At 61.0% G+C, this 57671-nt stretch carries 48 protein-coding genes and 1 pseudogene; 23 read left to right on the top strand and 26 right to left on the bottom strand.

The window, feature by feature from the left end; genetic code table 11:
• Window positions 1-190 precede the first annotated feature (190 nt).
• Window positions 191-2608, bottom strand: a complete 2418-nt coding sequence (gene lon / locus ACYAR8_RS12405) for an endopeptidase La (protein WP_074888879.1) — start codon at window positions 2606-2608, stop codon at window positions 191-193.
• A gap of 258 nt (window positions 2609-2866) precedes the next feature.
• Here lon and ACYAR8_RS12410 point away from each other — a divergent pair, with 258 nt between their 5' ends.
• The 4 genes from ACYAR8_RS12410 to ACYAR8_RS12425 are packed head-to-tail and all read left to right on the top strand — an operon-like array spanning window position 2867 to window position 7216.
• Window positions 2867-3538, top strand: a complete 672-nt coding sequence (locus tag ACYAR8_RS12410; RefSeq protein ID WP_463580044.1) for a methylamine utilization protein — start codon at window positions 2867-2869, stop codon at window positions 3536-3538.
• The gene (locus ACYAR8_RS12415; RefSeq protein WP_108122228.1) at window positions 3535-5880 is read left to right on the top strand and encodes an EAL domain-containing protein; all 2346 of its coding nucleotides are present in this window, start codon (window positions 3535-3537) and stop codon (window positions 5878-5880) included. The genes ACYAR8_RS12410 and ACYAR8_RS12415 overlap by 4 nt, the downstream gene beginning before the upstream one ends.
• 14 nt (window positions 5881-5894) lie before the next feature.
• The gene (locus ACYAR8_RS12420) at window positions 5895-6785 is read left to right on the top strand and encodes a DUF3034 family protein (RefSeq protein WP_108122227.1); all 891 of its coding nucleotides are present in this window, start codon (window positions 5895-5897) and stop codon (window positions 6783-6785) included.
• Window positions 6785-7216 carry a group I truncated hemoglobin gene (locus tag ACYAR8_RS12425; RefSeq protein WP_074888892.1) on the top strand — a complete coding sequence of 144 codons (432 nt, stop codon included), beginning with the start codon at window positions 6785-6787 and terminating at the stop codon, window positions 7214-7216. Before ACYAR8_RS12420 ends, ACYAR8_RS12425 begins: the two co-directional genes overlap by 1 nt.
• A 181-nt stretch (window positions 7217-7397) precedes the next feature.
• Here the strand turns inward: ACYAR8_RS12425 and ACYAR8_RS12430 are convergent, their stop codons facing one another.
• The 3 genes from ACYAR8_RS12430 to ACYAR8_RS12440 form a co-directional block, all read right to left on the bottom strand.
• The gene (locus ACYAR8_RS12430) at window positions 7398-9830 is read right to left on the bottom strand and encodes a glucose/quinate/shikimate family membrane-bound PQQ-dependent dehydrogenase (protein WP_108122225.1); all 2433 of its coding nucleotides are present in this window, start codon (window positions 9828-9830) and stop codon (window positions 7398-7400) included.
• 110 nt (window positions 9831-9940) lie between these two features.
• Window positions 9941-11323 carry a carbohydrate porin gene (locus tag ACYAR8_RS12435; RefSeq protein ID WP_083398766.1) on the bottom strand — a complete coding sequence of 461 codons (1383 nt, stop codon included), beginning with the start codon at window positions 11321-11323 and terminating at the stop codon, window positions 9941-9943.
• 509 nt (window positions 11324-11832) lie between these two features.
• On the bottom strand, window positions 11833-13863 hold the full coding sequence (locus tag ACYAR8_RS12440) for a TonB-dependent receptor (RefSeq protein WP_074888898.1): 2031 nt from the start codon (window positions 13861-13863) through the stop codon (window positions 11833-11835).
• A 200-nt stretch (window positions 13864-14063) separates the two neighbouring features.
• Here ACYAR8_RS12440 and ACYAR8_RS12445 point away from each other — a divergent pair, with 200 nt between their 5' ends.
• Complete coding sequence (locus ACYAR8_RS12445) at window positions 14064-14291, top strand: VF530 family protein (RefSeq protein WP_074888901.1); 228 nt, start codon at window positions 14064-14066, stop codon at window positions 14289-14291.
• Between the two features lie 37 nt (window positions 14292-14328).
• Entirely contained in the window at window positions 14329-14991 is a 663-nt protein-coding gene (locus tag ACYAR8_RS12450; RefSeq protein ID WP_463580045.1) for a Pr6Pr family membrane protein, read from the top strand.
• Window positions 14992-15031: 40 nt separating this feature from the next.
• Here the strand turns inward: ACYAR8_RS12450 and ACYAR8_RS12455 are convergent, their stop codons facing one another.
• The 5 genes from ACYAR8_RS12455 to ACYAR8_RS12475 all read right to left on the bottom strand — a co-directional run bounded on the left by ACYAR8_RS12455 (window position 15032) and on the right by ACYAR8_RS12475 (window position 21568).
• The gene (locus ACYAR8_RS12455) at window positions 15032-15802 is read right to left on the bottom strand and encodes a siderophore-interacting protein (protein WP_463580046.1); all 771 of its coding nucleotides are present in this window, start codon (window positions 15800-15802) and stop codon (window positions 15032-15034) included.
• Entirely contained in the window at window positions 15799-16392 is a 594-nt protein-coding gene (locus ACYAR8_RS12460) for a PadR family transcriptional regulator (protein ID WP_074889057.1), read from the bottom strand. The genes ACYAR8_RS12455 and ACYAR8_RS12460 overlap by 4 nt, the downstream gene beginning before the upstream one ends.
• 120 nt (window positions 16393-16512) lie before the next feature.
• A complete protein-coding gene (locus tag ACYAR8_RS12465; RefSeq protein WP_463580047.1) occupies window positions 16513-19635 on the bottom strand; it encodes a transglycosylase domain-containing protein in 3123 nt (1040 codons plus the stop codon).
• Window positions 19636-19847: 212 nt separating this feature from the next.
• Window positions 19848-20990, bottom strand: coding sequence for an OpgC family protein (locus ACYAR8_RS12470; protein ID WP_463580048.1), 1143 nt, complete (start codon window positions 20988-20990; stop codon window positions 19848-19850).
• A gap of 206 nt (window positions 20991-21196) precedes the next feature.
• Window positions 21197-21568 (bottom strand): hypothetical protein, encoded by a 372-nt coding sequence (locus ACYAR8_RS12475; protein WP_463580049.1) that lies wholly within the window; start codon window positions 21566-21568, stop codon window positions 21197-21199.
• 199 nt (window positions 21569-21767) lie between these two features.
• On the opposite strand from ACYAR8_RS12475, the gene ACYAR8_RS12480 reads away from it, so the two are divergent.
• The 3 genes from ACYAR8_RS12480 to ACYAR8_RS12490 all read left to right on the top strand — a co-directional run bounded on the left by ACYAR8_RS12480 (window position 21768) and on the right by ACYAR8_RS12490 (window position 23698).
• The gene (locus tag ACYAR8_RS12480; protein ID WP_074888917.1) at window positions 21768-22037 is read left to right on the top strand and encodes a type B 50S ribosomal protein L31; all 270 of its coding nucleotides are present in this window, start codon (window positions 21768-21770) and stop codon (window positions 22035-22037) included.
• Window positions 22038-22199: 162 nt separating this feature from the next.
• Window positions 22200-23291 (top strand): D-alanine--D-alanine ligase, encoded by a 1092-nt coding sequence (ddlA, locus tag ACYAR8_RS12485; RefSeq protein WP_463580050.1) that lies wholly within the window; start codon window positions 22200-22202, stop codon window positions 23289-23291.
• Window positions 23292-23293: 2 nt separating this feature from the next.
• Window positions 23294-23698, top strand: coding sequence for an NUDIX hydrolase (locus ACYAR8_RS12490; protein WP_463580051.1), 405 nt, complete (start codon window positions 23294-23296; stop codon window positions 23696-23698).
• 120 nt (window positions 23699-23818) lie between these two features.
• On the opposite strand, the gene metR is transcribed toward ACYAR8_RS12490, so the two are convergent.
• On the bottom strand, window positions 23819-24736 hold the full coding sequence (gene metR, locus ACYAR8_RS12495) for a transcriptional regulator MetR (protein ID WP_065992512.1): 918 nt from the start codon (window positions 24734-24736) through the stop codon (window positions 23819-23821).
• A gap of 207 nt (window positions 24737-24943) precedes the next feature.
• On the opposite strand from metR, the pseudogene ACYAR8_RS12500 reads away from it, so the two are divergent.
• The 7 genes and pseudogenes from ACYAR8_RS12500 to ACYAR8_RS12530 all read left to right on the top strand — a co-directional run.
• Window positions 24944-25546, top strand: a pseudogene (locus tag ACYAR8_RS12500) (5-methyltetrahydropteroyltriglutamate--homocysteine S-methyltransferase); the annotation flags it as partial.
• Between the two features lie 162 nt (window positions 25547-25708).
• Complete coding sequence (locus ACYAR8_RS12505; protein WP_463580052.1) at window positions 25709-26701, top strand: alpha/beta fold hydrolase; 993 nt, start codon at window positions 25709-25711, stop codon at window positions 26699-26701.
• Between the two features lie 110 nt (window positions 26702-26811).
• The gene (locus ACYAR8_RS12510) at window positions 26812-27480 is read left to right on the top strand and encodes a DsbA family oxidoreductase (protein ID WP_463580053.1); all 669 of its coding nucleotides are present in this window, start codon (window positions 26812-26814) and stop codon (window positions 27478-27480) included.
• Window positions 27481-27652: 172 nt separating this feature from the next.
• Complete coding sequence (locus tag ACYAR8_RS12515) at window positions 27653-28366, top strand: GntR family transcriptional regulator (protein ID WP_463580054.1); 714 nt, start codon at window positions 27653-27655, stop codon at window positions 28364-28366.
• Window positions 28363-29379 (top strand): ADP-ribosylglycohydrolase family protein, encoded by a 1017-nt coding sequence (locus ACYAR8_RS12520; RefSeq protein WP_463580055.1) that lies wholly within the window; start codon window positions 28363-28365, stop codon window positions 29377-29379. The genes ACYAR8_RS12515 and ACYAR8_RS12520 overlap by 4 nt, the downstream gene beginning before the upstream one ends.
• A 159-nt stretch (window positions 29380-29538) precedes the next feature.
• Window positions 29539-31008: a purine-cytosine permease family protein gene (locus ACYAR8_RS12525; RefSeq protein WP_074888931.1), complete on the top strand. Its 1470-nt coding sequence runs from the start codon at window positions 29539-29541 to the stop codon at window positions 31006-31008.
• Complete coding sequence (locus ACYAR8_RS12530; RefSeq protein ID WP_463580056.1) at window positions 30998-31939, top strand: PfkB family carbohydrate kinase; 942 nt, start codon at window positions 30998-31000, stop codon at window positions 31937-31939. Before ACYAR8_RS12525 ends, ACYAR8_RS12530 begins: the two co-directional genes overlap by 11 nt.
• Window positions 31940-32128: 189 nt before the next feature.
• Here ACYAR8_RS12530 and aauR read toward each other — a convergent pair whose 3' ends face one another.
• The 9 genes from aauR to glpK form a co-directional block, all read right to left on the bottom strand.
• The gene (gene aauR, locus ACYAR8_RS12535; RefSeq protein WP_074888935.1) at window positions 32129-33454 is read right to left on the bottom strand and encodes a two-component response regulator AauR; all 1326 of its coding nucleotides are present in this window, start codon (window positions 33452-33454) and stop codon (window positions 32129-32131) included.
• Between the two features lie 178 nt (window positions 33455-33632).
• Window positions 33633-35531: a two-component sensor histidine kinase AauS gene (gene aauS, locus ACYAR8_RS12540; protein WP_074888938.1), complete on the bottom strand. Its 1899-nt coding sequence runs from the start codon at window positions 35529-35531 to the stop codon at window positions 33633-33635.
• A gap of 89 nt (window positions 35532-35620) precedes the next feature.
• Window positions 35621-36355 carry an amino acid ABC transporter ATP-binding protein gene (locus tag ACYAR8_RS12545; RefSeq protein ID WP_074888941.1) on the bottom strand — a complete coding sequence of 245 codons (735 nt, stop codon included), beginning with the start codon at window positions 36353-36355 and terminating at the stop codon, window positions 35621-35623.
• Window positions 36352-37017 (bottom strand): amino acid ABC transporter permease, encoded by a 666-nt coding sequence (locus ACYAR8_RS12550; RefSeq protein ID WP_074888945.1) that lies wholly within the window; start codon window positions 37015-37017, stop codon window positions 36352-36354. The genes ACYAR8_RS12545 and ACYAR8_RS12550 overlap by 4 nt, the downstream gene beginning before the upstream one ends.
• A complete protein-coding gene (locus ACYAR8_RS12555; protein WP_074888949.1) occupies window positions 37017-37763 on the bottom strand; it encodes an amino acid ABC transporter permease in 747 nt (248 codons plus the stop codon). The genes ACYAR8_RS12550 and ACYAR8_RS12555 overlap by 1 nt, the downstream gene beginning before the upstream one ends.
• A 118-nt stretch (window positions 37764-37881) precedes the next feature.
• Window positions 37882-38796 carry a glutamate/aspartate ABC transporter substrate-binding protein gene (locus ACYAR8_RS12560; RefSeq protein ID WP_037012307.1) on the bottom strand — a complete coding sequence of 305 codons (915 nt, stop codon included), beginning with the start codon at window positions 38794-38796 and terminating at the stop codon, window positions 37882-37884.
• 392 nt (window positions 38797-39188) lie between these two features.
• The gene (glpD, locus tag ACYAR8_RS12565) at window positions 39189-40751 is read right to left on the bottom strand and encodes a glycerol-3-phosphate dehydrogenase (RefSeq protein WP_463580057.1); all 1563 of its coding nucleotides are present in this window, start codon (window positions 40749-40751) and stop codon (window positions 39189-39191) included.
• 215 nt (window positions 40752-40966) lie between these two features.
• Complete coding sequence (locus ACYAR8_RS12570) at window positions 40967-41722, bottom strand: DeoR/GlpR family transcriptional regulator (protein ID WP_074888955.1); 756 nt, start codon at window positions 41720-41722, stop codon at window positions 40967-40969.
• 95 nt (window positions 41723-41817) lie between these two features.
• Complete coding sequence (gene glpK / locus ACYAR8_RS12575; protein ID WP_133772526.1) at window positions 41818-43323, bottom strand: glycerol kinase GlpK; 1506 nt, start codon at window positions 43321-43323, stop codon at window positions 41818-41820.
• A 299-nt stretch (window positions 43324-43622) separates the two neighbouring features.
• Here glpK and ybaK point away from each other — a divergent pair, with 299 nt between their 5' ends.
• Complete coding sequence (gene ybaK / locus ACYAR8_RS12580; protein WP_463580058.1) at window positions 43623-44093, top strand: Cys-tRNA(Pro) deacylase; 471 nt, start codon at window positions 43623-43625, stop codon at window positions 44091-44093.
• 108 nt (window positions 44094-44201) lie between these two features.
• Window positions 44202-44990, top strand: a complete 789-nt coding sequence (locus ACYAR8_RS12585) for a PhzF family phenazine biosynthesis protein (RefSeq protein WP_463580059.1) — start codon at window positions 44202-44204, stop codon at window positions 44988-44990.
• Between the two features lie 43 nt (window positions 44991-45033).
• Here ACYAR8_RS12585 and ACYAR8_RS12590 read toward each other — a convergent pair whose 3' ends face one another.
• Together ACYAR8_RS12590 and argF are read right to left on the bottom strand one after the other, a co-directional pair.
• Window positions 45034-46131 (bottom strand): ABC transporter ATP-binding protein, encoded by a 1098-nt coding sequence (locus tag ACYAR8_RS12590; protein ID WP_463580060.1) that lies wholly within the window; start codon window positions 46129-46131, stop codon window positions 45034-45036.
• Window positions 46128-47048 carry an ornithine carbamoyltransferase gene (gene argF, locus ACYAR8_RS12595; RefSeq protein ID WP_463580061.1) on the bottom strand — a complete coding sequence of 307 codons (921 nt, stop codon included), beginning with the start codon at window positions 47046-47048 and terminating at the stop codon, window positions 46128-46130. Before argF ends, ACYAR8_RS12590 begins: the two co-directional genes overlap by 4 nt.
• Before the next feature lie 450 nt (window positions 47049-47498).
• On the opposite strand from argF, the gene ACYAR8_RS12600 reads away from it, so the two are divergent.
• The 3 genes from ACYAR8_RS12600 (at window position 47499) to grxD (ending at window position 50502) form a co-directional block, all read left to right on the top strand.
• Window positions 47499-47801: a hypothetical protein gene (locus tag ACYAR8_RS12600; protein ID WP_074888973.1), complete on the top strand. Its 303-nt coding sequence runs from the start codon at window positions 47499-47501 to the stop codon at window positions 47799-47801.
• Between the two features lie 146 nt (window positions 47802-47947).
• Entirely contained in the window at window positions 47948-50056 is a 2109-nt protein-coding gene (locus ACYAR8_RS12605) for a molybdopterin oxidoreductase family protein (protein WP_463580062.1), read from the top strand.
• A 116-nt stretch (window positions 50057-50172) separates the two neighbouring features.
• Window positions 50173-50502: a Grx4 family monothiol glutaredoxin gene (gene grxD, locus ACYAR8_RS12610; protein ID WP_074888979.1), complete on the top strand. Its 330-nt coding sequence runs from the start codon at window positions 50173-50175 to the stop codon at window positions 50500-50502.
• A 75-nt stretch (window positions 50503-50577) separates the two neighbouring features.
• Here the strand turns inward: grxD and bfr are convergent, their stop codons facing one another.
• The 4 genes from bfr to pyrC form a co-directional block, all read right to left on the bottom strand.
• Window positions 50578-51054, bottom strand: coding sequence for a bacterioferritin (gene bfr / locus ACYAR8_RS12615; protein ID WP_065992554.1), 477 nt, complete (start codon window positions 51052-51054; stop codon window positions 50578-50580).
• 201 nt (window positions 51055-51255) lie between these two features.
• A complete protein-coding gene (locus tag ACYAR8_RS12620) occupies window positions 51256-51474 on the bottom strand; it encodes a bacterioferritin-associated ferredoxin (protein ID WP_065992556.1) in 219 nt (72 codons plus the stop codon).
• A 666-nt stretch (window positions 51475-52140) separates the two neighbouring features.
• On the bottom strand, window positions 52141-52818 hold the full coding sequence (gene rnt / locus ACYAR8_RS12625) for a ribonuclease T (RefSeq protein WP_074888982.1): 678 nt from the start codon (window positions 52816-52818) through the stop codon (window positions 52141-52143).
• Window positions 52815-53861 (bottom strand): dihydroorotase, encoded by a 1047-nt coding sequence (gene pyrC / locus ACYAR8_RS12630; RefSeq protein ID WP_463580063.1) that lies wholly within the window; start codon window positions 53859-53861, stop codon window positions 52815-52817. Before pyrC ends, rnt begins: the two co-directional genes overlap by 4 nt.
• Window positions 53862-54005: 144 nt before the next feature.
• Here pyrC and ACYAR8_RS12635 point away from each other — a divergent pair, with 144 nt between their 5' ends.
• Together ACYAR8_RS12635 and ACYAR8_RS12640 are read left to right on the top strand one after the other, a co-directional pair.
• Window positions 54006-55004: a flagellar protein MotY gene (locus tag ACYAR8_RS12635; protein ID WP_463580064.1), complete on the top strand. Its 999-nt coding sequence runs from the start codon at window positions 54006-54008 to the stop codon at window positions 55002-55004.
• A 130-nt stretch (window positions 55005-55134) separates the two neighbouring features.
• Window positions 55135-56352: an argininosuccinate synthase gene (locus ACYAR8_RS12640; RefSeq protein ID WP_074888991.1), complete on the top strand. Its 1218-nt coding sequence runs from the start codon at window positions 55135-55137 to the stop codon at window positions 56350-56352.
• Between the two features lie 167 nt (window positions 56353-56519).
• Here the strand turns inward: ACYAR8_RS12640 and ACYAR8_RS12645 are convergent, their stop codons facing one another.
• Complete coding sequence (locus tag ACYAR8_RS12645) at window positions 56520-57074, bottom strand: hypothetical protein (protein WP_074888994.1); 555 nt, start codon at window positions 57072-57074, stop codon at window positions 56520-56522.
• Between the last annotated feature and the right edge of the window lie 597 nt (window positions 57075-57671).

The raw sequence follows: 57671 nt of genomic DNA on the forward strand, positions 1-57671 counted from the left end.
GGCGCGCCGCCCGCCCACCGCGGCCGCGCGCGCGCCCGCGCCCCCCCCCCCCCCCCCCCCCCCCCCCCCCCCCCCCCCCCCCCCCCCCCCCCCCCCCCCCCCCCCCCCGCTCCTACAAGTTCTGCGCTAGCGCAGCGCTGACGTTCGGCGTTGGCCGGTCGTCGCCGCTGCGCAGTCGCGGAGGCTGTGCTTAAAACAATATCTTCGCCACATCCGCAAAGCGTTTGGCGAAGTGCGCGGTGATGCCTTCTTTCAGGTAATCCGGCAGTTCTTCAAAGTTGCCGCGGTTGGCTTCCGGCAGGATCAGTTCGTAGATCTTCTGCCGACGCGCCGCGATCACCTTCTCCCGCACGCCGCCAATCGGCAGTACGTGCCCGGTCAGTGTCAGTTCCCCGGTCATGGCCACGCCTTTTTTCGGCGCCTGATTACGCGCCAGGGACAGCAGCGCGCTGGCCATGGTCACGCCGGCACTTGGCCCGTCTTTGGGCGTCGCACCCTCTGGCACGTGCAGGTGAACGAAGGCTTCGTCGAAGAAGCTCTTATCGCCGCCAAACTTCGCCAGATTCGAGCTGACGTAGCTGTAGGCGATTTCGGCAGATTCCTTCATCACGTCGCCTAACTGGCCGGTGAGCTTGAAGCCGCGGTTGAGCGTATGGATGCGCGTGGCTTCGATCGGCAGCGTCGCGCCACCCATGCTGGTCCAGGCCAGGCCGGTGATCACGCCGGTGCCCGACAACACTTGCTCGTTGCGGAACACCGCCATGCCCAGCGAGGCTTCCAGCTCTTTCGGGCCGATTTTAACCACGGTGTCCGGGTTGTCCAGCAGCTTGACCACGGCCTTGCGCACCAGCTTGCCCAGCTGTTTTTCCAGCTGCCGCACGCCGGCTTCCCGCGCGTACCCTTCAATCACCGCGCGAAGTGCACTGTCGCTGATCATCAGGCTGTTTTTCGAGACACCGGCCTTGGCCAGTTGCTTGGGCCACAGATGGCGTTTGGCGATGGCGAGCTTTTCTTCGGTGATATAGCCGGACAGGCGAATCACTTCCATACGGTCCAGCAGCGGGCCAGGAATCGAATCCAGGGTGTTCGCGGTGCAGATGAACAGCACCTTCGAAAGATCCAGACGCAGATCAAGGTAGTGATCGAGGAATTCGACGTTTTGTTCCGGGTCCAGGGTTTCGAGCAGCGCCGAGGCCGGGTCGCCCTGGAAGCTCTGGCCCATCTTGTCGATCTCGTCGAGCATGATGACCGGGTTCATCACTTCCACGTCTTTCAGCGCCTGCACCAGCTTGCCCGGTTGGGCGCCGATGTAGGTGCGACGGTGGCCTTTGATCTCGGCCTCGTCGCGCATGCCGCCGACGCTGAAACGGTAGAACGGACGGCCCAGGGATTCTGCGATTGACTTGCCAACGCTGGTTTTACCTACGCCCGGCGGGCCGACCAGCAGCACGATGGAACCGGAGATTTCGCCTTTGTAGGCGCCGACGGCGAGGAACTCGAGAATGCGGCTCTTGATGTCATCAAGGCCGGCGTGGTGCTGATCGAGCACCTTGCGCGCATGTTTCAGGTCGAGCTTGTCGTCACCGAACACGCCCCACGGCACCGAGCTTGCCCAGTCCAGGTAGTTGCGCGTGACGGCGTACTCCGGCGAGCCGGTTTCCAGCACCGACAGCTTGTTGATCTCTTCGTCGATGCGCTTGCGTGCCTGCGGCGGCAGGGTCTTGCCCACCAGACGCTCTTCGAACTGTTCGATGTCAGCGCTGCGATCGTCCTTGGTCAGACCCAGCTCCTGCTGAATGACCTTCAGTTGTTCCTTGAGGAAGAATTCGCGCTGATGCTCGCCGATCTTGCGGTTCACTTCGGCGGAGATTTCTTTCTGCAGGCGAGCAACTTCGACTTCCTTGCGCAGCATCGGCAGGACTTTTTCCATGCGCTTGAGCACGGGCACGCAGTCGAGCACCTGCTGCAGTTCGACGCCCGTGGCGGAGGTCAGGGCAGCGGCGAAATCCGTGAGCGGGGAAGGATCGTTGGGGCTGAAGCGATTGAGGTAGTTCTTCAATTCTTCGCTGTACAGCGGATTGAGCGGTAGCAGTTCCTTGATCGCATTGATCAGCGCCATGCCGTAGGCCTTGACCTCATCGGTCGGCTCGTTAGGCTGGTGCGGGTATTCGACCTCCACCAGAAACGGCGGGCGGTGATGCTTGAGCCAGGTCTTGATGCGCACGCGGCTCAGGCCCTGGGCGACGAACTGCAGCTTGCCGTTTTCACGGCTGGCGTGGTGCACCTTGACCAGCGTGCCGTACTCCGGCAACGCCTTGGTGTCGAAATGACGGGGGTCGTCGGGCGGGGTGTCCATGAAAAACAGCGCCAGCGAGTGGTGATCAGACTTGCTGACCAGCTCCAGCGTTTCGGCCCAGGGCTCTTCATTGACGATGACCGGCAGCACTTGTGCGGGAAAGAAGGGACGATTGTGGATCGGGATGATGTACACCTGATCCGGTAGATTCTGGCCGGGAAGGGCGAGACGCTTACTGTCGGAGCCGAGGATTTCGTGCTCGTGATCGTCGTCCGGGTGCGGCTGGTTGGCGTCGGATTGCTGGTCGCTCATGGGGCACCTGCATAAATGGAGATGAGCCTTAGATGGGGCGCAAGGCCTCAGGTTTCAATAGCGTCGGTCGATAGCAATGACTAAGCACGCTGATTTAAAAACTTCTGTGGCGTTGCACCAGGCCGTGGTATCCCATAAGTGATCGCCACGTGCTTTGCTGGAAGTCCGTCTGAAATCGCTGACCGTCGATCTGTGGGCTACGCTGGAAATCATTGCCAAGTAGGCTCTCTGCGGGCCTCGTTGTCTGGAACACCTGTCATGCGCCACGTTTTTATTTCATTGTTGCTGGTTGTAACCGCGCTGCATGGCAATCTCGCCGGTGCGGCGAGCCTGACCGCGGAATTCGTCGATGCGCAGGGCAAGCCGCTCCCCGATGCGGTGCTCACCCTGCGCGGCGCAACTGCGCCGACGGCCGGGACGCTGAAAGCCGACATGGACCAGCGCGATGTGCAATTTGCCCCCCACGTGCTGGCGGTGCGAACTGGTACGGAAATCAGATTCCCCAACAGCGATCAAATCCGCCATCAAGTGTATTCGTTCTCGACGCCCAAGCGCTTCGAACTACGGTTGTATAAAGATACTCCGACGGCCCCTGTGCTTTTCGACAAGCCGGGCGTGGTCGTGCTCGGCTGCAACGTGCACGACAACATGATTGGTTATGTGTACGTCACCGACGATGGTTGGTTCGGCGTGAGCAATGACAAGGGCATGCTGAGCCTGGATCAAGTGCCTGCCGGTCACTACACCGTCACCCTCTGGCACCCCCAGGCCGCGGACATGCTGCCGGTGTCCGGTGGCGACATTGACATTCCCGCCGGCGGCCTCAAGCAACGGTTTAGCATTGCCGTGCAGCCCGACGCCGATAACACCCCCGCCGCGCCACCGTCCAGCGCGTTCGGCGATGCCTTTCATAAAGCGGCCCACGAATGAAGGTGCGCATCAGCTTCCAGGCGCGGATTGCCGGCGTGTTGATCATGCTGCTGCTGATCGTGGTCTTCGCCGTGTTTATTGCGGTGAGAGCTGCGACCCAGGACGCGGTGCGCAAACAGGCCCAGGCCCAGCTTGAGGTCGGCACCCGGGTGTTTGAAGGCTTGCTGGAAATGCGTGGCAAACGGCTGCGCGACGCCGTGCAATTGTTATCCACCGATTTCGGCTTCCGTGACGCCGTGGCGTCCGCAGACTCGGCGACCATTCGCTCGGTGCTGCTCAACCACGGCGCCAGAATCAACGCCAATGACATGTTTCTGCTGGGCATGGACGGCACGGTCATGGCCAGCACCGTCGCGCAGATCCCCGAAGGCTCGCCGTTCCCCTACATCCAGGCGTTGCGTGAGCTCAAGGGCAAGAACCAGTCGATGCTGATCGTGCCGTTGCAGGGCCAGCCTCACTTGCTGGTGGAAAGCACCGTGCTCGCGCCGTTGCCGATCGCCCGCGTGGTGATGGGCTTCAGCATGGACGGTGATCTGGCACAGGAACTGCGCTCGTTGAGCGGTTTGCAGGTGTCGTTTCTGTCGATCGTGCAAAAGCAGCCGGGCCAGATGATCAGCACCCAGCCAGCGCCGCTGTTCGACAGCCTGCGCGGGGTGATGATGAACCCGCCCAGCGACGAGATGCAGATGACCGAGCATCAGAGTCAGAGTTTTCTGAGCAAAACCCTGCGGCTGGGGAGCAACAGCGACAGTGAGGTTGTGGCCCTGCTGCAGAGCCCGCTGGATCAGGCCATGCAGGCATTCGCGCCACTGGATAAGACGCTGTTCTGGATCACTGTCGTGGCGTTGGCCTCTTCGCTGGTCGGCGCGTTGTTACTGGCGCGCAGCCTGTCGCGGCCGGTCAGTGCTCTGGCCCAGGCGGCCCGGCGTATTGGTGAAGGTGATTACGCCACGCCGGTGGTGATGGATCGGCGGGACGAACTGGGCCTGCTCGCCAGCGCTATCAATTCGATGCAGAGCGGGATCGCCGAGCGTGAGCTGCAGCTGGCGCACAACGCCTTGCATGATTCACTCACCGGTCTGCCTAATCGCGCGTTGGTCATGGAGCGCCTCGGCAGCGCAGTGGTTGCCCAACGGCCTGTGGCGCTGCTTTATCTGGGCATCGATAACTTCCGCGCGATCAGTGCCAACGTCGGTCTTGAGGGCGTCGAGCAACTGCTGCGGATCATAAGCGAGCAACTCCAAGAGCCGCTGCGTCCCGGCGATACGGTGGCGCGGCTGTCCGACAACGAATTTCTGCTGCTGGTGCAAAACGCCGAGACCGACAGCGCCGTCGCGGTGGCTGACCGGCTGCAGCGTTTATTGGTCAAGCCCCAGCGCATCGGCGAGCAGGACATCGCGATGGATGCCTGCATCGGCATCGCGGCCTATCCGGCCAATGGCGATTCGGCGACCGAGCTGCTCAGGCGAGCGTCTATTGCGCGGCAGGACGCGGCGCAGTTGCCGGGGCGTCTGCAGGTCTATGTGGACGGTCGGGATGTCGCTCACTTGCGCCAGATCAGCCTGATCCGCGACCTGCGTCAGGCCGCGCGCAACGGTGAACTGTCGCTGCATTACCAGCCCAAACTGGACATCCGCAACGGCCGGGTCACTCAGGCCGAAGCCTTGCTCCGCTGGCAGCACCCGCAATTCGGATCGGTATCGCCGGCCGAGTTCATCCTGTTGGCAGAACGCACCGGCAGTATTCAGATCCTTACCAACTGGGTGATCGAAGAAGCGCTGCGTCAATTGGCCGAGTGGGCACAGCGCGGTCTGGTTCTGCAGGTCTCGGTGAATATCTCGGCGGACGACCTGTTGGACGGCAATCTGCCTGACCGCGTTGCTGCGCTCCTCAAGCTGTACCGCGTGCCGGCTGAACAGTTGATTTTCGAGATCACCGAGAGCGCGATCATGCGCGAGCCCGAGCAGTCGCTGAAAGTGCTCAATCGCCTGCGCGAATTCGGCATCAGCCTGTCGGTGGATGACTTCGGCACCGGTTACTCCTCGCTGGCGCACCTCAAGCGGCTGCCGGTGCAGGAATTGAAGATCGATCAGTCTTTCGTGCGCGATCTGGATGAAACCAGTGAAGACGCCGTCATCGTCCGCTCGACCATCGAGATGAGCCACAACCTGGGCCTGAAGGTGGTCGCCGAGGGCGTCGAGTACGAACACAGCCTGCGTTTACTGGAGCGCTGGCACTGCGACACCGCGCAGGGTTACCTGATCAGCCGGCCGCTGAGTGCGAGCGCATTCGAAGCCTGGATCGCCCAGGCCCAGCTTCCACCTCGTATGACGATGCATTGATGGAACAGGGACTTATGGCACGAACTCTTTCGACGTGTTTGAGCCCCGTGGTACTGGCCAGTGTGGTTGGGGCCTGCGCGGCGTGGGCTTCACCAGCGGCCGAGGCCGAGCAAGGCCGGCTGATTGCTACCGGCGGCGCCAGCAGCATTGAAGGCGGCGCAGGCGGCGGAATCATTCCCTGGGCCATGCTGGCCGGGTATGACGAGCAGGGCGAGTGGGGCGGCAACGCGTTCGCGACCCATGTCGACTTGCCGGACTACACGCTCGATGTGGTCGGCGCTGCGGCGTCCTACGGTAATCGCGTGGAGATTTCCTACGCCCACCAACGCTTCGATCTGGGATCACTGGTCAGCAAGCTCAACCTTCCGGAAGACAACCTCACCCAGGACATCTTCGGCGTGAAGGTCCGCCTGTTTGGCGACCTGATCTACGATCAGCTGCCGCAGGTTTCAGCGGGCCTGGAATACAAACACCAGAACGATTTCCTCATCCCCAGTCTGGTCGGCGCCAAGCGGGATTCGGATGTCGAGGGCTACGTCACGGCGAGCCGTCTGTTCATGGGCGCGGCCTTTGGCTACAACGTAGTGGTCAACGCCGGCTTGAGGTACAGCCGCGCCAACGAAACCGGTTTGATGGGCTTTGGCGGCGACCGGCGCGATACCCGCAGCGTACTGAAAGAGGGCGGCGCAGCCATCCTGTTCAACCCGCACTGGGCGGTGGGCATGGACTACCGCGAGAAGCCCGATAATCTGTCGTTCGCCGGCGAAAGCGACTGGGCGGACTTCTTTGTCGGCTGGTTCCCCAACAAGCATGTTTCCGTAGTGCTGGCCTACGCCCGGCTCGGTGAAATCGCCACGCTGGACAACCAGAACGGCACCTACCTTTCTGTGCAGGGGAGTTTTTGATGGGACGGTCTTTGTGGCTGGTCGTCGGGCTCAGTCTGTCGTTGCTGGTGGGGTGCGCCCAACAGCCGCCCAAGGACGACAGCCTTTATCAGGACCTGGGCCAGCGCGCCGGCATCCAGAAAATCGTCGAAGGCATGCTGCTGCACATCGCCCAGGATGACCGCATCTATAAATACTTCGCCAAGGTCGACATCGTCAGGGTGCGCGACAAGCTGGTTGAGCGGTTCTGCGTCGAGGCAGGCGGGCCATGCACGTACACCGGTGACTCCCTGGAGGAAGTGCACAAGGGCATGAAACTCAGCCGCAGCGATTTCAACGCGCTGGTTGAGGACCTCATTGCTGCGATGAACGAGCAGCACATTCCGGTCCCGACGCAGAACCGCTTCATTGCTCGACTCGCGCCTCAGCGTGGGGAGGTAATCGAGAAGTAGGAGTGAAAGGGGACGAGTGAAAGGGGACAGATTAATTTACGGTGAAGCGTTGTAAATAAATCAGTCCCCTTTAGCGGTGAGTCCCCTTTAGCGAAACCACTTTTCAATGCGCAGAAAAAAAGGCGGTCACCTCACGGGACCGCCTTTTCTGTTACTGCACGACACTAATCAGTGAAGCGGATCAATCCGGCAGTTTGTAGGCGATAACGTAATCGCCCTGTTTGGTGCCCAGCGAACCGTGACCGCCTGCAACGACCAGCACGTATTGCTTGCCGTCCTTGCCGGTGTAGGTCATCGGCGTGGTTTGAGCGCCTGCTGGCAGACGGCCTTCCCACAACTGCTTGCCGTTACGAACGTCGTAGGCGCGCAGGTATTGGTCCAGCGTTGCGCTGAGGAACGACACACCGCTGGCGGTGATGAACGTGCCGCCCAGGCTTGGAACGCCCATGGTCAGCGGGATCGGAACCGGCGCGCTGTCACGCACGGTGCCGTTCTTGTGCTTCCAGATGGTCTGGTGGTTGGTCAGATCGACCGCTGCCACGTAGCCCCATGCTGGCGCCTGGCAAGGCAGGCCCATTGGCGACAACAGCGCTTCGAGGATGACACCGTAAGGGGCGCCCTTGTTCGGCTGCACGCCTTCGGTTTCGCTCTTGCGACCCGGGCCGCCTTCGACTTCGGCCGCCGGTACCAGTTTGGAACGGAACGCCATGTAGCTCGGGTTCACGAAAGCAATCTGACGCACCGGATCGACCGAAATGCCGCCCCAGTCGAACACGCCGAAGTTACCCGGATAGACCAACGTGCCTTGCAGCGACGGTGGAGTGAACGGGCCTTCATAACGCAGGGATTTGAAGTCGATGCGGCAGAGCATTTGATCAAACGGCGTCACGCCCCACATGTCGCGCTCTTTCAGCGGCGGCGGCATGAAGTTCAGATCGGACTTCGGCTGGGTAGGCGACGTGTGATCGCCGGCAACAGCGCCCTGGGGTACAGGGATTTCGTTGATTGGCACGATGGGCTGACCGTTGCTGCGGTCCAGCACATAGATGCTGCCTTGCTTGGTCGAGGCCAGAACAGCAGGCTTCACGCCGTCAGCGGTCTTCATGTCCATGAGCGTTGGCTGACCGCCGACGTCCATGTCCCACAGGTCGTGGTGAGTGAACTGGAAATGCCATTTCACGTGACCGGTGGCGATGTCTAGTGCGACCAGACCTGCGCTGAATTTCTCGGACGCCTCGGTGCGGTTGCCGCCCCACTGGTCAGGCATCTGGTTGCCCATCGGCAGGTAGAGCATGCCCAGCTTTTCGTCGACGCTGAACATCGACCACATGTTGGGCGAGTTGCGGGTGTAGGTCTTGCCTTCGGCAAGCGGCGTGGTGTCGTCCGGATTGCCGCTGTCCCAGTTCCAGACCAAACGGCCTGTGTGCACGTCGAACGCACGGATCACGCCCGAAGGCTCGTCGGTGGAAAGGTTATCGGTGACGTGACCGCCAATGACCACGAGGTCTTTGGTCACTGCCGGTGGCGATGTCGAGTAGTAACCGCCCGGTGCGTAAGTGCCGATGTTGGCGCTCAGGTCGATGGAGCCGTTGGTGCCGAAGTCTTCACACATCTTGCCGGTGTCGGCGTTCAGGGCGATCAGACGGGTGTCGGCGGTCGGCAGGAAGATACGACGCGGGCAGGCATTGGCTGCGCCGGCAACCGCTGGAGCAGCAGGGCTTTGCGCAGGTGCGGCAGCGTCGGTCGGCGCGGTGGCAGCGTAGGCGGCGTCATCGTGATACGACACGCCACGGCAGGTCATGTGCGCCCAACCCTTGAAGTTGGCTGCCTTGCCGCTGCTGATCTTCGGATCGAAGCGCCAGATTTCCTTGCCGGTGTCCGGGTCCAGTGCGATGACCTGGCTGTGCGGCGTGCAGACGTAGAGCATGCCGTTGACTTTCAGCGGGGTGTTTTCGGCCGTGGTTTCACCCGGATCGTTCGGACCCGGAATGTCGCCCGTGCGATAGGTCCACGCCGGGACCAGCTTGCTGACGTTGTCCGGAGTGATCTGCGACAGCGGCGAGTAGCGATCACCGAAGGCGGTGCGGCCGTAGGACTGCCAGTCGCCGTCAGGCATGGCCGGGGCGGCGCTGGTGGTGCCGGCGGTTTCGCGGTCCAGCTGGCCTTTGATTTCACCCGGGTTGGTGAACTGGCTGGCCAGTGCGGCGATGCCCGCGACAATCACGGCGGCGCCCAATGCGCGCGTACCGGCATCGCCGACCTGGCCACGCAGGACCGGACGACGGAACCATGGCAGCAGCATCACGATGCCCAAGGCAAACCAGAGTGCCAGGCGCGGCACCAGCTGCCACCAATCCAGGCCCACTTCCCACAATGCCCACACGGTACTGGCGAACAACACCAGTGCGTACAGACCGAATGCCGCGCTGCGACCCATCATCAGCAGGACGCCGGTGATGGCGAAGCCGATGCCGGCCAGGAGGTAGTAAAGCGACCCGCCCAGCGTCAGCAGTTTGATGCCGCCGACCAGCAAGGCCAGACCCATTATCAGAATCACCAGCCCGAGCAAGCTCGGAAGCAGGCGACCCTTACCGAAAGCACCCTCAGTGCTCATAAGTGTTGTACTCCGTAACGATGTGGTGGTTAACGCGTGTTGGCGTGAAGGCGCGGCGGTTAAGCCAGGCCTTCAATGCCGATGCCTGGATGCAGACGGACGAGTGCTGATCAGAATGAGGACTGGATTTTCAACCCCGCGACCAGTGCGTCATCAACCTGATTCACGCCGCCCGGATGACGGATGAATTGCAGGTTCGGGCGCACGGTCAGCCAGTTGGCGACGTGCACGCCGTAGTAGATCTCGGCGTTGTATTCGGTGTCCTGCACAGGCAGGAACGCCGGATCGTTGTAGTCCGAGACGCCTTCGGCCTGATTGCGCAGGTTGATGTTCTTGCGGTACGCCGGGTTGACGTGGATGCGGCTGATGCCGACGCCGATGTCATCCTCGGGGCGCGCGTCGAACGGGCCCTTGTACGTCGCGCCGAGGGCAACGAAGTTGTCGATCATGTTGGTTTTCTTGTCGTGCAGCGTGCCGTTGGCGAACAGGCTCAGGCCCCGGCTGTTGTCGCTGGCCTCGCTGGTGACTTGCTGGCGCAGGGTCAGCCACATGCCGTGTTTGCTGGACGACGGGGCGTAGTCATCGCCGCTCCGGGCGGCGTATCCGCCGTTGCTGTCCTTGTAGACGTCGCTGCTGTCGGCAGTGCTGTAGTAGTAACCGGCGCGGTATTCGCCCGGCAGGCCGTTGACCTTCGGCGACCAGACCACCTCGACCGGCAACACGGCGCCCTTGGTGCCGCTGCCGCTGAGTTTGAAGGCGTTGTCGTTTTCAAGATTCGACGGGTTCTGTTCGAACGCACCAACCTGCACGAACAGTTCAGGGCTCAGCTGATATTTGACGCGTATTGCCCACTGGCTGACCGGCCAGTTGTACCAGATCCCGCCGTCCCAATTGCCGACCTGGGAGCCGCACAGCGCCAGGTTCTGGAAGTCGCACGGAAAGGTGTTGAAATCTTCGCCTTCGTTGAACCGGCCGACCTTGACGCTGAGCGTCTGGTCGAGAAATTTCTGCTGGTACCAGAGGTCGGTCAGGCGCGTGACGCTGCCTCGGCCCCAGACTTCCTGGGACGACGAAATGGTGCCGGTGCGCGGATCGCCCACACGGTCATTGCTGATGTTATCGCCGTTGCGATTAGTCAGGGTCAGCTGAAATTCGGCGTCGTGCCAGCCGAGGATCTTCTGCAGGTCCATGTGCGCACCGAGGGCGAACTGGTCGCTGTAACGGGTCGCCTTGTCATGGTTGTAACCGCCGTGCAGATTTGAGCCCACCTCGACCACGGAATCGAGCTTGAAGTCGTAGCCCCGTTCGGAGAGCTCGCTGCGCTTGCCGCCCCAGTCACCCAGCATCCATGGTGACGTGCTATCGAACGCCGGCTCGGCATGGGCGCAGCTCGCAAACCCCAGCGCGGCAAGGCTCAGCGCGCTGGCATGACGAAGGGCTCGGGACGATGTGCAGGTCGGGGTGCAGATCGGGCGTTTCAGATGACGGGGCATAGGGCGTGAGGTCTTTTCTGAGTTATTCGAGAGCAAAAGGCGATGCCGCTCGCAACGCTTTGGAGGCGCATTGCAAGGTCTTAACAAATGACGAATTAACCGTTTCAGCGTTTAGGGCGGCGATGATAGGACGCTAACGATTTTTTAAAAAGTCAAAATTGCGACATGGATCGTTGCGATCGGCGTAATAGTGGCGGGGAGTCCGGGTAGCGCTGTCCATCGTCTGGCCCGGGTGTATGCTTTGTAAGAGAGCAGGTTGATGTCCCGCCGACCCTTACAGAGGGAGCGGGGATGGGGGTTTAGAAAAGGGGTCTCCAGATTGTAGGATTTTGCGGCGTGGCGGCTGGCGCGACCCAAATGCAGGACTGGCTTTAGCCGGGAAGAGACCGGTTCGAACACCGTAGATGTACGGCGTGGCAGATGATGCTTTCCCGGCTGAGGCCGGTCCTACTCAGTGAGGGGCCCGTTGGGGCCGCTCAAGTTGCGGCGTTACCGTTCAGGTGTGCGCTCTAAAATGTCGTCCGGAGCCCGACTTCGACACTGCGGCCTTCAGCCGGGGCGATGTCGCGCAGAATGGAGCTGGCGTAGCGCACGGTCTGATTGGTGAGGTTCTCGCCGCTGACGAACGCCAGCCACTGACTGCCACCCACCTTGAAGGTGTAGCCGGCACTGGCCCCCAGCGTCGTGTACCCGTCGGTGCCGGTTTCGTTATCCGGCACGCGCCGTTGCGAAGCAGCGTGTTCGAGGTCGATCCTCGCTTGCCACTTGTCCACTTCCCACAACAATCCGCTGTTGAGCCGCAAAGGGGCGATGCGCGGCAGGGCCTCTCCGGTATCCAGGTTCTTGGCACGGGTGTAATCGCCGGACAGCTCCAGGGCGAAATTGCCATACCGGGTTTCGCCGAGCTTCCAGTGATCCTTGGCCTCGAAACCGGCAAACCGAGCGCGCACACCTGAGTAGGTGTATTCGGGGATGCCATCAGGGTCTTCAGCGCCTTCATCGTTTAAGGTCCGGCCGCTGCCCAGCAGTCCGATGTAGTTGGAGAAGTGGCTGTAAAACACGCCAACACTTCCTTTATGGATACCGTTGTCGAAGCGCAGCGCCAGATCGCTGGAAACGGCTTTCTCTTTGGACAGGTCGGCATCCCCGACTTCGTACGTGCCAGTGGCGACGTGAGCGCCATTGGCATAGAGCTCATAGAACGTCGGCGCTCGCTCGGTGTAGCCAAGGGTCGCCGCCAGCGACCAGATCGGCGTCAGCGTGTAAACGGCACCGGACGAAACGCTCCCTGCAGTAAAGCTGCTTGAGCTGTTGGCGTTGGCGAATCGCTCGTTGCCCCCGCCGTCCGGGTCCACGGTGGAGTGTTCAATGCGGCCACCCAGGCTGAGCTTCAGGCGGTCAGTGGCCTGCAGCTCTTCCAGAATGAACAAGGCACCGGCGTCAGTATCGGTCTGCGGGACGAAGGCCTCTTCGCCAAGTGCTGAAAACTCGCTGCGCGTCACTTGGGCGCCGACGATGCCTTCAACCGGGCCGATTGGCTGATGCCGGGCTTCGACGCGGGCTTCATAGCCCTTGTTCTTGAACGTGGTGCCGACTTCGCCGTCTTCGATTTCCATGTGCTTGTAATCGGTATAACCGGCGTCGAGTTTTACCGAGCTGAACAGGCCGGAGAGATTGCGGATCTCGGAGGCAAATGCGTAGTGGTCCTGCTTCATGCGGATGCGCACGCCTTGCTCGGCAGGCGACCCGTAATTGGAGTCGTAATTGCTGTAGGAAAGCCCGGCGTAACCGTCGTCCCAAGTGTAGGAGCCTCCGACCGCGCCTCCGTCCTGTCTCCCATCGCTGTTGCCAAGGCGGTGTTTTTTGTCGCCGTCTTGCGGATCCCGCGCGCGTTCATCGGCGGTGCGGGCATACCCCGGGATCTTCAGGTCGTTGAACTCCCGCGCGTTGGCGTCCAGGTGCAACGCAAAAGTGCCATTGCCCGCTTCCAGCTTGCCCGCGCTGCTGCGGGTTGTGTCGGCACCGCCATAACGCAACTCACCCGCGCCCTGAATGCCCTCGATGGCTTCGCTGGGGATGCGGTTGTCGAACGTGTTGACCACGCCGCCGATGGCGCTGCCCCCGTAAAGCAGCGCTGCAGGGCCGCGCACGATTTCAATGCGGTCGACGTTGACCGGATCCAGCGGCACCGCATGATCGTAAGACAACGAGGAGGCGTCCAGCGCGCCGACGCCGTTTCGCAGAAGCCGGATGCGATCGCCGTCCAGCCCCCGGATGATCGGCCTGCTCGCGCCCGGTCCGAAATAGGAGGATGAGACGCCGGGCTGTTTGTTCAACGTCTCGCCCAGGCTGCCTTTCTGTTGCAGGGTCAGCGCATCGCCGGTCAGTACAGTGCTTGGCGAGGCAAGTTGATCGCTGCCCAGCGGGTTGGCGGTGATGATTTGCGGCTCCACCTCGATGGCGTACGCAGGTGAGGTGATCAGCAATGCGGCAGCAAGCGGCGTCAGGCGCCACGGACGGATTTGTGAGAGACGGGACATGCGACGTTTCCTTGAACAACGATTCAAAAGATGCGATTTGTAATTGTTATAACATAACATCAAAAGAGCAATCATTTTGAAATCGGTCGCCCTCGTCGGCTGCTTGCAGTCTTCACACTGACTACGGCGTCCGTTAAGGTGCGCAGCTCGCGAAACCTCTTGTCCAACCAGCCCGTCCCCTCAGCGTCCATAGGCCCGCCATGACCACACCCAACAACAACCCGCTGCACGGCGTGACCCTGGAGCAGATCCTCATCGCGCTGGTCGAGCATTACGAGTGGTCGGGCCTGGCCGAGCGGATCGACATTCGCTGCTTCAAGAGCGACCCGAGCATCAAGTCCAGCCTGACGTTTCTGCGCAAGACACCTTGGGCGCGGGAGAAGGTCGAAGGGTTATACATCAAGCTGGCGCGCACCAAGCGGCCCTGACTTGACCTGAATCGCCGATTGCCAAGGACTGATCCGAATGCCCAGCCCCATGTTGCAGCTATCTCCAGGCGGGCGCCGCTTTGTCATCACGGCGGCCATGCTCGGCTGGCTCGGGCTTGTGGTGCAGCTCTATCTGATTCTCTGGGGGCGATGGATCGACCACGCCAGCCTCCTCGGCGGACTGGTGCGCTTCTGCAGCTTCTTCACCGTGGTGACCAACACCCTGGTGGCGGTGGCGCTCAGCTGCGCCGTCATTGACCGGCATTCGGCGGGTTATCGGTTCTTCCGTTCCCCGATTGTCTGCGCCGGCATCACCACCAGCATCATTCTGGTGAGCCTTGCTTACAACCTGCTGCTGCGCCATCTGTGGACACCCGAGGGCTGGCAGTGGATAGCCGACGAATTGCTGCACGACGTCATGCCGCTGCTGTTCCTCGGCTACTGGTTGTTCTTCGTGCCCAAAGGCCTGCTGAAGCCCCGACATGTGCTGATGTGGATGCTGTATCCCGTCGTCTATTTCGGCTATTTGTTGTTACGCGGAAATGCCTTCGGCGACTACCTCTATCCGTTTCTCGACATCGGCACGCTGGGCGTCGCTAAAGCCCTGACCAACGCGTTGGGCGTGCTGGCGGGTTTCGTGGGTATCGGACTGGTCGTGCTGATGATCGACAGAGTATTAGGGCGCAGAGCGCAAGGGTAACCCCCAAGGCTGACGCCCATCCTGTAGGAGCGCGTAGGCCTCATTCTTCGTCCGAACCGTCCGCGCGCCAGTAGCCCGCCGCTTTGACAGCCGCTTCGTCCAGCTTGAGCTCATCCAGCAGCACCCGCCGCACTTTGCGCGACAAGGACGACTCGGTCGCCACCCAGGCATACAAGCTGCCTTGCGGCAGGGTCAATTGGCGCGTGACTTCAACCAGATCCTGCTCGCCACGTACCACCCAGATCACCTCGATCTGCGCATCACTGGTCAGCGCCTGGCGCTCCGCCGGGTTATCGATTTCGACCACCACCAACGCACGCCGAGCGGCCGGCAATGCCTCCAGCCTGCGACCGATGGCGGGGAGGGCCGTCTCATCGCCGATCAGCACATAGCTGTCGAACATGTCCGGCACGATCATCGAACCCCGAGGCCCGGCGATATTCAGCGTTTGCCCGGCTTGAGCCTGAGCCGCCCAGGTCGCCGCCGGACCGTCGCCATGCAGCACGAAATCGATGTCCAGTTCGCCGGACTGCGGGTCGTAACGACGAGGCGTGTAATCGCGCATCGCCGGGCGCGGGCCTTCAGCGTTTTGCAGGGGCGCATTGCTGTCCAGCGCCCCCTGCTCTTCGGGCGTGGTGGCGAACAACAGTTTGACGTGGTCATCGGTGCCCAGACTGATGAACCCCTCAAGCTCCGGCCCGTGCAAGGTGATGCGGCGCATGCGCGGGGTGATGTCGGTCACCCTCAGCACCTGCAGCGTGCGACGTTTGATCTCGTGGCTGACGCGGTGAATTCCCTGGGGTGCATTCATTCAGATTTCTCCGCAGCAGGTTGTTGGCCGTCGACAATGGCTTTTGCGGTGTCGTTCAGCAGGTCGCGAACCCGCAGAATTTCTTCAGGGTTCCAGCGGCCGTGGTGCATCTGCAGCGAGTGACGCAGGTTGTGCACGGCCTCGTGGATTTCCGGCGGCCGATCATGGCCGCGCAACGAGCGTTTGCTGACTTCGATGCGCATTTTCACGCCATCCAGCGCGACGGCCTGTTCGGTCAGGAACTGCTGGCCTGCCTCGGTGATGCGATAGCGCTTCTTGCCGCCATCGGCATCGCCCTGAATCAACTCGCTCTCTTCCAGAAAGGTCAGCGTCGGGTAGATCACGCCCGGGCTTGGGCTGTAGGCGCCGTCGAACAGCGCTTCGATCTGGCGAATCAGGTCATAACCGTGGCACGGCTGATCGGCGATCAGCGCCAGCAGCATCAATTTCAGGTCGCCTGGGGCGAATACCCGAGGCCCACGGCCGCCGCGTTCACGGCCGGTACGTTTCTCGAAACCATCGCGGCCGTCGCCGTGCTCGCCGAAGTGAGGGCGGTGGTGGTGAGGGTGATCGTGTGAATGGTCTTTCATGTTTTTTCATCTCTGGGTACAAGTTAGATATACCTTAAGATATATCTTATTGTTTCCACAAGACGCGTTAAGACGAACGGTTGTTGGCCGGGTTCCACGGATGAACTCAGTGACTTCGGGCTACAGGCGCGACGCCACCTGTGTAGGAACGGGGGCCTTGCACTGGGTGAAAGTGCCCGGCTCCAGATAGGGATTGAGGATTGGCGCCATGCCTTTGAGCACTTGCACCGGCAGGGCGGAGGTGAATTTGAAGCTCTCGGCGGCGCGTCCCGGGACGTACGCCGTCAGCGTGCCGTAGTGGTTGTCGCCGATGAAAAACACGAAAGTTGCGGTGCGGTTGATAGCCTTGGACGCCAGGATGCGCCCGCCTGCGCCAATGCTTTCGATACGGTTGTCGCCGGTGCCTGTCTTGCCGCCCATGGCCAGCACGCTGCCGTCATGGGTTTTGAAACTGCCGGACACGCGCCTTGCCGTGCCAGCATCGACCACCTGCGAAAGCGCCTCGCGCATCGCCGCAGCGACTTCCGACGGCAGCACACGCTTGCCTAGTTCGGGGTTGTTGATCAGCTGGGTTTCGTACGGCGTCTGCGCGGCGAAATGCAGGCTGTCGATGCGCAGCACCGGCAGGCGAATGCCATCGTTCTGAATGATGCCGATGAGTTCGGCGAGCGCGGCGGGTCGATCGCCGGAACTGCCAATCGCAGTCGCCAGCGATGGCACCAGATGATCGAACGGATACCCGAGCCGTTGCCAGCGCTGGTGGATATCCAGGAACGCTTCGATTTCCAGCATCGTGCGAATACGGCTGTCGCGAGCGCTCTTGTGCTGGCTCTTGAACAGCCAGCTGTAGACTTCCTGACGCTCGAAGCGGCTGGCGGCGACGGCGTCCTTGAACGTGGCGTCCGGGTTCTGCAGCAGATACCCCACCAACCACAGATCCAGCGGATGAACGCGGGCGACGTAGCCTTGATCCGGCAGGTCGAACTTGCCGGGCCCGTAGGCGAAATAAAGTTCGTCCAGGCGCTTTTCGGTGAGTGCCGTCTTGCCCTTTTCCCCGGCCATGTGCGCCCTCACGAACGCATTGAACGCGCTTTGCGAGGCGTCCGGCAGTAGATAGCGATGGACCGCAGCGAGACGGCTTGCCGCGGGATGCACGCCGTCGAGAAACGTATCGAGCCGGTCCTGTGTTGATTTGTTTTTGTAGCGCTTCCAGAAGCGCAACAGGAATGACTTGCCCTCGCGGTCGGCGAAATCGGCCAGGTATTCCTGACGCCTCGGATCACTGTCGTCCTTGAGCAACACCGCGCTGTTGTTGGGCCCTTGATAGGTGGTGTAGCGCACCAGATCACGCATCAGGCGAATGAACGGCAAGTTGATCGACTCGCGCAATGCCTCGCGAAGGGTGGGGTTGCGAGCGTTGTCCTCCCGGCGAAAATTATTGAAATGGTGCAGGCCGCCGCCGGTGAAAAAACTTTCGCCGGGGCTGGCCGAATACTGCCGATCGAGAGCGGCAGCGAGCATCTTCGAGAGGTCGCGGTCGTTGTTCTGGATCAGGTAATCCACTGCCCAGCGGCTGAGGCGGTCGGACTCCTCAACCGGGACTTTCTTCAGAGCGCTGTTGGGCAGAGCGGCGTACTTTTCGTGCAGCTCGGCGATGATCTGCAAGTACGTCGTCAGTACGCGCATCTTGGCCGTCGAACCCAACTCCAGCTTGCTGCCCTCGTTGATGTCGAACGGCTGATCGGTGCTGTCAGTCTGCACCCGCACCCGCGAGCCATCCGGGTCGCGCTCGAAAAGGGTGAAGCTGTAACGCACCGCCTGGGTGCTGGTGGGTGTCAGCAGGTGCTCGCCGAGCAAACCCATCTGACCGGCAAATTCAGGCTTGGCGAGGTCGCGCAGGTACTGACCGACGCTGACCTGCAGGTCGTTCTGCAGCGTGCTGGTGGCCGACAGGTCCAGGCGATCGAGGTCATAAAGGGAGCGGTTGAGCATGTTCGACAGCCGGGTGCGCGCGACGGTGATACCTTTGTTGCTCTCAATCGGCTGCACCGTCGGCTGCTGCACCCAGTCGCGATAGGTCACGCTGGCGGCCAGAGCGGCGTCGGCCAGCGGTTGATCGATGACATTATTCTGTGCGAGCACGCGCAGATGGCTGTCAGTCAACTCCGCGAGTTCCTTGCGGCCCTTCGCCAGAAAGTGCGAGGGCCTGCGCTGGGCGATCACCAGCGACAGAACTTCGCGCAGCGCCAGCCCCTGCGCCGCCAAGGTTTTTTCGTCCTTCGCCGCCGAGGCCAGCAACTGGTTGGTGCGGTCGAAGTCCGCGCCGTACCAGACCCGCAATCCTTCGGCCATGCCGTGGACTTCGCCATGACCGGGGACCGCCGACAGCGGCACGCTGTTGAGATAGTCCCGCACCACCCGCTGCCGCGCCTCAAGGGTCTGCTGCCCCGGCTGATAGGCGCGAACGCTGGCGGACACCATCTGACGAATCTTCTCGCTGCCCGACAGCGTCAGGCCATCCGGCGAGTGCCGGTACTTCTCCAACTGAGTGGCCAGGGTGCTGCCACCGGCCGATTGCCCCGGCAATCCCACCATCTTCGCCAGTTGGGACAGCGCCGCCTTGAAGAACCTTGGCCAGTCCACCGCCGGGTTGGCCAGCGGCCGCTGATCATCCAGCAAGTCGCGGTTCTCGATGAACAGCAGGCTGTTAACCAGCACTGGCGGGATGGCGGCGAAGCTCGGATACAACTGCTGCGGGTAGGTGTATTGATACAGGGGCGCGGCGCGACAGTCAGAAATGGTCAGGCCGGACTGAATCTTCTCCTGATACGGCACGAAGAAACCGCGCTTGGCGTAGGACAGAAGCTCAGGGGAAAACCGCGCCTGGGCGCTGATCAGGTAGTCACGTTTGAGCAGGCGCGGCAGGAATTCGCCGAGGGCGGAATAGCCCAGACGTTTGTCAAAAGGTCCGTCACCGGGATACACAATCGCGCCGCTGGGACCGGCTTCGACGGAGTAGCTCAGGCCTTGGGCCAGATGACTGAACTCCTGGGCCTGCAAGCGGGAGCTGCGCACCTCGGTCGAGACCACAAATCCCAGGATCACTGCTGCCATCAGCACCGCCGCCAGCAGAAACCGCCACACGTAACGCCGTGGGCGAGCATGGGCTGGCACTGATCCGTTCCCCTGACTGTCAGCCTTGACCACAGCCTTCTTCGTATCGGAATGCCAAAGAGCGCCCATATCGTAAGCCCGGTCCAGCCTGCACATCGCACTGATACAAGCGTAGACGCTGGTGGGCGCGGAGGGGATTTTGTGCGCTGGGGCGTGAAATCTTTCCGATGTACAACCTCCGTCCCGGACCGCGCTGGATCCGATCGAAGGAGAGGATGGAGGCTTGGAACCGTTTGAAACGGGGTGAGGTGCCGGCCGCTAACTGGCGGGTGAGGGGCCCATCAAACCTCCACCATCCGCGCCGCCTTCGGACTGCCCAACCGCTTGTTCAACTCCAGCCAGTTCGACAACAGCAGCATCAACCCAAGGCCGAGCAACGCGGTGATCACACGCATTTGCCAGGCATCGTCCGCCAGCGCGTTGGCCATGTCGGCCAGCGGGGCGAGGAGGACGCCAAGGCAGAAGATTTCCAGCGAATAGCGGCCCATCCGGCAGGTCTGCTGGACAGGCCAGTTGTCGAGCCAGGTCATCGACGTCGGCAGCGTTTTTGCGACGACATACACCAGCGCAAGGAAATGCAGCAGGCGCACCGGAGACAGGTCTGTCTTGCTGATCGGGTAGATCAATTCAGTGAGCGCGGTAGGCAGGAGCGCATCATGCACGTAAGGAAATTTCCACAGCACGGTGATGACGCCGGCCAGCAGCAGGTAAGCCGCCGCTATGAGAAACAGCGGCTGTTGCCAAAGCGGCCGAATAGGGGCGATCACGATTGGCGCCCGTTGGGTATGCAAGACAAAGGCCCCGCCGAGCACGAAGATCAACTGCCAGGCGACCGGGTTGAAATACCAGTAACCGCCGCCTTCGTAGGCGCTCAGGTTCCAGCCGAGCAGCGGCACCATCAGGTACAGCGCGATCGACAGGCCGATCGCCAGCGCCGCGTTGCGCAGCAGAATCGGCAGGATCAACGGCAACGAACCCATCAGCAGGATGTACAGCGGCAGCGGGTCGGTGAGGTTGGGTTTGAAGCGCAGCAACAATTCATCGGCCAGGGCCTGCTGCGGGTTGCCGACGAAATACTCCAGGCCCATCTCCCGCACCATGTCACGGGTCTCGACGTGATTGTTGGCGACGAAAACGATGCCCATCAGCAGCGTCAGCAAGAAGATGTGCGCGACGTACAGCACCCATGTACGCCGGAGGATACGCAGGCAAGCCACCACGTAACCGTCACGCTGGGCTACGCGACCGTAGGCGAGCACAGCGGCATAGCCTGCGAGAAACACAAACACCTCAGCGGCGTCGCTGAAACCGAAATTGCGCAGCGTCAGTTGCGCGAAAGGGTTGGCCGGCACGTGATCCCAAAAAATGAAAATCAGCGCCAGACCCCGAAAGAAGTCGATCCGATGGTCGCGTCCATTCGTCATGACGGTGGGCCTTGCAAAGGTGTTTATAGAAGAGGGGCCAGTGGGGCCTTGGTTCCTGCCGTCAGCAGGGTCTGATCGGCGGCGCGCAGGGTGGCGGGTTTGTGGGGTAAAAGCAAAGGGTGGATACGGACAGGTGGAGTAAAAAAGGGAGGGCGCTGTCGACGGCGCCCCTTTTTGTGCGCGCAGATCCTGAGTGCAGCCCTGGATTACTGAGCTTCCGGCATCAGCATCGGCTTGCGGTCCAGCGTTTCGCTGATCATTCGATAGATGTCTTCTTTGCCATCGTCGTTGCAGCAACGGATTTCGTGAAGCACTTCGCGCTCTTTGGTAGACAGCCCGATGTAGTTCCATTCGCAGGCCTGGCGCATGAACACGTCGTGGTCGTTGACGGGCATGACGTCGTCAGCGGCTTCGTGAAAAGCCTCCACGATCGTTTCGATCAGGCTGACGAGTTGCTCGGATTCAGGCTTGCCGTCGGTTGCCTGAACCAGGCGCTGCAGGTGATTCAACGCGCTGCGGGCGTCAATCAGCTTCATGTGTCCGGGGACGCTCATTTCGTATCGATCGATCAAGTGCATGGCACTACCTCCTGGTGTTGTTGTTCATTCCGTTCCCGTTGAGGACCGGGCTGGGTCGTCAGCGGCGCGAACGTTAGCGGCAGGGGAGGCGGCGGAAAAGGCAAAAGTTGTAACCGTTACAAAATGGGTTCCGGTTGAACTATCTCGAATTGATACTGTATAACGTATTACATGATTGTTTACATTCTGGAGAAAGACGATGAAAGCCGACATCCATCCCGACTACCGTAAAGTGCTGTTCCACGACACCGCTGCCGATGTGTTTTTCCTGATCGGCTCCACAGTTGATACCGACCGCACGCACACCCACACCGATGGCAACTCGTACCCATACGTTGCCCTTGACGTGTCCAGCGCGTCGCATCCCATGTACACCGGTCAGCAGCGCAAGACCACCACCGAAGGCCGTATCGCCGGGTTCAACAAGCGCTTCGCCACTTTCGGCTCCGGCGCCAAGAAAGAGGAATGACAGCAGCACCTCCCGCGCTCCGGGTATCGCCAGTCGATCACCCGGGCGCGGGATTTTTTTTGCACGTTTTTCCTGTATTCGGTCCCGCACGCCACCTTGGCACTGGACTATCGGGCCAAATTGCTTTTAGCTCTGCGACCTGAAATTCAGGAGCATCCCCCTTTGAAAAAGTCAGTCGCCATCGTTTTCGGTGGGCAATCCTCCGAGCATGAAGTGTCGTTGCAATCGGCGCGCAACGTGATCAACGCGATTGATCGCAACAACTTTTCCGTCACCCTCATTGGCGTCGACAAGCAGGGCCACTGGCTACGCTTCGACGAGCAGGATTACCTGCAGAATCCCACCGATCCGGCGCACATCAAACTCAGTGAATCCGGCCGTCTGCTTTCGCTGATGCCGGGCGCCAGCGGGCCGCAGTTCGTGGAAGTGCAGACCGGGCAGGAGGTGCCGCGCATCGACGTGGTGTTCCCGCTGATCCACGGCAGTTTCGGGGAAGACGGCTGCCTGCAAGGCATGCTGCGTCTGCTGGATATTCCGTTCGTGGGCCCGGATGTGCTGAGCTCGGCGGGCTGCATGGACAAGGACGTGACCAAGCGGTTGCTGCGCGATGCGGGTATTTCGGTGGCGCCGTTTGTGGTCCTGCAGCGTGGCGAGACGGTGGATTTTGTCAGCGTTTCCGCACAGCTGGGCCTGCCGCTTTTCGTCAAACCGGCGTGCCAGGGATCGTCGGTTGGCGTGAGCAAGGTCACCGACGAACCCGGCTATGCCGCGGCGCTGAAGCTGGCCTTCGACTACGACAACAAAGTGCTGATCGAGCAGGGGATCGTCGGTCGTGAAGTCGAATGCGCTGTGCTGGGCAACCACGAGCCGAAAGTCAGTGTGTGCGGTGAGGTCGTGGCCAATGATGAGTTTTACGCCTACGACACCAAGTACCTGAACGACGGTCAGGCGCGCATCGCGATCCCCGCGCAGATGCCCGAAGACATGAGCGAGTCCGTGCGCGAAGTGGCGCTGCAGGCCTATCGCGTGCTGGGCTGCGCCGGCCTGGCGCGGGTGGATTTCTTTGTCACCGAGGCCCGGGAAATCATCATCAACGAGGTCAACACGCTTCCCGGCTTCACCTCCATCAGCATGTACCCGAAACTCTGGCAGGCCAGCGGATTGAGCTACGCCGAGCTGATCGACCGGTTGATCACGCTGGCGCTTGAACGCGCTGAAGAAACCCGCGCGCTGAAAACCGAGGTGGTGCTGTGACGGTGAAGACGCTTCGTATCGCCGCCGCGCTGCTGACGCGTGCCGATGGCAAGACACTGTTGGTGCGCAAGCGCGGGACTGAAGCGTTCATGCAGCCGGGGGGCAAGATCGACGCAGGGGAGTCGGCGCTCGATGCGCTGGCCCGTGAGCTGAACGAGGAATTGGGTCTGGTCATCTCGCCTGAACACGCGCGATTTCTGGGCGAGTTTTCGGCAGTGGCGGCGAACGAACCCGGCTTCGAAGTGAATTGCCAGCTGTATGGCGTTCACATTGAGGACGCGGTCAGGCCCGCCGCCGAGATCGAGGAAGCGATCTGGGTCGACGGCGGGAATATTGAGCAGCTGCACCTGGCGCCGCTGACACGGGACTCGATATTGCCGCTTTACCTGAGTCGGGCGACGGCCTGAGTTCGACACCATCAACTGTAGGAGCGCGCCCGCGAAGGAACGTGTCAGGCCACGAAGGTGGGTTGTAAGTGACCCTTTCGCGGGCAAGCGCGCTCCTGCAATTTGCCGATTGCACGGCGTTTAACGAACCGCACTCACCCCATCCAGTGTCGAAAACGACGTGTCCTTTGCCGTCAGCAGGAAGTCACGCATGTAGGGCGCGTCCAGCATGTCTGCGCGAATCGCCGCGTACAGCGTGGCGAACAATCCTTTCTCCCCCAACCGCTTCCCCTTCACGTACCCGCGTGAGCTGTATTCATGCAGCGCCCAGTGCGGCATCCCGCAGACGCCGCGGCCGCTGGCGACCAGTTGCATCATCATTACCGTCAGCTCGGACGTGCGCACCTGCGCCGGTTCGATGTCGGCCGGCTCGAGAAAGCGCGTGAAGATGTCCAGTCGGTCGCGCTCGACGGGGTAGGTGATGAGGGTTTCATTGATCAGGTCTTCCGGCACCACATAAGGCCTGGCCGCCAGCGGATGCTGATTGGCGACCGCGAGCATGGCCTCGTAGGTGAACAGCGGCACATAGGTAATGCCTGCCAGTTCCAGAGGGTCCGATGTCACCACCAGATCCAGATCGCCACGGGCCAGGGCGGGCAGGGGCGCGAAAGCGAAGCCTGACGCCAGATCAAGTTCTACCTCCGGCCACGCATCGCGGAACTGATCGATTGTCGGCATCAGCCATTGAAAGCAACTGTGGCATTCGATGGCCATGTGCAGGCGCCCGGCGACACCGCCGGCCAGCCGCGAGATATCCCGCTCGGCGTGACGCAGCTGCGGCAGTACCGAGTCGGCCAGTTGCAGCAGTCGTAAGCCCGCGCTGGTGAACCGCACCGGTTTGGTCTTGCGCACGAACAGTGGCATGCCCATGCGCTCTTCCAGCTCCTTGAACTGGTGCGACAGCGCCGATTGCGTCAGATGCAGACGGTCGGCGGCATCAACGAGGCTGTCTGCCTCGCGTAGTGCATGCAGTGTTTTCAGGTGGCGAATTTCCAGCACCGACGGCGCTCCATGAGTAAATTTTGTGATCAACACGAATTTAATGAGTTTGTCTCATGCAGACGTAAGTGTCGACAATGGCGCCATCTTTTGAAGGAAGCAGTCAGCATGGGCCAGGTCAACAACTCGAATTTTCCTCACACCGGCGTCGCCAGGGACTTCAAGCACATCCTCGAAACCCTGGGTGACGGCATTGATGTGGATTCGGTGCCGACGTTCACGCAGGACCAGCGCTTCAACCTGAGCTGGGCGCCGCTGTTCGATGAGGTCGACCAGGCCCGCGCCTTGGGCAACACCGTCCGCCCCGAAATCATCGGCCCGCTGACGTACCTGTGGCTTGGGCAAGCGGAAGGCGAGGGCTTCGACAAGCTTGAGCTGCTCGACCGTCTGCTGCCGGTTTACGGGGAAATCCTTGGGCGGCTGGCGGGCAAGGGCGTCGAGTGGGTGCAGATCGACGAGCCGATCCTGACCCTCGATCTGCCTCAGGACTGGAAGAACGCCTTCGAGCGCGCTTACCACGCCTTGCAATATTCGCCGCTTAAAAAGCTGCTCGCCGTCTCCTGCGGCGGGCTTGGACTGGGTAGCAACCTTGGCCTTGCAGTGTGTTTGCCAGTGCAAGGCCTGCATGTCGACGTGCTGAGTGCGCCGGAGCAAATGCCCCTGGTGCTAGACCGCCTGCCCATCTACAAGGTGCTTTCACTGGGTGTCGCTGGCGAACTTGATCCCGCTGGCGCTGACGGTGAAGCCGCCCTTGAGGTGGTGAAGGAAGCTCAACTGCGCTTCGCCGATAACCTGTGGGTCTCAGATTCGATCAACACGCAGACAACTGCAGCCGCGTGAATACACGTTGAGATGACCGTTTTGCTACCGCTCAGCCCTCTTCATCAAACTGTCACGCAACTGTGGCAGCGCGCTTGAGAAAACTTCATCAGACTCGCGGCCTACTGGGGTTCTGTGTGTCGGTGTTTTTCCATGCGGGTTTTACTTTTTCTGGCTGCGCTCTTGTGCAGCCTGCCGTCTTTTGCGGCCTCTCGATGCGATGTTGACGTTCCCACGCAGGTGGCCGAGCTCGATGACGTGCACCTGGCGTATCAAAGCATTGGCCGTGATTCCGATCCGGCGCTGCTGTTGGTCATGGGCCTCGGCGGGCAGCTCATCCACTGGCCGGACGAAGTGGTCGTCGCGCTGTGTCAGCAGGGCTTTCGCGTGATTCGCTACGACAACCGGGATGTCGGCTTGTCGACCTGGGTCCAGGCGCCGCCGAGCCCCAACCTCACTTACGAAGTGCTGCGCTACAAAATCGGCCTGCCGGTGTCGGCGCCGTATTCGCTGACTGACATGGCTCAGGATGCGCTGGGCCTGATGGACGCGCTGCACGTTCAGCACTTCCATGTACTGGGGGCGAGCATGGGCGGCATGATTGCGCAGCATCTGGCGGACATGGCGCCCAAGCGCGTGGAGAGCCTCACGCTGATCATGACCAGCTCCGGCGCGCCCGGGCTGCCGATGCCCAGCCCGGCGCTGTTGCAACTATTGGCCCGTCGCGGCGCGCCTGACCGGCAGACCGCCCTTGAGCAGCAGGCCGATCTTCTGGCTGCGCTGGGCAGCCCGGAGGTCAAGGATGATCGGCAGATGCTGCTGCATCAAGCGGCGGTTTCCTACGACCGGGCGTTCAATCCTGAAGGCGTGAAGCGTCAGATTCTGGCGATCCTGTCCGAGCCCAGCCGAGTGGAGCTGTTGAATCGTCTGCGCGTGCCAACGCTGGTCGTCCACGGCACGGCTGATCCGCTGCTGCCGGTCATGCATGGGATTCATGTGGCGGCGCACATCCAGGGCAGCCAGTTGAAGCTTATTCCCGGCCTGGCCCACCGTTTTCAGGAAGCCTTCAAAGCCCCGCTGCTGGCGGCCGTGTTGCCGTATTTACGCGAGCATCGTGAAGACGCATCCCACGTCGCGCAGCTCTAATGAGACGGCGGGGTTGACCCGCCCTTTGAGGGCGGGCGTGCCGGTGTAGGGTTTGAGCGCCACCGTGATCGGCGTATCGTGGTGCTTTTCCTCTCTTGCACGAGGCTGCCATGAGCACTCCGCTGAAAATCGATTTCATCTCCGACGTGTCCTGCCCCTGGTGCATCGTCGGCCTGCGCGCGCTGGACCAGGCGCTCGAACATCTGGGCGATGAAATCCAGGCCGACATCCACTTCCAGCCCTTCGAGCTCAACCCGCAGATGCCGCCTGAAGGCCAGGACATCTTTGAGCACATCGCCGAAAAGTACGGCTCGACGCCGGAACAATTCCAGGCCAATGCCGAGAACATCCGCGAGCGCGGTGCTGAGCTCGGCTTCGTCTTCAAGCAGGGCGACCGGCGCATCTTCAACACCTTCGACGCCCATCGACTGCTGCACTGGGCCGGGCTGGAAGGCAAGCAACACGAGCTCAAAGAAGCGCTGTTCACGGCGTATTTCAGCCAGCACGCCAACGTCTCCAGCCACCAAGTGCTGGCAGATGTTGCGCAAAAAGTGGGCCTGGACCGAGTGCGTGCCGAGGCCTTGCTGGGCAGCGACCAGTACGCCAGCGAAGTTCGCGAACTGGAACAGTTGTGGGTGTCGCGGGGCGTGAGTTCGGTGCCGACGATCGTCTTCAATGAACAATACGCCGTGTCCGGCGGGCAGCCGGTCGACGTGTTCGTCAGCGCCATTCGTCAGATCGTGGGCGAAGAATCTAGCGTAGTTAACCGGGCCGACTGACAAGCGAGATGTTCCCTGACGCGCAGCGCGCAGGCGGTTGCTCCGAGGCTCTTCTGTCCTGGACGGCTGCTGATTGCGCTGCGCTTTCGGTTGTCATCGGCTGTTACGCATCGTCCATTGCATTTCAAAAAACACTTGCTCCCCCCAGCCACTTTCGGATATCAATTTGTACATGATTAGACAGGTTCGATTCGACAAGAAAAAACGTGTGGTGGATGAGCTGGCACGACGCATCGAGTCCGGCCAGATGGGCTCGGGCGAGTTGTTGCCCGGCGAGAATCTGCTCGCACAGGAATTCAATGTCAGCCGTGGCACGCTGCGCGAGGCGCTGTCCGAGCTCAAGCGACGCAACTACATCGCCACGCAAACCGGGGTGGGCTCAATCGTGACCTACGACGGCATCTCGCTGGATCAGCGCGCCGGGTGGGCCCAGGCCCTGGCAGACACGGGCGCCAGGGTCAGTACCGAGGTTCTGCGTCTGGTGGCGGTGCAACTGCCTGACCTGGCGGGTCGGTTCGGCACGGCCGATTTCATCGCGCTGGATCGCCGTCGAACGGCAGGCGATGGCAGCGTGGTGTCCCTGGAGCGTGTGCTTATTCCGGCCTGCGATGGCCTGGAGAACCTGCCCCGCGAAGGGCTGATCGACGATTCACTGACGGTCACGCTGGCCGCCCACGGCTATGTCGGTGATCGCGGCGATCAGTGGATCGGCGCCGAGCCCCTGAGCAACGACGACGCGGTGCTGATGTTACGGCAGCCGGGCTCGGTGTTTCTCAAGGCGACGCGCACCACTTTTGATCGCCGGGAACGTTTCATGGAGCACGTGGAAAGCCTTCTGGATCCCGTGCATTTTCGTCTGCATCTGGCTTTTGGATCACCTACATGACTGCACTGATCGACACGCGCGACCGAGGCCTGGGCGCTTTCTACGGACTGGCACTGGGCGACGCGTTGGGGATGCCGACGCAGTCCTTGAGTCGCGAGCAGATCAGGCAGCGATTCGACCGAATCACTGAGTTGCAGGCCGCCGGTGCCGATCAGCCCATTGCGCCGAACATGCCCGCAGGGTCGATCACCGATGACACCGAACAGGCGATCCTGGTCGCCGAGTTGCTGGTGGCCGGAGGGGGGCGCATTGAACCTTCGGATCTGGCACAGAGCCTGATCGACTGGGAAGCGGTGATGCAGGCCAAGGGGTCCCAAGACCTGCTCGGCCCCTCGACCAAGCGCGCCATCGAGATGATTCTGGCCGGGCACAGCCCTGAAGAAGCCGGCCGTTTCGGCACCACCAACGGCGCCGCCATGCGCATTACGCCGGTCGGCATTGCCTGTGACGTGCGCGAAGAAGCGCCCTTCATCGAGGCGGTCAAGCAGGCCTGCCAGGTCACCCACAACACCAATCTCGGCATCTCCAGCGCAGCGGCGGTAGCGGCGGTTGTCTCGGCGGGCATCAGCGGTGCCGGTCTCGGCGAAGCCCTCGACGTCGGCGCCCGGATCGCCCATGAGGCGGAGCGCCACGGATACTGGATCGCCGGCGGCCGCATTGCCGCTCGGATCCATTGGGCTAAACAGCTGTGCGCCGACTGCAGCAATGAGCAACTGCCCGAATTGATTTATGACGTGATTGGCACGTCGGTCGCCTCCCAGGAATCGGTGGTCGCCGCGTTCGCCGTGGCGCATCAGGTGGCTCGCGGGCAGTTGTCGGCATTCGATGCGCTGTGCATGGCTGCCAGCCTGGGCGGCGACACCGACACCATCGCCGCCATTCTCGGGGCGATGCTCGGTGCCTGTGAAGGCATGACCGCGTGGCCGGAGCCGCTGATCAAACAGATCCAGACCGTTAACGGACTCGACCTCTATCCCGTGGTCGAGCAGTTGCTGTCCCTGCGCGGGGTCTGACCCGACCGACGCCAGCCCATATAGAGAACAAGACCTACCTCGCGGCTCTATGCAGCGGCGAGTCAGGGTTTTTGCAGCCTGCAGAAGCCCACGCTGACACGGATGTCGTTTGCTTTGCGTACTGCCCACAACCAGAACAAATGGCACAGGAGCATTCCCATGACGTCATCCAACGCCGCTCAAGGCGCAGGTCAGCTTGAAACACGCGGCATCGAACCGGTTCCGGAAAACGAATGCAACGGCCACCCGTTGCAGCTTTTCTGGGTGTGGTTTGCGGCCAATATAAGCATCCTCGGCCTGCCGCTGGGGGCGACGCTCGTGGCCTTTCGCGGGCTGTCGATCGGGCAGGCGATCATTGTGGCGATTCTCGGCGCGGCCGGTTCGTTTGCGGTGGTCGGGGTCATCTCCATCGCAGGTCGCCGGGGCAGGGCACCCAGTCTTACGCTGTCGCGGGCGATTTTCGGCGTGCGCGGGAATATCGGTCCGACCATCGTTTCGCTGATGTCGCGTCTGGGCTGGGAAACCGTGAACACCACGACCGCCGCTTTCGTACTGCTGTCGCTGTGCTCGATCCTCTTCGCCACGCCGGTGGAAGCCAAGAGTGCGCCGGGCCTGACCCTCGTGTTCATCGCCATTTTCGTGCTGATGACGCTGACCGTGTCCGGCCTCGGCCACGCCACCCTGCTGGTCATCCAGAAGTGGGCGACGTACATTTTTGGCGCGTTGAACGTTATCGTCGGCGGGTTCCTGATCGCCCACATCGACTGGCCCGCTGTATTCAACGCCGCGCCTGCACCGGCGAGCGCGATGATCATTGGCATCGGCACCATGGCGGCGGGCACGGGCATCGGTTGGGCCAACGCGGGCGCCGACATGTCGCGCTATCAGCATCGCAGCGTCAAGGCCACGCGGCTGGTGGCGTCGGCCGCTTTCGGCGCGGGCATCCCGCTGGTGCTCCTGATTACTCTGGGCGGGCTGCTGTCGGTGGGCAATGACCACCTGGCGTCGGCCACTGATCCGATCATCGCGATCCGCGAACTGCTGCCGACCTGGATGGCCGTGCCGTACTTGATCACGGCGTTCGGCGGGCTGCTGCTTTCCAACAACCTGTCGGTGTACTCGGCGGGCCTGACCACGCTGACGCTGGGCCTCAAGATCAAGCGCGTGCACGCCGTGATCGTCGACATCGTGGCGATCTTCGCCGGCTCGATTTACTTCATGCTGATCGCCGACAGTTTCTACGGCCCGTTCATCACGTTCATTTCGATGCTCGCCGTGCCGATCACTGCGTGGGTCGGGATCTTCATCGTCGACCTGATGCGTCGCCACTATTACTCACCGGCTGACTTGATGGACGTTTCGCCGCGCAGTGCTTACTGGTATCGCGGCGGTATCGAGTGGCGTGCGCTGGGTGCGTGGGCCCTGGCCATTGTGCTCGGTTACAGCTTCACCACCGTCGCGACGACGCCGGAGAACGTGATATTCAAAGGTTTGCTGTCCGACTCGTGGTTCGGCCATAACGGGCTGGGCTGGATCGTCACCTTCCTGGTAGCGGGCGGTGTTTATGCCTTGCTGGGCGGTGCCCGTGACCGTCGCGTTGTTGCCGAAGAGGTTGTTCATGCCCGCTAGATTGCTTTACACCGGCCAGGTCGTGGTCGATCTGGTCATGGCCCTGGACGCTTTGCCTCGCTCCGGCGGTGATGTGCTCGCCCGCTCGGCGGCCTTTGAAACGGGCGGAGGATTCAACGTGATGGCCGCCGCACGACGCAGTGGCATGCCAACGCTGTATCTCGGTCGCCACGGCGCGGGGCGTTTTGGCGATCTGGCGCGACAGGCCATGGCGGCAGAAGGCATCGACATCGCGGCGGCGGCGTCGACGGGGCAGGACACTGGCCTGTCGGTGGCGCTTATCGAGCCTTCGGCCGAGCGCTCGTTCATTTCCTACGTCGGTGCCGAGGGCGGTTTGTCGGCTGAAGACCTGAGCGGCGTCGAGGTGCAAGCTGAGGATTACGTGTTCGTCAGCGGCTACAGCTTGCTGCACGAAGGCAAGGTGTCGACGCTGCTGGACTGGCTCGCGCGGTTGCCGGCGGGGGCGGGCGTGGTGTTCGATCCGGGGCCACTGATCGATTCCCCGGAGGCGTCCGGGATGCAGGTGGTTTTGCCCTTGATCACGCTGTGGACGAGCAATGCCGAAGAAGCGCTGCGCTTCACTGGGTGCGAGACGATTGATGGGGCCCTCGACAGACTGGCGCACTGGCTGCGCGAAGACGCGTTATTGGTGATACGTGATGGACCGAACGGCTGCTGGATTCGTCAGGGTTACGAGACCCGACACGTGCGTGGCTTCCCGGTGACGGCCTTCGACACCAACGGAGCCGGCGATGCCCATGCGGGCGTGTTGCTGGCCGGGCTGGCGTCAGGGCTTTCAGCTCCGGAGGCGGCATTGCGCGCCAATGCGGCCGCGGCCATCGCCGTGACCCGATGGGGCCCGGCGACTGCACCGACCGCGGCAGAAGTGGATGAGTTAGTCGGCAGCAGCGAATTTCCCCTGGCACCCTAATGATCCCCGCCATCGCATGACCTGTAGGAGCGTGGCTTGTCCCGCGATCTGGCGCGAAGCGGCAGCCAATCGGCTGACTGCGGTTCCTCAGGAAGGACCGAGTCGTCCGGTTTTACGACTGCTGCGCAGCCGATCGCGGGACAAGCCACGCTCCTACGGCCTGCGGCCAGAATCAACCAGCGAGCTTGCTCACCCCAACCCGTACTTCTTCACCTTGTCGAACAACGTGGTCTTGGCCATGCCCAGTTCCTGGCTCGCCTGGCTGAGATTCCCGCCGCTGCGCTGCAACGCCTCGCTCAGCAGGTTCTTCTCAAACGCTTCCACGGCCTCAGCGAAATCCAGGCGTTGAGTGGCCACTTCCGCACCGGCGGTCTTGAACGCAGGCAGTCCCAATGCGTAGCGCTCGGCGACGTTGCGCAGCTCGCGCACATTGCCTGGCCAGTCGTGGGCCAGCAGCGCCGAGCGGGTATGGGCATCCAGCTGCGGCGATTCACGGTCGAAGCGCAACGAAGACTGCTGCAGAAAGTGTTCGAACAACTGCAGGATGTCTTCGCGCCGCTCCCGCAAGGGCGGCAGTTCGAGGGTCACCACGTTCAATCGGTAATACAGGTCGCTGCGGAACTGGCCCGCCTTGCTCAGTGCATTGAGCTCCGACTTGGTCGCCGCGATCACCCGGCAGTCCACCGCCACGCTATGGTTCGAACCCAGTCGCTCCAGGGTGCGCTCCTGCAGCACCCGCAGCAATTTGATCTGCAGGTTGATCGGCATGCTTTCCACTTCATCGAGAAACAGCGTGCCGTTGTGCGCATGTTCGATCTTGCCGATGCGGCGTTTGCCGGCGCCGGTGAAGGCGTTGGCCTCGTGACCGAATATCTCGCTCTCGAACAGACTTTCCGGCAGGCCGCCGCAGTTCAGCGCGACGAATTGATGGTCATGGCGGCGGCTGAAGTCATGCAGGCAGCGGGCGACGAGTTCTTTGCCAGTGCCGGTTTCACCTTCGATCAGCACGTTGGCCGAGGTGTCCGCGACATTGGCGATCAGCGCGCGCAGGGTTTGCATCGCCTGGGAACGGCCAATGATCTTGCCTTCCAGAGAATCGCGCTCGGCCAGTTGCCGACGCAGCGACCAGACTTCCCGGGCCAGCCCGCGTTGCTCCAGGGCGCGGCGAGCGGCGTCGACCAGCCGCTCGGGGGAGAAGGGCTTTTCCATGAAATCGTAGGCGCCGTCGCGCATCGCGCCGACGGCCATCGACACATCACCGTGACCGGTGATCAGCACCACGGGCAGGGTCCGATCGCGTTCTTTCAGGCGCTTGAGCAGCTCAAGGCCGTCCATGCCGGGCAGGCGGATGTCACTGATGACGATGCCGGCGAAGTTCTCATTCACCAACGCCAGTGCCTCTTCGGCGCTGCCCACGCCCTGGCTGTGAATGTCTTCCAGCGCCAGCGCCTGCTGGCAGCCGAGCAGGACATGCGGGTCGTCTTCGACGATGAGGACCGTCAGATCAGTGTTCATGGTGTATTCCAGTACGACAGCGTTGCGTTCATCGCGATAGGACCCCGTGGCCGAAGTGCGCAATCCTGTAGGCGCGCGCTTGCCCGCGAAAGCGGTGTGTCAGGTTTGAAGAAGGTGACTGCCCCAGTGCTCTCGCGGGCAGGCTCGCCGCCCCGGTGCCCGGCGATGCGTTGATCTCTCATACACCCGCCGCCCCGCGATCAACCAGAGGTAACACCAGCACGAACATCGTGCCGCCCTCGGCCGGGTCTTCAGCGTTGAGTGTGCCGCCTGCCGCTGCGGCGAGGCTGGCGGACAGCGTCAAACCCAATCCCAGCCCCTGTTCACCGGGCTTGGTGGTAAAGAAGGGTTCGAACAGGTGCTTGCGCGCTTCAGCGTCGATGCCGTGGCCGTTGTCCCGCACGCGCAACCGGTAGCGGCCCTCGAACACCTCACCTTCCAGCCACAGAATCGGCGACGGCTGCGCTTGCATGGCGTCCAGCGCGTTGCCGATCAGGTTGACCAGAATCTGCTCAAGGCGGGTCTGGTCGATCCCCAGCTCAACGTCGTCGATCTGCTGATGCAACTTCAGCGACGCATTGTCCAGGCGCGCCGCGAGCAACTGCAATGCAGCTTCGACTGCCTTGCCCAGGGACGCCTGACCTTTGTCTTCTCCGCGCCGGGCAAAGGCGCGCAGGCTGGCGGTGATGCGGCCCATGCGATCTACCAGATCGTTGATGGTGCGCAGGTTCGCACTCGCCGTGTCCAGCGCGCCTCGTTCGAGAAACCGAACTGTGTTGCCCGACAACGTGCGCAGTGCCGCCAGTGGCTGATTCAGTTCATGGGCGATGCTGGTGGACATCTGGCCGATGGCCGCGAGTTTGCCGGCCTGGATCAATTCGTCCTGGGCCTGGCGCAGGGTTTCTTCAGCCTGGCGACGTTCACGAATCTGGCCCTTCAGGCGTTCGTTGCTGGCGCGCAGGTCGGCGGTGCGGTCGGTGATGCGCCGTTCGAGTTCGTTGTTCGCCTGCTCCAGCGCTTCCCGTGCGGCGAGGCGGGTGGAAATCACCTTGCGCCGCTCGTTCCAGGCAATCAGCAGAAACGCCACCAGCGCGCAGGCAACGGCGACCAGCATTCCCTGATTGGCGGCTTCTCTACGCAGGTCTTCCAGTGGTGTCAGCAGGGTCAGGTGCCAAGGCGTGTCAGCCAGTTCGCGGGTCTGCGCCAGATAACTCACCACCGTGTGCTCATGGTCGACGCTGGTGTTGGCAGGAAAGGTCAGCTTCTCGACCCCGTCGGCAATCGATTCACGTTCCAGCGGCACCAGTTCGTTGAGCGGCCACCAGTAATATTGCAGGCTGCGCGCCAGCCGCTCCTTGATCTCGGCGGTCAGCGGGCGGACTGATTTCAGCCGTCGCGCCGGGTCGCTGGAGAGGATGATGATGCCGTTCTCGTCGCTGACAAACGCCTCCAGACGCGCGCGCTGCCAGCGTTCTTCCAGCGCTTCGAGCCGGACTTTGATCACCGCGACGCCGATGATCTTGCCTTTCTCTTCCAGCCCGTGAGCCAGGTAATAACCGGGTTCACCGGTGGTGCTGCCGATGCCGTAGAAACGGCCCGGCAAACCGCGAATCGCGTCCTGATAATAGGCGCGGAAAGACAGGTCCTCACCGAGGTAACTGTCGGCGTCGCGCCAGTTGCTGGTCGCCAGCACCCGGCCGGTGGTGTCCAGCACATAAATGGCTCGACTGCGGCTGCGCCGATTCAGGCCTTCAAGATAATCGTTGACCTTGGAGCGCAACTCCCCAGACGGATGGTTGAGCAGGTCGGAAACATTGGATTCCAGCTCCAGCACGCTGGGCAGGTAGTTGTACTTGTTGATCTCGCTCTCGACGGTGCGCGCGTGCAGCTCCAGCTGACGCTGACCGTTTTCACCCAGCGCCTTGATCGCGTTCGTCTCGCTGTACAAATACGTGACGTACCCCAGCGCAATCATCAGCAGGATGATCAGCGGCGGCACGAACAGATGGCGAATCAGTCGGGGTTTCACGGCGAGTGATGGCGGCGCGGCGCGGTAGAGAGGGGGGTCGCATTTCATCACAGTCGTCCTGGACCGGCCAGCCGCCCGTTTCATGATTCATGAACGAGCGGCCGGTGGTTATTGCGCCCTCAAAGGGCTAATGCTTTTTAGTGCTGCAGGATTTTGTTGAGGAATTGCTGAGCCCGCTCGGAGCGCGCGTTGACGTCGCCGAAGAACTCTTCCTTCTGGCAGTCTTCGACGATCTGGCCCTTGTCCATGAAGATCACCCGATCCGCCACTTTGCGGGCGAAGCCCATTTCGTGGGTCACGCACATCATGGTCATGCCTTCATGGGCCAGCTGCACCATCACGTCGAGCACTTCGTTGACCATTTCCGGGTCGAGTGCGGAGGTGGGTTCGTCGAACAGCATCACCACCGGATCCATCGCCAGCGCGCGGGCAATCGCCACACGCTGTTGCTGACCGCCCGAGAGTTGCCCCGGGTGCTTGTGGGCATGGGCCGAGAGGCCGACACGTTCGAGCAGTTGCAGGCCTTTTTTCGTGGCTTCTTCCTTGCTGCGGCCCAGCACCTTGATCTGCGCGATGGTCAGGTTTTCGGTGATGGTCAGGTGCGGAAACAGCTCGAAATGCTGGAACACCATGCCCACGCGCGAACGCAGCTTCGGCAGATTGGTTTTCGGGTCAGCGATCGAGGTGCCATCGACCACGATGTCGCCTTTCTGAAACGGCTCCAGCGCGTTGACGCATTTGATCAGCGTGGACTTGCCCGAGCCCGACGGGCCGCAGACCACAATCACTTCGCCTTTTTTGACCTCAGTGCTGCAATCGGTCAGCACCTGGAAGTCCCCATACCACTTGTTGATATTTTTGATGGAAATCATACGGCTAACCTTTTTTGCATGAACTTGACCAGGCGCGACGCGGCGAAGCTGATCGTGAAGTACACCAGACCGGCGACAATCAGGAACTCGTTGGAGCGTCCGATGATGTCGCCGCTGGAGCGTGCCGAGTTGAGGAAGTCGACCAGACCGACCGTGTAGACCAGCGAGGTGTCCTGAAACAGGATGATGCTCTGCTGCAACAGCAGCGGGGTCATCTTGCGGAACGCCTGGGGCAGGATGATCAGACGCATCATCTGGCCGTAGGTCATGCCGAGCGCTTGAGCCGCGCCCATTTGGCCGCGGGAAATCGACTGCACGCCGGCCCGCACGATTTCACAGAAGTAGGCCGCCTCGAACATCATGAACGCCACGACGCAGGAGGTGAACGCGCCGATCGGCGTGTCTTCGCCGGTGATCCAGCGCAGCACGAACGGCACCGCCAGGTAGAACCAGGTGATGACCAACAGCAGCGGGATAGACCGGAAATAGTTGACGTAGGCGCCGGCAACACGTGACGCCAGCTTGTTCGACGACAACCGCATCAGCGCCAGAATCGTGCCGATGATGATGCCGCCCACAATGCCCATGGCCATCAACTGCAAGGTCATGAGCATGCCGTTCCACATGCCCGGGATGGCGGGAATCACTCCAGAGAAGTCCATTACTTACCTCCCACGGAGATCAGGCCCGGCACCGCGACCTTCTTCTCGACCAGACGCATGAGCAGCATCAGGCTCATGTTCAGGGTGAAGTAGATCAGCGTCGCCAGGGTGAAGGCTTCGAACAGGTTCGCGGAAAACTCGGCGGTCTGTTTGGTCTGCGCGAGCAACTCCATCAGGCCGATCAGCGACGCCACGGACGAGTTCTTGAACACGTTGAGGAATTCGGAGGTAAGCGGCGGAATGATGATCCGGTACGCCTGGGGCAGCAGCACATTCCAGTAGATTTGCGGCAGCTTGAAACCCATGGCACGGGCGGCGGACTCCTGTCCCACCGGCAGCGCCTGAATACCGGTGCGCACTTGCTCGCACACACGTGCGGCGGTGAACAGGCCCAGGCACACGACAACGCTCAGGAACGCCGAGGTGGTCGGATTAAGGTCTTGCTTGTACCACTCCTGCAGGTTCTCAGGCAGCAGATCCGGCACCAGGAAGTACCAGATGAACAGCTGCACCAGCAGTGGCACGTTACGGAAAATTTCCACGTAAATCGCGGCGATTGAAGAAACGATGCGGTTGGGCACCGTGCGCATGACGCCGAGCACCGAACCCAGCAGCAACGCAATGATCCAGGCAACGACGGCAATGGCGATGGTCCAGCCCAGCCCGGTGATGTACCAGTCCAGATAGGTTTCGCTGCCGACGCCCGTGGACTTGAAGAACACGCCCCAGTCCCAGTTGTAATTCATCAGGGTCTCCCCTCTTATCGATCGTTATGCACGCACGCGCCAGGTAGCGGCTTCCGGAAACGCAGGGCGTTTCCGGAAGTCAGGCTTTTCACGTTTTCAGAATGGCGGAGCGAAGGACTCAGGCCTTCTTGTCCGGCGCCGGCTTGTCGTTCGGGTTGGCGATCAGCGCCTTGAGCTGTTCGCTCATCGGGAACATCAGGTTCAGGCCTTTTGGTGGAATCGGCTGGGTGAACCACTTGTCGTAGATCTTGTTGATCTCGCCCGATTTGTAGGTCGCAACGATGGCGTCGTCGACGGCTTTCTTGAACGCAGGGTCTTCCTTGCGAACCATGCAGCCGTAGATTTCGTAGGACTGAGGAGTGCCGGTAACGGCCCAGTCGGTCGGCTTCTTGGCCTTGGCCATTTCGCCTGCGAGCAGGGCGTCGTCCATCATGAAGGCAACGGCGCGGCCCGATTCCAGCATCTGGAACGACTCGCCGTGGTCTTTGGCCGAAATCACGTTCATGCCCATCTGCTTGTCGGCGTTCATCGCCTTCAGGATGCGCTCGGACGTGGTGCCCGCCGTGGTTACGACGTTCTTGCCCTTGAGGTCGTCGAAGTCTTTGTAAGAGGAGTCAGCCTTGCTCAGCAGACGGGTGCCGATTTCGAAAATGCCGACGGAGAAGTCGACTTGCTGGGCGCGCTCGGCGTTATTGGTGGTCGAACCGCATTCAACGTCGACGGTGCCGTTCTGCACCAGCGGGATACGGGTCTGGGAGGTGACCAGGTTGTATTTGACCTTCAGGTCGGGCATGTCCAGGTCTTTCTTGATCGCTTCAACGATCTTCAGCTGGATGTCAGCGGAGTAGCCCACTGGCACGCCGGAAGCGTCAGCGATGTAGGAAAAAGGAATGGAGGAGTCGCGGTGACCGAGGGTGATGGTGCCGGACTCTTTGATTTTCTTCAGAGTGCCGGTGAGTTCGGCGGCGAAAACGGGAGTGGTGATCAGAGCTGCAGCAATGGCTGCGCCCAGGAGTTGGGGAACGATGCGCATCTGGTTTTCCTCGACATTGTTTTTTTTATTGGGCCGGTGTTGGACGGCCCTATCGTTTCAGAGCGCTTCAACGGCGGCCCAGTCAGGCGACACGCTACATCGAAGCAATCGTGCAAGAGTGTAGAGCATGAGTCATGCCAGAGATGTGGCAGAGGCTAAGCGCATGAAAGTGCTGGAGATTTACGCAGGAAGGATGTCAGAGGGGGGATTCGGCCGTCCGGGATTCCGAATCGAGTGGGGCAGGGTGTTCGGGAATCCGAATGAGGCTGGGGCTTGAGTCACCTGTAAAAGCGCGCTTGCCCGCGAAAGCGTCGTGCCAGTCAACGTCTCCATCAACTGACCCAATGCCATCGCGGGCAAGCGCGCTCCTACAGGAGATCAGTGCACCCTGATCAGGCTGTGAGGGGGGCGGTGACGACCATCAGGTCGATGGGGTTAATGCTGCCAGCCACTTTATCCAGGTACACCTGAACCTTCTGCTGCTCTTCCGGAGTAGTGAACAAGCCAAGCTTGGTCCGGCGCCACAGGATGTCTTCGGCCTTTGTCGCCCATTCCTCGCTGCACAGGTAATCCACTTCACGGCTGTACAGGCCACCGCCCAAGTGTTCGCCCATTTCGCTCAGGCCCTGGACGCCCTCGACGATGCGCCAGCTGCGTGAGCCATAAGTGATGGCCCAACGCTTGGCGATCTCCGCCGGCAGCCAAGTGCAACGCTGTTGCAGCTCGGCGGCCAGTGCCTCGGGCGTGGTCATGCTTTCACCGCCTGGCAGGCTGGCTTTCGCGGTCCAGCTTGGCTTCATCTGCGGGAAGAACGGCGCCAGCTGCTGCATCGCCGATTCTGCCAGCTTGCGGTAGGTGGTCAGCTTGCCGCCGAACACGGAAAGAATCGGCGCTTCCTGAGCGCTGCCCGACAGCGACAAGGTGTAGTCACGGGTGATCGCCGACGGGTTGTCCGACTCGTCATTGCACAGCGGACGCACGCCAGACCACGTGCTCAGAATGTCAGCGCGGCTGAGTTGCTTCTTGAAGTGATCGTTGACGATCTTCAGCAGGTAATCGGTCTCGCCTTCGGTGATCGCTACTTTGCCCGGATCGTCAGAATATTCGCGGTCGGTGGTACCGATGATGGTGAAGCGTTCCAGGTACGGAATGGCGAACACGATGCGCTGATCTTCGTTCTGCAGAATGAACGCGTTTTCGCCTTCGTACAGTTTTGGCACGATCAAGTGGCTGCCCTGAATCAGGCGAATGCCGTACTGCGATTCGAGCTTCAAGTCTTCACGAATGAATTTGGCGACCCATGGACCGGCTGCGTTGACCAGCGCTTTGGCGCGAATGGAAAACAGGCTGCCGTCCGCGCGCTCCATGTTCATGTGCCACAGACCGCCGCTGCGACGGGCGCCCAGGCAGCGGGTCTGGGTATGAATGTGCGCGCCTTTTTCACGGGCGGCCATGGCGTTGAGGACGACCAGACGGGCATCGTCAACCCAGCAATCGGAGTATTCAAAACCCTTGGTGATCGAGCTGTTCAGCGGGCTGCTGGCGCCGAAACGAATGGTCTTCGATGCGGCCAGCTTCTCGCGCTTGCCAAGGTGGTCATAGAGGAACAGCCCGGCGCGGATCATCCACGCGGGGCGCAGGTGCGGGCGGTGAGGCAACACAAAGCGCATCGGCTTGACGATGTGCGGCGCTTTTTCCAGCAGCACCTCACGTTCGGCCAGTGCTTCGCGAACCAGACGGAATTCGTAGTGTTCCAGGTAACGCAGACCGCCGTGGATCAGCTTGCTGCTGGCCGAAGAGGTGTGGCTGGCGAGGTCGTCCTTCTCGCAGAGAAAGACCGAAAGGCCCCGGCCCGATGCGTCTGCCGCGATGCCGACACCATTGATGCCACCACCGATCACGGCAACGTCATAGACCTCGGAAAGGGGTGGGGTCGGCAAACTGGACTGGGCCATCGGGGCCTCCTGAGTGTTCGATCGCGTTCGAATGTTGCCTTAGACGGAGGGCGAATTCGAACATTTATGTTCATTTCCGAAAATAGTAGCGCAATAAGGCGCACGCAGCCACTCAGTATTCATTGAAAATACTGATCAGAGGGAAGGGAAAGGAACAAAAGCGAACATCGGAGGGTGAGCGAGCGCTGCAATCGCGCTCGCTCATGGATCGGGGGTTAAACCACTTCCAGCCGAATCTTGTTCTGCGTCAGCAGTTGCGCCAGCGCAGGCACGGGCGTCTGGTCGGTCACCAGGCAGTCGATCAGCGTGATCGGTCCCAGTCGAACCATCGCGTTACGCCCGAACTTGCTGGAGTCCGCAGCCAGGATCACCTGACGCGCGTTGGCGATGATCGCCTGGGAAACGCGCACTTCCTGATAATCGAAATCCAGCAGGCTGCCGTCCTCATCGATCCCGCTGATGCCCACCAGAGCGAAATCGACTTTGAACTGCGTGATGAAATCCACGCTCGCCTGACCGACCACGCCACCGTCCCGGCGCACATTGCCGCCCGCCAGCAGTACCTCGAAGTCGTCCTTGCCGCTGAGAATCGACGCCACGTGCAGGTTGTTGGTGATGATCTTCAGGTGGTTATGGTTGAGCAGCGCGCGGGCAATGGATTCGGTGGTGGTGCCGATGTTGATGAACAGCGACGCGTGATCCGGGATCTGCGCGGCAATGGCCTCGGCGATGCGTTGCTTCTCATCGCGCATCTGATCGGCGCGCATGGCGTATGCAGTGTTTTCGATGCTGGAATCATAGGCCGCACCGCCGTGGTAGCGACGCAGCAGATTCATTTCCGCGAGCTGATTGATGTCGCGGCGGATGGTTTGCGGGGTCACGACGAACAGCTGCGCCATTTCCTCGATGCTGACGTAGCCGCGCTCACGGACCAGCTCGAGGATCTGCTGTTGACGGGGTGGCAGATTCATTTTTTATCCTTCGGGCACGGGCGCCCATGATGCCGCAGGCAGCCATTACCTGTCAGCCGGAAAAAATGCCCCTGACGCCCCGTTCGGGATCGCGCTTATTCGACCTCTTCGTGGGGTTCCCAGTCGCGCGTGCGGTCTACTGCCTTGCGCCAGCCGGCGTAGAGCTTTTCCTTCTCGGCGTCATCGCATTGCGGCTCGAACTTGCGCTCGATGACCGCCTTGCCCTTCAGCTCGTCCAACCCGCTCCAGAACCCGATCGCCAGGCCCGCCAGATAGGCCGCACCCAATGCCGTGGTTTCACGCATTTTAGGGCGCTCCACCGGCGTGCCGAGAATGTCGGCCTGGAACTGCATGAGGAAGTTGTTCGCCACTGCGCCGCCGTCAACGCGAAGGGCCTTGAGCGGCTCGCCGGCATCCTGTTGCATGGCGTCGAGCACGTCGCGGGTCTGGTAGGCGATGGACTCCAGCGCGGCCCGAATGATGTGATCGACCTTCACGCCACGGGTCAGGCCGAACAAGGCGCCCCGTGCATAGGGGTCCCAATAGGGCGCGCCCAGACCGGTGAAGGCAGGCACCAGATAGACGCCATTGCTGTTTTTCACCTTGGTGGCGAAGTATTCGGTGTCCATGGAGTCGTTGACGATTTTCAGCTCGTCACGCAGCCACTGCACGGTAGACCCGCCGTTGAATACCGCGCCTTCCAGCGCGTACGCCACTTCGCCGCGCGGACCGCAACCGATGGTGGTGAGCATGCCGTGGCTGGATTTGACGGCTTTCTTGCCCGTGTTCATCAGCAGGAAGCAGCCGGTGCCGTAGGTGTTCTTCGCCTGACCCGGCTCGACGCACATCTGGCCGAACAATGCCGATTGCTGATCGCCGGCGATCCCGGCGATAGGGATGCCGCTTTTGCTGTGGCCATACACTTCAGATGACGACTTGACCTCCGGCAACATCTCCCGGGGCACGTCGAGCACGTCGAGCATGCGCTGATCCCACTCCAGCGTGTGGATGTTGAACATCATCGTGCGCGAGGCGTTGGTGTAGTCGGTGACGTGCACCTTGCCGCCGGTAAATTTCCAGATCAGCCAGCTGTCGACCGTGCCGAACAGCAACTCGCCACGGCGGGCGCGCTCGCGGCTGCCTTCAACGTGATCAAGAATCCACTTCAGTTTGCTGCCGGAAAAGTACGGGTCGATGACCAGACCGGTGGTGTCCCGGATGTAGTCTTCCAGACCGTCACGCTTGAGTTGCTGGCAGATCTCGGTGCTGCGACGGCATTGCCAGACCACGGCGTTGTAGATCGGCCGGCCGGTGTCCTTTTCCCAGACCACCGTGGTTTCACGCTGGTTGGTGATACCGATCGCGGCGATCTGGTTGTGATGCAGATTCGCCTGCGCCAGCACCTTGGTCATGCACGCGGTCTGGGTCGCGAAGATCTCCATCGGATCGTGCTCGACCCAGCCAGGCTGGGGATAATGCTGAACGAACTCGCTCTGGGCGCTGCTGACCACGTTGGCGTCACGGTCAAAAATGATGGCGCGGGAGCTGGTGGTGCCTTGATCCAGAGCGATGATGTAATTCTTATTTTCGGTGTCGGTCATGGTGAATGCCTGGTGATGTAGCGAGTTTCCGGAAACGGCCGTCCGTTCTGTTGCCCTGTGCGAGGTGCCTTTGCGCACTGAATACCGGGATGGCGTCAAGGAAGCAAGCGGGATATTCGTATTCGAAAAAATATAGACGTAAACGAACCTTGTCAAAGGTCGAAAGCGAACCTTGTCGATGAATGTTCCAAGACGCCGATATTAGTGGATAAGTCCTTCTCGAATGCAGGCATTTCGATAACTGATGGCCTAAAGTATCGTCAGCAAAAGAGAAAGTATCTGGCTGTCTGGAGTGCTGCATGACCCCTGCATTGGATTTACTGAAAAAGGTTCGCGCCGAACATCGCGTCCACAGTTACGAGCACGATCCCAAAGCTGCTTCGTATGGCCTGGAGGCGGCAGAGAAGCTCGATCTGGCCCCCGCTCAGGTGTTCAAGACGCTGCTGGCCAGCACTGAGAAAGGCGAGTTGCTGGTCGCCGTGGTCCCGGTGGTGGGAACGCTGGACCTCAAAGCCCTGGCCCATGCAGCAGGCGCGAAGAAGGCCGAAATGGCGGACCCGGCCGCTGCCCAGCGTGCCACCGGCTATCTGCTGGGCGGGATCAGCCCGCTGGGGCAGAAGAAAAGGCTGCGCACTTTCATTGATGAGTCCGCTCAACCGTTCGCGACGATTTTTGTCAGCGCAGGTCGGCGCGGGCTTGAAGTCGAACTGCCCGCCGCGGTACTTGCGCAACACACCAGTGCGACCTTTGCCCGGATCGGCCGGGAATGATTCGCCGGGTACGTCAGAAATGACTGACCCTTTCATGCGGGGAAATTGACCGCAGACCGGCAGCGCCCGAACCGGGTCGCTGCATTTCTTTACTCGGGGATGCCTTCCATGCAGCTTGAATTCCATCAGGTCGATGCCTTCACCGACCGCCCGTTCTCAGGCAACCCGGCGATGGTCTACCGCCTGGACGCCTGGCTTTCCGACCCACTTATGCAGCACATTGCGGCAGAGCATAATTTGTCGGAGACCGCCTTTCTGGTCCGTGAAGGCGCGGGCTGGCACATACGCTGGTTCACCCCGACCCACGAAGTGCCATTGTGCGGGCATGCGACCCTGGCCAGCGCCTTCGTGCTGTTCGAGAAGTACGGCGAGAAGGCCGAGGTTATCCACTTCGTGAGTAAATCCGGCGAGTTGAGTGTCAGCCGTGAAGGCAATCGGCTTGTGCTGGACTTCCCATCGATGCCACCCGCCGAGCAGGGTGTGACGGTGGAAATCGAACGCGCCCTTGGCGTCTCCGTCGTCGATGTGCTGAGTGCAGCGGAATTGCTGGTGGTGCTGGAGTCCGAGCAGGCGGTTCGCGACTGCAAGCCCGACTTCGTTGCCCTCGCGCGTCTGCCATGGCCTGGGGTGATCGTCACCGCCAAGGGTGACGGCGAACGTTACGACTTTGTCTCGCGCTACTTTGCGCCAGGCATCGGCATCAACGAAGACCCGGTCACGGGCTCGACGCACTGCAGCCTGATTCCCTACTGGTCGGCCCGGCTGAACAAATTCAGTCTGACCGGTTATCAGGCGTCGGCGCGGGGAGGGGAGCTGTTCTGTCGGTTGGAGGGGGAACGCGTGAAAATCGGCGGGCACGCGACGCTGGTGGCCAGCGGCGCCTTGATACTGAGCTAGTGGCTATTGGGCTAACTAGTGCATGAGCGTGAGTGGCAGGTCTTCAGATCGCCACGTCCCGATGCACCGGAACGCTCCGATGCACTGGCACGCTGCCCGAAGCCGGGAACAGCACCAGATGCTCGGCTGACACTTCGAAGTTGACCTGATCCCCCGCGCGCAGATCCACGTGGCTGGGGAACAACGCTTCCAGTTGCGTGCCGGTCGGTAACTGCAGGCGATACAGGGTGGCCGCGCCTTGAAACGTCAGGCTCGCGACGCGAGCCTTGATCGGACTGTGGGGCGCATAAACGATGTCGTCAGGTCGCAGCAACACATCCATTGGGGTGCCTGGCGCGCCGGGGTACGCACGATTGCCGCGCAGCACGCCCAGCTCGGTCTGCACTGATTCGGCATCGATCATTTGCCCGCGAATGAAATAACCCTGACCGACGAAACTGGCGACATAAGGCGTCGCCGGCTCGTGATAAAGGTTGTAGGGAGTGTCCCACTGCTCCAGCCGACCGTCCCTGAACACACCGACGTGATCACTCACGGCAAAGGCTTCCTCCTGGTCGTGGGTCACCAGAATCGCGCTTGTGCCACGGGCTTTGAGAATGTCGCGCACCTCGTGGCTCAGGCGTCGACGCAACTCGCCATCCAGGTTTGAAAACGGCTCATCCAGCAGCAACAACTGCGGCTCCGGCGCGAGCGCGCGGGCCAGCGCCACACGTTGTTGCTGTCCACCGGACAGCTCATGGGGATGACGCGTGCCCAGCGCGCCGAGATTGACCAGCTCCAGCATCTCCTGAACCACCTGCTTCTGGCGCGGATGATTGCGGATGCCGAAGGCGATGTTGTCGGCCACGGTGAGGTGGGGAAACAGGGCGTAGTCCTGAAACACCATGCCGATCCGGCGCTTCTCCGGGGCCAGGGTAAACCCGGGGCGGGAGATGACTTCACCTGCCAGCGTGATGTCGCCTTCGTGGACCGGCTCGAACCCGGCGATGGCGCGCAAGGTAGTGGTCTTGCCGCAGCCGGACGAACCCAGCAGGCAACCGATGTCGCCTGCATTCAGGTGCAGATTGAGGTGCTGCACCACGCGTTGGTCCTGATAACCACAGGCGAGGTTATGCAGCGTCAGCAGCAGGGGCTGACTCATGGGGCAGTGAGGGCCGGGGCCACGAGGAATTCGAGCAGGGCCTTCTGCGCATGCAGCCGGTTCTCCGCCTGATCCCACGCTACCGAACGCGGGTCATCCAGCAGGTCTTCGCTGATCTCTTCACCACGGTGCGCCGGCAGGCAGTGCATGAAAATCACATCGTCGGCAGCGCGGTCGAGCATCTCGCGGGTGACCTGGAAAGGCTTGAACAGGGCCAGACGCTTGGCAGCTTCTTCTTCCTGGCCCATGGACGTCCAGACATCGGTGGAGACCAGGTGCGCGCCTTTCACCGCTTCTTGGGGGTCACGGGTCAGGGTCACACGATCGCCCGCCAGGGCCAGGAAATGCTCACTGGGTTCGTAGCCTTTCGGGCAGGCGACACGCAGCTGAAAGTCGAACTGAATCGCTGCTTCTATATAGCTGTTGCACATGTTGTTGCCATCGCCGATCCACGCCACGGTCTTGCCCTGAATGGAGCCGCGGTGTTCGAGGAAGGTTTGCATGTCGGCCAGCAACTGGCAGGGATGAAGGTCATCTGACAGGCCGTTGATCACCGGTACGCGGGAGTGGGCGGCGAACTCGGTAAGGTTGCTGTGGGCGAAGGTCCGGATCATCACGGCATCGACCATCCGCGACATGACCCGCGCGCCATCGGCGATCGGCTCGCCACGGCCCAGCTGGGTGTCCCGAGGGGAGAGGAAAATGGCCTGGCCGCCCAGCTGGATCATGCCGGCTTCGAACGAGACGCGGGTCCGGGTCGAGGACTTCTCGAAGATCATCGCCAGGATGCGGCCCTTCAATGGCTCGAAAAGCACGCCTCGATTTCGCAGGTCCTTCAGCTCAACGCCGCGACGAATCACCCCGACCAGCTCAGCGGGGGTGTAGTCCATCATCGAGAGAAAGTGCCTTGCGCTCATCATTAACTACCTTGTCTGCAACAGACCGCAGATCCTCAAAGCCGGGTTTTTTCGGAAAAACGGGCGAGACCTGCGGCGAAAGCCGCACGGGGCGACGAATAGGGAAGGCGCGAGGGTATAAGAAAATGTCGCCTGATGCCAAGGCCCGCCGTGACGGAAAATCGTCGTCGGACGTTCGGTCGCCTGAAAACGGCGTTCGCAGGACGCTTTTCATGTAACGAAGTGCTACAGTCATGTTTCTGCGCAGGCCATTCGCCATCGCATTAGTCCTGATTGGACAGTCCGCTTGTAACGCTGTTTGGCGTCGCCGCGATGACTGCCCGATCCGCAACAGTCGCAAACCACTGTGCAGCCTTATGCGACATGCTTCACGCCGCGGAAACCCGGACGTTTCCTAAACCATCGGCGTGGGTTATAAAGGCGGCTTATGTCCTCCAAAAGAGGTGGGGAATGGATTCAAAAGAGCAACAACTGACGGAACTGCTCGGGCTGACGGCTCGAACCCTTACGCACCTCACGGCGTCGATGACGTCGATGTCGTTCGAACTGATGCGCAGCGAAGACGAAGTGACCCGTTCTGCGGGACGCCGGATGATCGATCGCATGGCAACCATCAGCGCAGGACTCGACGAGCACTGGCGGCTGATCGGCGAACTCACCGGCATTCAGGTGTCTCAGGAACAGATCGAAACGGTTCATGAGGTGCAGATGCAGCGCAAGGTGGTCACGCCTATCGGTGGCACCGCTTCCTGAGTCGCGTGTCCTTCATCGGGTGAGCTATCGGCTCGCCTGATGCCGCCCGATTCACGGCACTGACATTTCTGGCGCATCGCCCGGACAGGTCCCATAGTTTTGTATCCGCGATCGCTTGATCGCCCTATAAAAACTCGAGACTGGCGATGACCAAGACTCTCCACCACCGTGCCTGTCACCTGTGCGAGGCGATTTGCGGCCTCACCCTCGAAACCACCCTGCAGGACGACGCCAGCACCCTGATCACCTCGATCAAGGGCGATGCGCAGGACACCTTCAGTCGCGGGCATATCTGCCCCAAAGCCGTCGCGCTGCAAGACATCCAGAATGATCCCGATCGCCTCCGCCAGCCGATGCAGCGCATTGGCAATGACTGGCAGCCGATCGAGTGGCAGGCCGCGTTTGATCTGATCGCCGAGCGCCTGGCCGACATTCAGGCACGTCACGGGCAGAACGCGGTGGCGGTGTACCAGGGCAACCCCAGCGTGCACAACTATGGGCTGATGACCCACAGCAACTATTTTCTCGGGCTGCTGAAAACCCGTAACCGCTACTCCGCGACTTCCGTGGACCAGTTGCCTCATCACCTGACCAGTCATTTGATGTACGGCCACGGTCTGCTGCTGCCCATCGCCGACATTGACCACACCGATTTCATGCTCATCCTCGGCGGTAATCCGCTGGCGTCCAACGGCAGCATCATGACCGTGCCTGACGTTGAGAAGCGTCTGAAAGCGATTCAGGCCCGTGGCGGCAAAGTCGTTGTGGTCGATCCGCGCCGCAGCGAAACCGCCGCCATAGCCGATAAGCACCTGTTCATCCGGCCGGGCGGCGACGCGGCGTTTCTGTTTGGCCTGCTGCACACCCTGTTTGCCGAAGGCCTGACCCGTGAGAGCCACCTTGCGGTTGATGGTCTTGAGGAAGTCCGCGCCGCCGTCAGCGAGATGAACGCCGACGCCATGAGCCCTCGATGCGGCGTGCCCGCCGAGCAGATCAGGCAGCTCGCTAGGGATTTCGCCGCTGCCAAAAGCGGTGTGTGTTACGGGCGCATGGGCATTTCCACCCAGGCGTTCGGCACCCTGTGCCACTGGCTGGTGCAACTGATCAATCTGGTCACCGGTAATCTTGACCGTGAAGGCGGTGCTCTGTGCACCGAGCCCGCGCTGGATCTGGTGGCGTCGACGTCAGGAGGCAGCTTCAATCGCTGGCAGAGTCGCGTCTCCCAACTGCCGGAGTACGGCGGCGAGCTGCCGGTTTCTGCGCTGGCCGAGGAAATGCTGACCCCGGGAGAAGGGCAGATCAAGGCGCTGATCACCGTTGCGGGTAATCCGGTGTTGTCGACGCCCAACGGACGTCAGCTCGATACTGCGCTCGAAGGCCTGGAATTCATGGTCAGCGTCGATTTGTACATCAACGAAACCACGCGGCACGCGGACCTCATCCTGCCGTCGACGTCGGCGCTGGAAAATGACCACTACGACACCACGTTCAACATGTTTGCCGTGCGCAACGTCACCCGGTTCAACCGCGCGATCCTCGCCAAGCCAGAGGGCGCATTGCACGACTGGGAAATCTTTGTCGGCCTCGCCCAGGCCTTCGCGCTGAAAACCGGCCGCGAGCTGAAACCGACGATGCCGCCGGCGCAGATGGTCGATCGCGGTTTGCGCGCCGGGCTGTACGGTGATGCTTCGCCGTTTAAGCTGTCCCTGGAGACACTGGCGCAGTATCCCCACGGTCTGGACCTCGGCCCGCTCAAGCCCAATCTCGCCAACCGTCTTAAAACCTTCAACCAGCGGGTGCAGGCCGCGCCGCCGGTGATCCTTGCCGACCTGGGCCGCTTCGCTGGGGAGCCTGCGCCCCAGGCCGGGGGCCTGATGCTTATTGGTCGGCGCCATGTGCGCAGCAATAATTCATGGATGCACAATTTCCATCGGCTGGTGAAAGGCAAGCCGCGGCATCAGTTGCTGATGCACCCCGACGACTTGATCAGCCGGGGCTTGATGGACGGTCAGCGAGTCAGGGTCAGCTCTCGGGTCGGCGTGATCGAGGTCGAAGTGATGAGCAGCGCGGACATGATGCCCGGGGTTGTCAGCCTGCCCCACGGTTGGGGTCACGGTCGTCCGGGCGTGAAAATGGAAACCGCGGCGGCCCAGCCAGGTGAGAGCGCCAATGACCTGACTGACGAGCGGGCACTGGACGGGATTTCCGGGAACGCCGTGCTCAACGGGGTGCCGGTGACCGTGGCAGCGGCATGACGGCCATCATTTCCCGAGGAGCCGCCATGGCCAAGACCAAGCGTTATGCTCGGGAATCGTTTAGAATGCGCCACCGTGTCGACACATACAGTCGTAAAGTTTAGCCGAGGTGCTCCATGGATATTATCGAAACGATCAAAGACCAGATTGCCAGCAACACCGTTCTGCTTTACATGAAAGGCGCTCCGAATGCCCCGCAGTGTGGCTTTTCGGCCAAGGCTTCTCAGGCACTGATGGCGTGTGGCGAAAAGTTCGCGTACGTCGATATCCTGCAGAACCCGGAAATCCGCGCCAACCTGCCGAAGTACGCCAACTGGCCAACGTTCCCGCAGCTGTGGGTCGGTGGTGAGCTGGTCGGCGGTAGCGACATCATCACTGAAATGCAGGCTGACGGTTCGCTGCAGGAACTGGTGAAAGCCGCTGTTGCGAAAAACGCCACTGCCTGATTTCGGCAGTCGTAAAAAAGCCCCGCTCTCTGCCGAGAAGCGGGGCTTTTTATTGAGCGGTGTCAGAGACGACTATCAGTCCTCTTCGCCCATCTGAGACTGCAGATAGTTCTCGATGCCGACCTTGTCGATCAGCCCCAGCTGTGTTTCCAGCCAGTCGATGTGCTCTTCTTCCGATTCCAGAATGTCTTCCAGCATCTCGCGGCTGCCGAAATCGCCGACGGTTTCGCAGTGCGCGATGGCGGCTTTCAAATCGGCGTGGCCCTTGCGCTCGATGCGCAGGTCACACTCAAGCATTTCCTTGGTGTGCTCGCCGATCAGGATCTTGCCCAGGTCCTGCAGGTTCGGGAGGCCTTCCAGAAACAGGATGCGCTTGATCAGTTTGTCAGCGTGTTTCATCTCGTCGATGGATTCGTGGTACTCGTGTTTGCCCAGCTTGTTCAGGCCCCAGTCTTCATACATGCGCGCATGCAGGAAGTACTGGTTGATCGCGACCAGCTCGTTACCGAGGATCTTGTTGAGATGCTGGATGACTGTGATGTCGCCTTTCATGATCGGGGTCCTGTCGAAGATATAGGTAATGCAGGCGGGAAGTCTGAGCCCAGCCTATAACTCTGTCAAACCTAAGTTATTGAATAATAAGTGAAAATAAATAGGAATAAGAATGTTTGTGTTCCGCATCTTGTTGCTAAGCGATTGAATTAAAGGCATAAAAAAACCGGACAGGGCCCGGTTTTGTTTGAAAGCGGTCTTTCAGGCAGCTGAAAATTCTGCGGGATAGGCGAGGGCGGCGTGGCTGGTTTGCAGCTCGGTCAGGGTTTCACGCACCACTTCCTTGGCGAGGCAGGCACATTTCCCACACTTGCTGGCGACACCGAGGGTCTCGCGGACGTCACGATAGCTGCAGCATCCTTCCATGATTGCTTCACGGATTTGTCCGTCGGTAACACCTTGGCAGAGGCAGACATACATATAAGAAACCGTCGCTGAGTGATTGGCTCAATGCGAGGGATACTAATGTTAATGAGAATGCTTGTCAAAACTACTCAGGCTTCTTCGCGTGGCTACCGATGAGTGGTCGGCTGCGGCGATAGGCATGATCGCTTGTGAGGGTTGTGTGTATATCCATTATCGGCGGTGGTGCTGATTACGGTTCCGCCCTTACGGCGGGTCACTTTTTCCAAGAGCCGAAAAAGTAACCAAAAAGGCCCTGCTCCTGGTTGGGTTCCTCCTTCGTCGGAATACCTTCACTCCGGTCTCGCTCCGTGGGCCCGCCGCCATCCGCCATCCATGGCGGGGGGCGGCTCTCGCGGCATCCATGCCGCTCGGCCCACTGCGCGAGACCTGCGTTCAGCCTGCACCCAAGTCGCGTTCTGCGGTGACTGAACCTTTTGCGTATGAGGATCAAAAACAGATCAAAAGCGGATCAAGAGCTTCCCGGCTGAAGCCGGTCCCACGGGTTGTACGCGACCTGCTTTTTAGTGGGACCGGCTTTAGCCGGGAAGGGGCCAGTCGGGACGCAGAGTGTTGGAGGGGACTGATTTATTTACACGCTTCTCCGTAAATTAATCTGTCCCCGGCTAGCGATAAAAAAACCGGCCACATGGGCCGGTTCTTGTATCGCGCAGCCGCATCGACTCAGTTATCGAAGTCGTGCCAGCCGCCCATTTCTTTCCAGCGGTTGACGATGCCGCAGAACAGCTCGGCAGTCTTTTCGGTGTCGTAACGGGCCGAATGGGCCTCGCGGCCGTCGAAATCGATGTCCGCCGACTGGCAGGCTTTTGCCAGAACAGTCTGACCGTAAGCCAGGCCCGCCAGCGTCGCGGTGTCGAAGCTGGAGAACGGATGGAACGGGTTACGCTTCATGTCGAGCCGCGCAACCGCTGCGTTGAGAAAGCCCAAGTCAAAGCTGGCGTTGTGGCCGACCAGAATTGCCCGCTTGCAGCCGTTGGCTTTCAGCGCCTTGCGGATGCCGCGGAAGATGTCCGTCAGCGCGGTTTCTTCGCTCACGGCCATGCGCAGCGGGTGGTCCAGCTTGATGCCGGTGAACTCCAGCGCCGCCGCTTCAACATTGGCGCCTTCGAAGGGTTCGACACGGAAGAAATACGTGTGGTCAGGAAAGACAAAGCCCTTCTCGTCCATGCCAATCGTCGTGGCTGCGATTTCCAGCAACGCATCAGTGGCGCAGTTGAACCCGCCTGTTTCTACGTCAACCACAACGGGCAGGTAACCGCGAAAACGGGCAGCCATCGGGTGCCGGGACCCTGTACCGCCACCGGAGCCTTCTTGCTCGTCTTCGTAATGTTCTTCACTCACGCGTGTTCCTCCAGCAGGCGCCAGCGCAGTTTTTCACCGGCGCGCAGCGGGATAACAGAAAGCTCGCCAAACGGCAGGCTGGCGGGGGCCGTCCATTCGTCACGAACCAGGGTAATGGTGTCGGTGTTGGTCGGCAGGCCATAGAACGCCGGGCCGTGGATACTGGCGAAACCTTCCAGCTTGTCGAGCGCATTGCGTGACTCGAATGCCTCGGCGTACAGCTCGATGGCGGCGAATGCGGTGTAGCAGCCGGCACAACCGCATGCCGCTTCTTTGGCGTGCTGCGCGTGGGGCGCGGAGTCCGTTCCGAGGAAGAACTTGCTGCTGCCGCTGGTGGCGGCATCGAGCAGGGCGACCTGGTGGGTGTTGCGCTTGAGAATCGGCAAGCAGTAGAAGTGGGGACGGATGCCACCCACCAGCATGTGGTTGCGGTTATACAACAAGTGGTGCGCAGTGATGGTCGCACCGACATTGGCCGAGGCTTCATTCACGAACTGCACGGCGTCGGCGGTGGTGATGTGTTCGAACACCACTTTCAACGTCGGAAAACGCTCGACGACACGACGCATGTGTTCATCGATGAAAATCTTTTCGCGGTCGAACACGTCGATGTCGCCGCGGGTCACTTCGCCGTGAATCAACAGCGGCAGGCCCACTTCAGCCATCGCCTCGAGCACCGGAAAGATCTTGTCGACGCTGGTCACGCCCGAATCGGAATTGGTAGTCGCGCCTGCCGGGTACAACTTGGCGGCATACACGAAGCCACTTGCCTTCGCGGCGCGAATCTCTTCGGGCTGCGTCAGGTCGGTGAGATAAAGCACCATCAGCGGCTCGAAGCGGCTGCCGTGCGGACGTGCAGCGAGGATGCGCTGACGATAGGCGTCCGCTTGCTCCGCGTTGCGTACCGGAGGCACGAGGTTCGGCATGATGATCGCGCGGCCAAAAGTGCGCGCTACGTCGGCGACGGTGTGGGGCAAAACAGCGCCATCTCGAAGATGGATATGCCAGTCGTCGGGGCGCAGGAGGGTCAGGCGTTCGGACATTGGGGATTCCAGGCGGGTCAAACTCGCTGGGAATGCTACCGGAAAAGACTCCTCCAGGCACTCGCTATCAAGTTTTGCGGGAAGTTACCGATAGCCACGTGTAAGTCATTAATCTTGTTACGCGTGAATTTAGTGGAGCCTCCCGTGCGCCAGCGATATCTAGCCCTGCTCAGCGTGTTTGCCAGCCTGCCGGCCGTGGCGCTCACCTTCCAGACCCGTCTGGAGAATATTGAGTGGAAGGTGGAAGGCGACCAGTTCGAGTGCAGACTGACTCAACCGATCGCCGATTTCGGCGCCGGCGAGTTCGTGCGGCGCGCGGGTGAGCAGCCGACGTTTCGCTTGAAAGCAAATGGCTACAGTCTGGCGTCCGGTTCGGCCATGTTGATTGCCGCTGCGGCGCCTTGGCAGCCGGGTCGCAGTGATCTCAATCTTGGCGCGGTGAAAGTCGGCAGCGGCGAGATTCCCTTCAATACCAATCAGGCCCAGGCGACGCGTCTGATCGCCGGTTTGATGGAAGGGCGCAGCCCGACCATTCGTCACACCTTGCGCGATGGCGGCGGTGCGATGGAAGTGCGGCTGTTACCGGTGAAATTCAGCAAGGCCTACGGTGACTTCCAGGTCTGTACCGCGAAGCTGTTGCCGATGAATTTCGAGCAAGTCCGACAGTCCGAGATCGGCTTCCCGGGTGGCGGCATCGAGCTGGACGCTACGGCCAAGCGCAAGCTGGACACCGTGCTGGCTTATATGAAGGCTGATCCGACGGTCAATCACGTCGAACTCGACGGCCACTCCGACAACAGCGGCAACCGGTTGACCAACCGCGATCTGTCGCGGCGTCGTGCGCTGTCGGTGATGGACTACCTCAAAGCCCAGGGCATCCCGGAAGAGCAGATCACCCTGCGTTTCCACGGCGAGCAATATCCGCTGGCGCCGAACACCAACAATGCCAATCGCGCGCGCAACCGTCGGGTGAATATCCACCTGGAGCGTGTGGCGCAGCAGACCCCAGCCGTGCCGCCATCCGCTGCACCTGCACCTGCACCTGCACCTGCACCGGCTCCGTTGCCAGGGCCTGCGGCATCGCCAACCCCTGGCGCTGCGCCTGCCACAGCGGCAAGTACGACGCCCGCCAAGGCCTCTTGATGATGGGCAGCCAAGTCGTCTGACTGAAAGAATCTGTCGCTTTGTCGTCAGAAGCTGTCGCGACACTGTAAATTCCCGCGCGTGAACGGTAAACTCGTCGGTTTTCCGTACAACGCGTTGGAGTGATGGCATGGCGGACGTAAACAAGGTAGTTCTCGCGTATTCCGGTGGCCTGGATACTTCGGTAATCCTCAAGTGGCTGCAAGACACGTACAACTGCGAGGTGGTGACCTTCACCGCTGACCTGGGTCAGGGCGAAGAAGTCGAGCCAGCACGCGCCAAGGCGCAAGCCATGGGCGTCAAAGAAATCTACATCGACGACCTGCGCGAAGAGTTCGTGCGTGATTTCGTGTTCCCGATGTTCCGCGCCAACACTGTCTACGAAGGCGAGTACCTGCTGGGTACTTCCATCGCGCGTCCCCTGATCGCCAAACGCCTCATCGAAATCGCCAACGAAACCGGCGCTGACGCCATTTCCCACGGCGCTACCGGCAAAGGCAACGACCAGGTTCGTTTCGAACTCGGCGCCTATGCGCTCAAGCCTGGCGTGAAAGTTATTGCGCCTTGGCGTGAGTGGGACCTGCTGTCCCGCGAGAAGCTCATGGACTACGCCGAGAAGCACGCGATTCCGATTGAGCGCCACGGCAAGAAAAAATCCCCGTATTCGATGGATGCCAACCTGCTGCACATCTCCTATGAAGGCGGCGTGCTGGAAGACACCTGGACCGAGCACGAAGAAGACATGTGGCGGTGGACAGTGTCGCCGGAAAACGCGCCCGACAAGGCGCAGTATCTGGAGCTGACCTACCGCAATGGCGACATCGTTGCACTGGACGGCGTCGAGATGACCCCGGCCACCGTTCTTGCCACCCTGAACCGCATCGGCGGCGAACACGGGATCGGCCGTCTGGACATCGTCGAAAACCGCTACGTCGGCATGAAGTCCCGTGGCTGCTACGAGACCCCGGGCGGCACCATCATGCTGCGTGGTCACCGTGCGATCGAATCGATCACCCTGGACCGCGAAGTCGCGCACCTTAAAGATGAGCTGATGCCCAAGTACGCCAGCCTGATCTACACCGGTTACTGGTGGAGCCCTGAGCGTCTTATGCTGCAACAGATGATCGATGCTTCGCAGGCACACGTGAACGGTGTGGTGCGCCTGAAGCTTTATAAGGGCAACGTAATCGTGACCGGTCGCAAGTCCGACGAGTCGCTGTTCGATGCCAACATCGCGACGTTCGAAGAAGACGGCGGCGCCTACAATCAGGCAGATGCTGCCGGCTTCATCAAGCTCAACGCGTTGCGCATGCGCATTGCCGCGAACAAGGGCCGCAAGTTGTTCTGATCGCTGTCGTGATTGATGTGCAGCCCTGTCAGGGGCTGCACTCACTGCCTGTTCTCGTTGTGCCCCTGGCGGTTCATCAGAAACTTTTCCCGCTCCCTCGGTCGTCGGTTAATGCCCCCGTTTACGGGCGGTAAAAGACGCGCCTGGGCTTCGTTTCATCTCCTGCATCATGTTGGCAAATCTGTGTCTTTATCAGCGATGTTCTCAGCCGTATCCCCCTGCGAAGTTGTTCGAAACTCAAAGCGATAGGCTTTGCCAATGTCCCAGATATCGCGGATTCCCACGCCCAATAGTTGAGCGATTTCGGGAACCGTATAGCCCAATGCCGAGTAATGCATGGCATGCCCGGCGGTGGCGTCGTCCACGGTTGCCGGCTCTCTTTGCCGGGACGTGCGTGACCGCCGAACAGGCTGGCAGTAGCGGATCTTCAGACCGTTCTCGCTGGCCAGGCGCTTGATGTCCTTCTGGTTCATGCGCAGCGAGTATTGCAACGCGGCGACACCCGCTCCCTTGGCAACAAGCCCCTTGAGAAGGTCGACCTTGGTGGACAGCTCCGCCTCCGGATCGGCGTCCCGGGTTTGCCGCGACGCTTCGGTCTCCCGTGATTCTCCCTCTGCAATGACATTGATGACGCCGCCTTCTGAAACGTAGCGCTCCACCGCTTCCGCCAGCTTAAGAGGGTCGCTGCTCGCGCCAATGGAGTATTTTATTTTCTTGGTCATGGTAGGTTCCTTTGAACATATCAACTAAACAGCCTGCACTGCCGGGACGTTCACGCTTAAGCGTGTTTAAACACTGAATGGCTTATTCATGCCGAAGAGTGGCCTGCGCACGGACTGCTGGCACAAGAAACACCAGCCTTTATAGGCGCAATAATCTTTTATCGTGAGAGATGCCACTAACTAACAGTGGGCTGAACCATTCGCTCATCAAAAAGTAACGAGTGGTAATAGGTTTGGCAAGTAAAAAGCCAAAAAATATGCAGTTTGTTTTTTAATCTCTTTGGGTGATGTTTTGGGCGGTAATAATAGTCCGTTAGTTATGTAGTATTTTTCTGGAATGACTTGATGGTGCTGGATGTTATGGGCTGAATAGTATTACGTGAAAGGCGGGGCAGCCCTCCGTTTTAATAGGGTGATCTGACGCAGGCTTTATTAAATGGGGCAGCACCCGGTGGAGGAGGTTACGTGGCGAAACTTTTTATCCCATTCCTGGCCCGGTATCTGGGTAAGAACAGTTGAAAGTTAGTTCGGGCTGTTCAGAAATTTCTTAACCCGCTGTAGGTCCTTTCGAGTATTTAATATGTAATGAAACTCGTC

This window comes from Pseudomonas sp. HP_01 (assembly GCF_055284355.1).

Bases quoted from the DNA above. Each gene is read 5' to 3' on its own strand.
- lon (WP_074888879.1), bottom strand. From the start codon at position 2,608: ATGAGCGACCAGCAATCCGACGCCAACCAGCCGCACCCGGACGACGAT.
- ACYAR8_RS12410 (WP_463580044.1), top strand. From the start codon at position 2,867: ATGCGCCACGTTTTTATTTCATTGTTGCTGGTTGTAACCGCGCTGCAT.
- ACYAR8_RS12415 (WP_108122228.1), top strand. From the start codon at position 3,535: ATGAAGGTGCGCATCAGCTTCCAGGCGCGGATTGCCGGCGTGTTGATC.
- ACYAR8_RS12420 (WP_108122227.1), top strand. From the start codon at position 5,895: ATGGCACGAACTCTTTCGACGTGTTTGAGCCCCGTGGTACTGGCCAGT.
- ACYAR8_RS12425 (WP_074888892.1), top strand. From the start codon at position 6,785: ATGGGACGGTCTTTGTGGCTGGTCGTCGGGCTCAGTCTGTCGTTGCTG.
- ACYAR8_RS12430 (WP_108122225.1), bottom strand. From the start codon at position 9,830: ATGAGCACTGAGGGTGCTTTCGGTAAGGGTCGCCTGCTTCCGAGCTTG.
- ACYAR8_RS12435 (WP_083398766.1), bottom strand. From the start codon at position 11,323: ATGCCCCGTCATCTGAAACGCCCGATCTGCACCCCGACCTGCACATCG.
- ACYAR8_RS12440 (WP_074888898.1), bottom strand. From the start codon at position 13,863: ATGTCCCGTCTCTCACAAATCCGTCCGTGGCGCCTGACGCCGCTTGCT.
- ACYAR8_RS12445 (WP_074888901.1), top strand. From the start codon at position 14,064: ATGACCACACCCAACAACAACCCGCTGCACGGCGTGACCCTGGAGCAG.
- ACYAR8_RS12450 (WP_463580045.1), top strand. From the start codon at position 14,329: ATGCCCAGCCCCATGTTGCAGCTATCTCCAGGCGGGCGCCGCTTTGTC.
- ACYAR8_RS12455 (WP_463580046.1), bottom strand. From the start codon at position 15,802: ATGAATGCACCCCAGGGAATTCACCGCGTCAGCCACGAGATCAAACGT.
- ACYAR8_RS12460 (WP_074889057.1), bottom strand. From the start codon at position 16,392: ATGAAAGACCATTCACACGATCACCCTCACCACCACCGCCCTCACTTC.
- ACYAR8_RS12465 (WP_463580047.1), bottom strand. From the start codon at position 19,635: ATGGGCGCTCTTTGGCATTCCGATACGAAGAAGGCTGTGGTCAAGGCT.
- ACYAR8_RS12470 (WP_463580048.1), bottom strand. From the start codon at position 20,990: ATGACGAATGGACGCGACCATCGGATCGACTTCTTTCGGGGTCTGGCG.
- ACYAR8_RS12475 (WP_463580049.1), bottom strand. From the start codon at position 21,568: ATGCACTTGATCGATCGATACGAAATGAGCGTCCCCGGACACATGAAG.
- ACYAR8_RS12480 (WP_074888917.1), top strand. From the start codon at position 21,768: ATGAAAGCCGACATCCATCCCGACTACCGTAAAGTGCTGTTCCACGAC.
- ACYAR8_RS12505 (WP_463580052.1), top strand. From the start codon at position 25,709: ATGCGGGTTTTACTTTTTCTGGCTGCGCTCTTGTGCAGCCTGCCGTCT.
- ACYAR8_RS12510 (WP_463580053.1), top strand. From the start codon at position 26,812: ATGAGCACTCCGCTGAAAATCGATTTCATCTCCGACGTGTCCTGCCCC.
- ACYAR8_RS12515 (WP_463580054.1), top strand. From the start codon at position 27,653: ATGATTAGACAGGTTCGATTCGACAAGAAAAAACGTGTGGTGGATGAG.
- ACYAR8_RS12520 (WP_463580055.1), top strand. From the start codon at position 28,363: ATGACTGCACTGATCGACACGCGCGACCGAGGCCTGGGCGCTTTCTAC.
- ACYAR8_RS12525 (WP_074888931.1), top strand. From the start codon at position 29,539: ATGACGTCATCCAACGCCGCTCAAGGCGCAGGTCAGCTTGAAACACGC.
- ACYAR8_RS12530 (WP_463580056.1), top strand. From the start codon at position 30,998: ATGCCCGCTAGATTGCTTTACACCGGCCAGGTCGTGGTCGATCTGGTC.
- aauR (WP_074888935.1), bottom strand. From the start codon at position 33,454: ATGAACACTGATCTGACGGTCCTCATCGTCGAAGACGACCCGCATGTC.
- aauS (WP_074888938.1), bottom strand. From the start codon at position 35,531: ATGAAATGCGACCCCCCTCTCTACCGCGCCGCGCCGCCATCACTCGCC.
- ACYAR8_RS12545 (WP_074888941.1), bottom strand. From the start codon at position 36,355: ATGATTTCCATCAAAAATATCAACAAGTGGTATGGGGACTTCCAGGTG.
- ACYAR8_RS12550 (WP_074888945.1), bottom strand. From the start codon at position 37,017: ATGGACTTCTCTGGAGTGATTCCCGCCATCCCGGGCATGTGGAACGGC.
- ACYAR8_RS12555 (WP_074888949.1), bottom strand. From the start codon at position 37,763: ATGAATTACAACTGGGACTGGGGCGTGTTCTTCAAGTCCACGGGCGTC.
- ACYAR8_RS12560 (WP_037012307.1), bottom strand. From the start codon at position 38,796: ATGCGCATCGTTCCCCAACTCCTGGGCGCAGCCATTGCTGCAGCTCTG.
- glpD (WP_463580057.1), bottom strand. From the start codon at position 40,751: ATGGCCCAGTCCAGTTTGCCGACCCCACCCCTTTCCGAGGTCTATGAC.
- ACYAR8_RS12570 (WP_074888955.1), bottom strand. From the start codon at position 41,722: ATGAATCTGCCACCCCGTCAACAGCAGATCCTCGAGCTGGTCCGTGAG.
- glpK (WP_133772526.1), bottom strand. From the start codon at position 43,323: ATGACCGACACCGAAAATAAGAATTACATCATCGCTCTGGATCAAGGC.
- ybaK (WP_463580058.1), top strand. From the start codon at position 43,623: ATGACCCCTGCATTGGATTTACTGAAAAAGGTTCGCGCCGAACATCGC.
- ACYAR8_RS12585 (WP_463580059.1), top strand. From the start codon at position 44,202: ATGCAGCTTGAATTCCATCAGGTCGATGCCTTCACCGACCGCCCGTTC.
- ACYAR8_RS12590 (WP_463580060.1), bottom strand. From the start codon at position 46,131: ATGAGTCAGCCCCTGCTGCTGACGCTGCATAACCTCGCCTGTGGTTAT.
- argF (WP_463580061.1), bottom strand. From the start codon at position 47,048: ATGAGCGCAAGGCACTTTCTCTCGATGATGGACTACACCCCCGCTGAG.
- ACYAR8_RS12600 (WP_074888973.1), top strand. From the start codon at position 47,499: ATGGATTCAAAAGAGCAACAACTGACGGAACTGCTCGGGCTGACGGCT.
- ACYAR8_RS12605 (WP_463580062.1), top strand. From the start codon at position 47,948: ATGACCAAGACTCTCCACCACCGTGCCTGTCACCTGTGCGAGGCGATT.
- grxD (WP_074888979.1), top strand. From the start codon at position 50,173: ATGGATATTATCGAAACGATCAAAGACCAGATTGCCAGCAACACCGTT.
- bfr (WP_065992554.1), bottom strand. From the start codon at position 51,054: ATGAAAGGCGACATCACAGTCATCCAGCATCTCAACAAGATCCTCGGT.
- ACYAR8_RS12620 (WP_065992556.1), bottom strand. From the start codon at position 51,474: ATGTATGTCTGCCTCTGCCAAGGTGTTACCGACGGACAAATCCGTGAA.
- pyrC (WP_463580063.1), bottom strand. From the start codon at position 53,861: ATGTCCGAACGCCTGACCCTCCTGCGCCCCGACGACTGGCATATCCAT.
- ACYAR8_RS12640 (WP_074888991.1), top strand. From the start codon at position 55,135: ATGGCGGACGTAAACAAGGTAGTTCTCGCGTATTCCGGTGGCCTGGAT.
- ACYAR8_RS12645 (WP_074888994.1), bottom strand. From the start codon at position 57,074: ATGACCAAGAAAATAAAATACTCCATTGGCGCGAGCAGCGACCCTCTT.